At 31.2% G+C, this 48,969-nt stretch carries 31 protein-coding genes; 15 read left to right on the top strand and 16 right to left on the bottom strand.

Translation table 11 applies throughout. The annotated features are described in order from the left end of the window. The 8 genes from BVC87_RS19490 to BVC87_RS19455 form a co-directional block, all read right to left on the bottom strand. Positions 1-505: immunoglobulin domain-containing protein (locus BVC87_RS19490; RefSeq protein WP_143569849.1), on the bottom strand; the 505-nt coding region annotated here is incomplete at its 3' end. A gap of 313 nt (positions 506-818) precedes the next feature. Further along, the gene (locus BVC87_RS19485; RefSeq protein ID WP_075344083.1) at positions 819-1,913 is read right to left on the bottom strand and encodes a helix-turn-helix transcriptional regulator; all 1,095 of its coding nucleotides are present in this window, start codon (positions 1,911-1,913) and stop codon (positions 819-821) included. A gap of 184 nt (positions 1,914-2,097) precedes the next feature. Beyond that, entirely contained in the window at positions 2,098-3,120 is a 1,023-nt protein-coding gene (gene galE / locus BVC87_RS19480; RefSeq protein WP_075344082.1) for a UDP-glucose 4-epimerase GalE, read from the bottom strand. 6 nt (positions 3,121-3,126) lie between these two features. Continuing rightward, the gene (locus BVC87_RS19475; RefSeq protein WP_075344081.1) at positions 3,127-5,529 is read right to left on the bottom strand and encodes an alpha-amylase family protein; all 2,403 of its coding nucleotides are present in this window, start codon (positions 5,527-5,529) and stop codon (positions 3,127-3,129) included. 30 nt (positions 5,530-5,559) lie between these two features. Then, a complete protein-coding gene (locus BVC87_RS19470; RefSeq protein WP_075344080.1) occupies positions 5,560-7,134 on the bottom strand; it encodes an MFS transporter in 1,575 nt (524 codons plus the stop codon). A 3-nt stretch (positions 7,135-7,137) separates the two neighbouring features. Beyond that, on the bottom strand, positions 7,138-9,039 hold the full coding sequence (locus BVC87_RS19465) for a CRTAC1 family protein (RefSeq protein WP_075344079.1): 1,902 nt from the start codon (positions 9,037-9,039) through the stop codon (positions 7,138-7,140). 188 nt (positions 9,040-9,227) lie between these two features. After that, a complete protein-coding gene (locus tag BVC87_RS19460; RefSeq protein ID WP_083629637.1) occupies positions 9,228-11,219 on the bottom strand; it encodes a glycoside hydrolase family 127 protein in 1,992 nt (663 codons plus the stop codon). 75 nt (positions 11,220-11,294) lie between these two features. After that, on the bottom strand, positions 11,295-12,728 hold the full coding sequence (locus tag BVC87_RS19455) for a sulfatase-like hydrolase/transferase (protein ID WP_075344077.1): 1,434 nt from the start codon (positions 12,726-12,728) through the stop codon (positions 11,295-11,297). A gap of 305 nt (positions 12,729-13,033) precedes the next feature. Between BVC87_RS19455 and BVC87_RS19450 the strand changes: the two genes are divergently transcribed. The 6 genes from BVC87_RS19450 to BVC87_RS19425 are packed head-to-tail and all read left to right on the top strand — an operon-like array spanning position 13,034 to position 18,795. Further along, entirely contained in the window at positions 13,034-13,984 is a 951-nt protein-coding gene (locus BVC87_RS19450) for a 2-dehydro-3-deoxygalactonokinase (protein WP_075344076.1), read from the top strand. Continuing rightward, the gene (locus BVC87_RS19445; RefSeq protein WP_075344075.1) at positions 13,971-14,621 is read left to right on the top strand and encodes a bifunctional 4-hydroxy-2-oxoglutarate aldolase/2-dehydro-3-deoxy-phosphogluconate aldolase; all 651 of its coding nucleotides are present in this window, start codon (positions 13,971-13,973) and stop codon (positions 14,619-14,621) included. Before BVC87_RS19450 ends, BVC87_RS19445 begins: the two co-directional genes overlap by 14 nt. A 2-nt stretch (positions 14,622-14,623) precedes the next feature. After that, positions 14,624-15,745: a galactokinase gene (gene galK, locus BVC87_RS19440; protein WP_234974698.1), complete on the top strand. Its 1,122-nt coding sequence runs from the start codon at positions 14,624-14,626 to the stop codon at positions 15,743-15,745. A gap of 2 nt (positions 15,746-15,747) precedes the next feature. Next, positions 15,748-16,779 (top strand): UDP-glucose--hexose-1-phosphate uridylyltransferase, encoded by a 1,032-nt coding sequence (locus BVC87_RS19435; RefSeq protein WP_075344073.1) that lies wholly within the window; start codon positions 15,748-15,750, stop codon positions 16,777-16,779. A 6-nt stretch (positions 16,780-16,785) separates the two neighbouring features. Then, on the top strand, positions 16,786-17,790 hold the full coding sequence (locus tag BVC87_RS19430; protein ID WP_075344072.1) for a LacI family DNA-binding transcriptional regulator: 1,005 nt from the start codon (positions 16,786-16,788) through the stop codon (positions 17,788-17,790). Positions 17,791-17,817: 27 nt separating this feature from the next. Beyond that, positions 17,818-18,795: an aldose epimerase family protein gene (locus BVC87_RS19425; RefSeq protein ID WP_075344071.1), complete on the top strand. Its 978-nt coding sequence runs from the start codon at positions 17,818-17,820 to the stop codon at positions 18,793-18,795. A 3-nt stretch (positions 18,796-18,798) separates the two neighbouring features. Here BVC87_RS19425 and BVC87_RS19420 read toward each other — a convergent pair whose 3' ends face one another. Continuing rightward, positions 18,799-20,922 (bottom strand): tetratricopeptide repeat protein, encoded by a 2,124-nt coding sequence (locus BVC87_RS19420; protein WP_099098866.1) that lies wholly within the window; start codon positions 20,920-20,922, stop codon positions 18,799-18,801. A 329-nt stretch (positions 20,923-21,251) separates the two neighbouring features. Here BVC87_RS19420 and BVC87_RS19415 point away from each other — a divergent pair, with 329 nt between their 5' ends. The 7 genes from BVC87_RS19415 (at position 21,252) to BVC87_RS19385 (ending at position 33,628) form a co-directional block, all read left to right on the top strand. Next, on the top strand, positions 21,252-22,220 hold the full coding sequence (locus BVC87_RS19415) for a family 16 glycosylhydrolase (RefSeq protein ID WP_075344070.1): 969 nt from the start codon (positions 21,252-21,254) through the stop codon (positions 22,218-22,220). Between the two features lie 71 nt (positions 22,221-22,291). Then, complete coding sequence (locus BVC87_RS19410) at positions 22,292-23,806, top strand: sulfatase-like hydrolase/transferase (RefSeq protein ID WP_075344069.1); 1,515 nt, start codon at positions 22,292-22,294, stop codon at positions 23,804-23,806. 5 nt (positions 23,807-23,811) lie between these two features. Then, a complete protein-coding gene (locus BVC87_RS19405; protein WP_075344068.1) occupies positions 23,812-25,275 on the top strand; it encodes a hypothetical protein in 1,464 nt (487 codons plus the stop codon). A gap of 397 nt (positions 25,276-25,672) precedes the next feature. Then, positions 25,673-26,533, top strand: a complete 861-nt coding sequence (locus tag BVC87_RS19400; RefSeq protein ID WP_075344067.1) for an AraC family transcriptional regulator — start codon at positions 25,673-25,675, stop codon at positions 26,531-26,533. Between the two features lie 317 nt (positions 26,534-26,850). Beyond that, positions 26,851-30,108: a SusC/RagA family TonB-linked outer membrane protein gene (locus tag BVC87_RS19395; RefSeq protein ID WP_075344066.1), complete on the top strand. Its 3,258-nt coding sequence runs from the start codon at positions 26,851-26,853 to the stop codon at positions 30,106-30,108. Between the two features lie 18 nt (positions 30,109-30,126). Further along, a complete protein-coding gene (locus BVC87_RS19390) occupies positions 30,127-31,827 on the top strand; it encodes a RagB/SusD family nutrient uptake outer membrane protein (RefSeq protein WP_075344065.1) in 1,701 nt (566 codons plus the stop codon). A 133-nt stretch (positions 31,828-31,960) separates the two neighbouring features. After that, positions 31,961-33,628 (top strand): sulfatase, encoded by a 1,668-nt coding sequence (locus BVC87_RS19385; RefSeq protein WP_075344064.1) that lies wholly within the window; start codon positions 31,961-31,963, stop codon positions 33,626-33,628. A gap of 101 nt (positions 33,629-33,729) precedes the next feature. Here BVC87_RS19385 and BVC87_RS19380 read toward each other — a convergent pair whose 3' ends face one another. The 5 genes from BVC87_RS19380 to BVC87_RS19360 form a co-directional block, all read right to left on the bottom strand. Continuing rightward, positions 33,730-35,187 (bottom strand): NAD-dependent succinate-semialdehyde dehydrogenase, encoded by a 1,458-nt coding sequence (locus BVC87_RS19380; RefSeq protein WP_075344084.1) that lies wholly within the window; start codon positions 35,185-35,187, stop codon positions 33,730-33,732. Between the two features lie 10 nt (positions 35,188-35,197). Then, on the bottom strand, positions 35,198-36,349 hold the full coding sequence (locus BVC87_RS19375) for a mandelate racemase/muconate lactonizing enzyme family protein (RefSeq protein ID WP_075344063.1): 1,152 nt from the start codon (positions 36,347-36,349) through the stop codon (positions 35,198-35,200). Positions 36,350-36,480: 131 nt separating this feature from the next. After that, complete coding sequence (locus BVC87_RS19370; protein ID WP_075344062.1) at positions 36,481-37,896, bottom strand: T9SS type A sorting domain-containing protein; 1,416 nt, start codon at positions 37,894-37,896, stop codon at positions 36,481-36,483. Positions 37,897-37,948: 52 nt separating this feature from the next. Beyond that, positions 37,949-39,709: a T9SS type A sorting domain-containing protein gene (locus tag BVC87_RS19365; RefSeq protein ID WP_075344061.1), complete on the bottom strand. Its 1,761-nt coding sequence runs from the start codon at positions 39,707-39,709 to the stop codon at positions 37,949-37,951. Positions 39,710-39,828: 119 nt separating this feature from the next. After that, positions 39,829-41,382, bottom strand: coding sequence for a hypothetical protein (locus BVC87_RS19360; RefSeq protein ID WP_143569848.1), 1,554 nt, complete (start codon positions 41,380-41,382; stop codon positions 39,829-39,831). A 341-nt stretch (positions 41,383-41,723) separates the two neighbouring features. Between BVC87_RS19360 and BVC87_RS19355 the strand changes: the two genes are divergently transcribed. Next, complete coding sequence (locus BVC87_RS19355; RefSeq protein WP_075344059.1) at positions 41,724-42,608, top strand: helix-turn-helix transcriptional regulator; 885 nt, start codon at positions 41,724-41,726, stop codon at positions 42,606-42,608. Positions 42,609-43,062: 454 nt separating this feature from the next. Next, entirely contained in the window at positions 43,063-44,964 is a 1,902-nt protein-coding gene (locus BVC87_RS19350) for a T9SS type A sorting domain-containing protein (protein ID WP_075344058.1), read from the top strand. A gap of 81 nt (positions 44,965-45,045) precedes the next feature. Here the strand turns inward: BVC87_RS19350 and BVC87_RS19345 are convergent, their stop codons facing one another. Continuing rightward, positions 45,046-46,944: a tetratricopeptide repeat protein gene (locus BVC87_RS19345; RefSeq protein WP_143569847.1), complete on the bottom strand. Its 1,899-nt coding sequence runs from the start codon at positions 46,942-46,944 to the stop codon at positions 45,046-45,048. Positions 46,945-47,042: 98 nt separating this feature from the next. After that, positions 47,043-48,969: gliding motility-associated C-terminal domain-containing protein (locus tag BVC87_RS19340; protein ID WP_143569846.1), on the bottom strand; the 1,927-nt coding region annotated here is incomplete at its 5' end.

Below are 48,969 nucleotides of genomic sequence, written 5' to 3'. Positions count from 1 at the left end.
CCTTGATCTTGTAAGCAGAATAATCTAAATCAAGGTGTTTAATTGTTTTAATATTATCTGTAGGTATCTGTCCGTCTTGAGAAAAATCATCATATCCCTGATCTTCTAAGATGGCTTCAAATGCTGGATCTGGAATACTTGTATATCCCAAAACAGTTAATGCAACTTTATCTGATTGTGTAGACTCACTACAATCATCCTTTACAGATGCAAAAAATATAGACTCATTGTAGCTTGGAGGTACATTTTGTAATGTTAATGTAGTTGTTCTTGCTCCTGAAAATACATCATTATTAGAAATTAAGCTTGCTGTTCCTGGTCCAGTTACTCTAAACCAAAATACATTTGTGTAATTAGCTGCTTCAATAGTAAATGAAACTGTTCCGTTAGCTTCAACTTCTGAAGCTACAGGTTGTAGTGTTATTACCGGATCTTCATCACATTCTTGAGCTACACTATAGAATGACATTCCCAAAAGAAACAAAATGTATAAGTATTTTCTCATTAAATTTCTTTTTAAACCAAATAAGACATATTCAAATTCCATTGTTTTACTACTTTATATTACTTTCATTATTGTTGCATTCATAATCTAATTATGATGCAATAAAAAAGGGGATTTAAGAGAGTGTTGATTGAGTAATTTTTTTGCTAAAAAAATCTTATTGCAAATATTTACAAACCTGTAATAGAATAAAAAAAAAGACGAGTTGACAAAGTATTAACAGCTTGTTAAAACTCAATATTCATAAGGGTTCAAATGCATCCCTAAGAAACAGCAGCAAACTATGAATGATAAGTAAACACTAAACTATTTTTCACTTAAAAGTTCTAAAATATTCAGTAATAGTAACTCCGTTTTCTAACTTTAGTTTTTTTCGAAGACGGGTTTTCGTAACATTTACGGAATTGACAGTAGTATTTCTGATAATAGCAATTTCTTTAGAGGAAAGTCCTATTTTTATATAGGAACAAAATTCTTTATCAACCCTAGTTATACTAGGATGTGCTTTAACCAAGTTATCGAGAAAACCTGTATTTACCAAATCCATATTTTGCTCAATAAGTTTCATTCTTGAATTGATTTCATTTTGTTGATACAATTCTAGAATCACTTGATTTATATTCTTATTCAATTCATCTTTTCCTTTTTGCTGCGCTTGTTTAAGCCTAGTTATAATATTTTCGTTTAGTTGAGTTTGGACTTGATTGTTAGCTAAAATCATTTCCATATCCTTTTGCTTTAATAATAACTCTTGCTTGTGTTTTTCTTTTTCTAGCATTAGTAACTGTTCGGATTTTTTCTTAATTAACGCTGTTTGCTTTTTTAAAATACTATTTTGTTTTAAAATAGTTGCTTCATTCCTATTTCGCATAACATTGACAAATCTGAGACTGATACCAAAAATGAGTAATACCACCAACGTAAGAATAAAACCTACAAAGCCAAACTCTTTTTGAGTCAACTGGATATAATAAAGAATAGCAAATGTGATGAAAGAATAGCCGAAGTTTACAATTCGCCAAAATTTATTTTTGATTAGGAAAATAGTAAAAAAACCTATAGAAAGCGCTATAAACGGCATTTCTATTTGTTCTTTTTCTATAGATACTGCTATATAAGCTATTGTGTTCACACTAAAGGAAAAGAGTAAACAAGCAAACTGGCTTTTCCCTTTTGAATTTAGATAAATAACAGAAATTAATAATATAAAGGCTACTGATATAATTATAATGGGTATATAATATTGCTCTATAATTTTGTTTACCAAAATCACTGGAACTATTATAATAGCACCGTATAAACAAATTAAATTTAGTAACCGTAAAGCACGTTTATCAAATTCTGTAGAAACATATTCTAAACCTTTATTTATAATAGCATCATGATATGATTTTACTTTTTGAAACAACGGTAAGTTTTACTCTAATTAACTAAACGAAGATACTAAAACCTAAGGATTGAATAAACTATATTTTTTTCATGGAAAAAAGTTTAATTTTCAAAAACAACAAAGCTCTACTATTACTAGTAGAGCTTTTCTAATATATTATACTGTTACGATTTATGATAATCTTACTAGAAGGGTTAATATACTATTCTACATTTATTGTCTGTTTTTTCTGCCACTCATACGCAGATTTCAATGCTTCTTCTAAGCTTTTTTCTGTATTCCACTTTAACTCCTTATTTGCGAAAGTGGTATCTGCATAGGCGGCTGTTACATCACCTTCTCTCCTATCAGCAACTCTATAATTTAGCTTTAGATTATTCGTTTTTTCAAAGGCTTTTATAATTTCTATTACAGAGTTTCCCTTACCTGTACCTATATTAAAATATTCAAAGTTTTGTTTGTTCTCTTTATGAATTAACCTCTTCAACGCAGCTACATGTGCTTTAGCTAAATCAACAACATGGACATAGTCTCTAATTGGAGTTCCATCAGGTGTATCATAATCATCTCCAAATACCATAAGTTCTTTTCTAATTCCTACAGCTGTTTCTGTAATATAAGGAACTAAATTTAGAGGTACCCCTAAGGGCAATTCTCCTATTTCTAAACTACCATGAGCTCCAATAGGATTAAAATAGCGTAAAGCTATTGCATTTAAGTCATTTGCTTTACAAGTATCTCTTATAATTTCCTCGCCTATCTGTTTGGTGTTTCCATACGGAGATTCTGCAGGTTTAATAGGTGCTTTTTCTGTAATAGGCAATTCATCTGCTTGACCATACACTGTACAAGAGGAACTAAAAATAAAATGATCTATATTTCGATCTCTCATTTCCTGAAGAATGTATACCAAAGCTCCAATATTATTTTCATAATACTCTAAAGGTTTTTGTACACTTTCCCCAACAGCTTTAAACGCAGCAAAATGAATGATTCCATCAACGTTTACTTTATTAAAAAAGTCTTTTACTTCTTCTTTAATTCGTAGATCTATTTGATAGTATTCTGGTTTTTCGCCTGTGATCTTACCTATATTATCTAGCACCTCTACACTTGAATTCGATAAATCATCTATAATTACAACATCAAATCCTGCATTTTGGAGCTCAACTACTGTATGTGAACCAATAAAACCTAATCCTCCTGTAATTAAAATTTTCTTCATTTAAAGTTATTTTGATGATTTTGCTATATCTAAAAGTAATACTCCTTTAGATTTTAGTTTAAAATTCTCTTCCATCTCTAATCCATTCATCATATTTTTCAACACTATGCTATCCTCTCCTTTTAAACTAACTTTTAAATCTGCTGTGTTTTTTCCTAAATTTACTACTGTCAACACATAACTATCTTCATCATCTTTCTTCACTACTTTCCAAATACAACCTTTCCAATTTGTTCCATTTGTTTCTACTAAATTTACTTTTCTTTCTTCTTTAATTTCTGCAATAGCTAAAGTTTTAAATTCATTTAAACTAGCATTATCGGCATAAGTTAATTTTCCTTTACTCGCAGATAATTTTGCTGTGCGTGTTTGTCCATATTCATTTTTAGTCAAACTTTCTTTTGAATCAATAACCACAACTCCTCCTCTATCAAGATAACTTTGTAAAGCTTTAAATTCATTATCGGTAACATATGGTGTTTTATACACTATAACAACATCCCAATTTTTATGATCTTGTTTATTGATAATTTTCTCAGTGGCAAACCCAATATTAAAACCTTCGAAGTACAATGATTCATATAACTTCGACTGCTCTGTCATATGATTATTTTTATTAATTGCTGATGTTTCTGAATGAAAAATTCTTAGTGGTCTTCTTTGATCTCTTAAAGCTAAAATTTCTTCAGAAAAGCTATTCAAATCATACATTACCTGAGAAACTTCATTCACCACATGAGGTTGCATATTTGCTGAACCTGCATAAGAACCTGCTAAAGCAGGATCGAAGAAGTTTAGTTCACCTTCTAATCGATCTTCTGGAGAGCCATCTGCATCTCTAGCCCAAAACCAAGACATACTTGCATCCATACCATGTAAAGTAGCTAACCAAAAACTACTTCTTACATAGTCTATATCCGTATCTAACTCTCTAAAACCAGAAGTAGATAAAAAGTGTCCTTCGGAATTAATGTGTAGTTTATTTGGCGAAACAGATTCTTGAAAATCGTACGAATGTGCTAATTCATTCCAATAAAAGGCATACTTTTCTTCCCATTTCTCTGGCTTTTTAGCTCTGTAATTTCTTCCGCCGGTAATTTTAGCATCATCACCAATCATTGAAGTTAATTCAGTTAAGGCTTCATAATCGATACCGTGAGAGCGGTGATCTCCAATGAACATTTTTGCCATAATTTTAATATGGGTATCGGCTTCTGGATTTACTGAACGTAATTCATTTTGTAAAAAAGTAAACCATTCTATACCTCTATCCATATTATATCGACACCAGTCGTACCAAAGCGGCGTACCACGCTGTTCAACATCCATAGGAATTTCAATAGTAACATCATTAAAATTCTTAAACCCACTTTTCCAGTTTGCGTTTAATGCTTTAATATCACTATTATACTTTTTAGTTAACCAAGTTCTGAACTTATTTAATGTGTATGATGAAATAGAATTCATCTCCAAATACTTTTGAGTCCAATGCCCTTTTTCAGAAAACCAATGCGGCTCATTAGATAAAATATAGCCTAAGTCCGTAACTTTTTTACCTTTTGTAACTTCCCCTGTTTTTTTAATTACTTTACTCCAAACATCTCTTAACAAAGGGTTATCAACATCAAAACCTGTAAACAATGATCTTCCTTTTTCTATTTCAGGTTCTTTCTTTTTCATCCAATCAGGAACTCCCATATTCCAAAGTAATAAGAAACCAATATTAGTATCTGGAACTTCAGTAATATAACTCAATAAAATTTCATCAAAAGTCCCATCTTCATTTAACATGTAAGGGTTACTAGGTCGGTCTTTGTTTACATCGTATAAATGACTTCCTGTGTGGTAAATTGCACCTAAGTGATCATTATAAATGTCCTTGTCTGTTAATGGAGCACCTACTGTTTTAGAAAAATAATCATGTAAAAAAACTGGTCTCCCATTATTCATCAATTTATTTTTTTCTACCGTAATATTATCCCATTCTATCTTTTGAGCTGGCTTTCTTGACATCTTACCACTAAGAATATTTTCTAAACCTTCAATGCCTTTATCTAGGATTTCAATTACTTTTTTTCTTTCAAAATCTGGTAACTCATTTGCTAAAGTTTCTTTATCTGCCTCATATTTTTTGTAATATCCAAATAATTTTTCAACAGCATCGTTATTTTCCTCATCCCAAGTCGCAAACTTTAAAAACTCTTTGGAAAACCATAAAATAGTCTCCTCTCTAGCTACATCTATAGATTTTGCTTTAGCATCACTAGTTAATTTTTCTAAAGTTTTAATCTTATCTAGGGCTTCGCTTTCTAACGTATTTTTAGGAGTTGTTCCACAACTATAGCACATAGCTATGAATACTAAACATCCTAAAATTTTTAGTGGATTTATATACTTTATTAATCTCATTGTAATTTTGTGTTTGTTTTATAATTTAGACTAGGCTTCTTTTGACTTCTTCATTAATTTTTGAATTTCTTCTATAGTCAGATTCTTAGTTTCTGGTAAAAACTTGTACAAAATGACAAGCCCTATTGAAACGATGCTCGCATAGAAAATGAAAATTGTACTCGCTCCCATATTTTGTAATTGCCAAGGAAAAAAGAATTGAACTATTGCACTTACAGTACTGGATATTAATGCAAACAAGGGAATAGCGACACCTCTCAAAGAAATTGGAAAAATTTCTGATAGTAACACCCACATTATAGGCCCTATAGAAAAATTAAAGGCAGCTACAAAACTTAATATTCCTAATAATATTAATAGTGCATTTATGTTTGTTGATTCTTTTAAAAACACACTTGAATTATCTCTTGCTGAAGTTTCCCCCATCACTTCTTTTATAGCTTCTTTAAACGCTGTATCGCTTTTATATTCTTTTCCTATTAAAACGCTCATTTTTTCTACATCAGGAATATCCTTCATTTTACTAATTGCTTCATTTGTCACTTTGTATGTAGCTTGATTAAATCCAAATGCGCAAATACCTAAGCTTAGAATAATCCAAATTAAACCTCCAATTACTAATGGTCTTCTACCTATTTTATCAATTAAAGAAAGAGATAAAATTGTAGCAAATAATCCAATAATTCCTAACCAAATAGCACTAGCAAAAGCTCCATCTGTTCCTAAACCTAATTGCTCAAACATTGTAGAAGCATATGTCATAATTGCATTAATACCTGTTGATTGCTGAACGATGGCCAATGTGAGTGCTACTATAAAAACTATTTTCATAGGTGCACTAAAAATTTCTTTGAGTTGAGATTGAGTTGATTTATTATTATCAGCATTCCCTACACTCTCTTTCATTTCCTGAATATGACTTTCTATTTCATCTTCCGGATACACTTTAGCTAAAGAACTCCTAGCTTCTTCTTCTCTATTTTTATACATTAACCAAGCTGGACTTTTAGGTATAAAAAATAAAAACATATACCACAATAGAGCAGGCAAAATTTCGATTCCTAACATCCAACGCCAACCTGTTTGACTTAAATTAATAGTTTGTACCCATGTTGCATCTGTATCCATTTGCTGTAAAATCCAGTAATTGATAAAGTAGGCTGCAGAAAAACCTACTCCAATATTAATCTGAAGCATAGAAACTAGTTTACCACGTTGCTCTGGTGGTGCTATTTCACCTACATACATCGAAGCTAACGTAATTGAACTAAATGCTAAACCTCCTAAAAAACGTGCTAAAAACAATGTGGTAAATGATGTAGCTAATGCTGAGCCTATTGCAGAGATTATATATAATAATGCAATAGTTTTAAGGGTTGCTTTTCTACCATATGTATTACTAGACCAAGCTGCTAATGGTAGTGCTATTAGTACACCTAAACCAGGACCAAAACCTATAGCTCCAACTTCCCATTCATTTAAATTAAATTCAGAAGTAATAAACTTAAATCCTCCTGAGATTAATGCCGCATCTAATCCGAAGACAAAGCCTCCTAAAGCAACTATTGTTGCATATATAAACACGTTCCTTTGATAAGATTTCATAAATTATTTTAAATTAGTTTTAGTTTGTTTTCCTATAAACACATTGGTATTTAAGGTATTTATTTTTTTTCGCTCTTGTTCTCCATTAGACCATGTGACTGTAACTGTAATTGGTTTTCCACAAGTACCCAATCCAAAATGAATTTGATTGTTAAAAGAAAGCGAATACATAGCTCCAGTACTACCTACCCGCTTTGTTTGTTTCCCTGTGCACGATTGAATTTCTACCAAAGCTCCCAAAGCAGTAGCTTTACCTGATAAAGAGTTCCCAATTGTTACTGTTATATAACTGTTTGTTTTTGCTTTGGATAGTTCGTTTTTGAATACATGCCATTTCCCTCTTTCATCTCCTATTATTATATCTTGATTGCCATCTTTATTGTAATCTATAGTTTCTATCGCCAAACCTATACTACCTAGTTCTTCAGTAACGATATGATGATCCTGATAACGTTTAAATCCTTCTTTTCCTTCATTAAGATATAGTATTGCCTTATTGTTAAACACTAAGTCTCCTCGTTTTCGTACTATTAGATCATGAAAACCATTATTATCAAAATCTGCTACAGAAACACCTACTGTATTTTCCTTTAAAAAAAGACCTTTACTTTGGGTAACATCCTCAAATACATCTTTTTTATTTACTAATAAAATATCATGTGGGGCATCATTATGTGTTGTCGGTTTATATTCTTTTACATTATGAATCACCCCAGTTCCTGGTGACCATAAATACCCTGCTAGTCTCCATTTGGTATTTCCTACATACCCTACATAAACTCCCTTTTTATGTTCAGTATCTATTACATCTGGAAAACCTAAAGCATTGCTATTTACAAGTGATATATTTCTACCTGAATGTGTTTCTCCTAGAAATTGATAATCATAACCTGTTTCTCCTAAAAATAATGCCTCGTTATATGGCCATTGTGTTTGAAGATTCTCAATTTTTAATATATCTCCAACTTTTAAATCAGGAAGTTTAAACTTTCCTCTTTTTGTATAGAACCCGAAAGCTTTTGCTTCTTTGTTATAAAATGTCTCTTCTTTTTTAAAGTCTTCTCCTCGAGAAAAGTATAAATCGAAGTCTCCATCATTATCAAAATCTATTTCTACAACACTAGTTACTTTTTCTATAGGAAACGGAAGTACCTGTTTAGATACTTCTTTATAATTAAAGTTTTGTGTTCCTTGGTATACTTTAACTTGTCCGTTTCCATATAAAATAATATCTAAAATATTGTCATTATTAAAATCAGTTAGTAATGACTTTTGACCATCACCTTTAGATGGAGGCAATTTATTCGCTAAGATTAGTGATCCTAATGTATTGTTTTTATATATATAATTTTCACTTTCTCCTTTTTTTTGCCGATCAGGAAAAGCAAAATTTAGTAAATCTAAATACCCATCGTTATTGAGATCTGCAAACTTTACGGTTCTGCCTCTCATCAATTCTAATGGTGGAATAAAATCAGGAATTGGAATAAACTTCCTTTCAACTACTTTAAATAGTTTTGAATTTCTAGCATTACTACCAGAACCTCCTCCTCTAGACATAACAACCTCTATAAAGCCATCTTGATCATAATCACCTACTGATATTCCATGTAAATCTCCCATGATAATATCATATGGTTTTGCAAATTCACCTGCATTATTCCAACATACTTGAACTCCAAAACCATGATCGTTAATCAATACATCTAAATATCCATCTTGATCTAAATCGGCAACTACGGGGGCATCCCATTTCCTTAGATTTTTTTCTTGTCTAGGAAAATCTTTCTTGACTTCTGAAAAGTTATTTTGGAATACCGTTTGACTATATCCAATACATACTATAAAAATAGCTCCAACAGTTAGTAGCACTTTTATTTTACTTGTATATATTACACTTTTCATTTATTAGCTTCCAATAATTTCGTTTTTTACACTTAAAACGAATATGATAATATGATTTGTTTTTAGATTATTGAGACCCTAAAAAATACCAGCAGTTTCACGTTTATAAATTCTTTTATTGAAATGTTTTCTTTAAAAATTTAAAAGTAAAAATGCCAGTACTACTCTTCATAGGGATTATTGATTTTTCACCAAACAACAGGCATGAATACTGTCATTTCCGCTTGCCCTCTATTACTCCAAGAAAAATATGGGACAAATTTTGTTTTATAAGATTCCCATTTAGGAGCGCTTACTGTACTATACATTGCGTTTTTATTGGTACTACGTAACAATAGCTCTCCTGAAACTGTAGTAACACCACCTAGAAAATCAGGTTTATGTTCTATTTCTAATGGGATTTTACCATTTATATATACATCTAGAATACTGGTATCTTTAGGAAGATCTGGAGATTCAATACAATATACTACTGGACCTCTTTTAATAGCCACTTGGTTTCTAACTTCCTCTATACGAGGATGTCCTTCTACGAAATGAGTTTCCATAGGTACCTCTAAAGTGATAATATCTCCTTGGTTCCATTTACCATGAAGTATTGCATATTCTCCAGGTATAATATTCACATCTGGCTTTTCTCCATTGATTAAAACAGTAGCTTCACTTGCCCAACCTGGTATGCGTAACATGATATCAAAACTTTCTTCTTTACATTCGTTTATTGTCAAATGAATAACACCTTCCCAAGGATAGTTTGTTTCTTGTGTAACTTTAATAGCTGAACCATCTAATAGTTTTGTTTCTAAAACACTACTTCCAAAAAGGTTTACGGCTAAACCATTTTCAGATAAGTTATATGCCCATTCAGAGACTCTAGCTATAGTTCTTACTAAATTAGGAGGACAACAAAAACAGTGTAAATATGGTTTCCTTTCAGGAGTTTCTGTAACATCTGCATGTGCTTCGTAGTCTCTTGTATCATTCACCATACGCAATGGATTTGCATAAAAATATTCTGTTCCTGATAAACTAATTCCAGAAAGCGCACTATTATACATCACTAATTCAATAATATCAGCATACTTAGATTCTGCTTTTACTCCTAGCATTCGGTAACTAAACATTGCATTACAAAGATTGGCGCAAGTTTCATTATAAGCTGTCATGTTTGGCATCATATAATCATCTATGAAACCTTCTTCAATCATATCTCTATTCTTTGAAGCGCCATAATGCGTTTGACCTACTGCTCCTGTAACATACATTTTTTTGTTAGTTACACTTTCCCATAGTCTATCTAAGGCATCAATTAAAGCTTGCTCACCTGTTTCAGCATATAAATCAGTTGCTCCTGCATAATAATATAATGCTAAAACGGCATGCCCTACTGGTTCTGTTGCATCACGAAGAGCTGTACGTTCCTGAACCATATCTCCAATTGGATATCCTTCAGTTGTTGAATGATGCTCTACTTCATATTTTCCTCTATTGTTTATAAAACGTTCTGCTAATTCTAAATACTTTCTCTCTCCAACTGTACGATACAATTTAACCAATCCCATAATTTGAGTTTGATTGAATCCAAAACGTCCAAAATGTTTTGTTTCAGGCATAAAAATTGTGTATAGTAAGTCAGCATGTTTTACTGCAATATCTAAGAAATTCCTTTTTCCAGTAATAGTATAATGCGTACAAGCTGTTAACAATAAATGTCCAGTATTGTACATTTCATGATACTTCCTATTTTCATATCGGTCTGCATCTTCTCTTAATTGAATTTGAGTTTGTAAATACCCATCTTCTTCTTGAGCTTTTCCTATGATTTCAATATGGCTATCTAATTCTTCTAATAATTTTTCATCTTTATTATGTGCATATACATACACCATAGCCTCCAAGAATTTATAAAAATCACCATCGTGCCAATACATTCCCTGGTGTTCTCCTTCCTTCTCTCCAGCTGCTATTTTAAAATTATTTAAAGCATGACCAACATCTCCACACAACACATTTCCCATGTAAGGAACCATGATATCTTCACAGACTTTAAACTTGTCAGCCCAAAAACCAGTAGTCCATTTACAATCGCCTACTTTAATGTTTTTTAATTTTGTATACACTTCAATTTTCTTCTTATCCACTACTTCTTCGTGCGTAATATTTGTTGATTCTGTCATCATAAATAGAGTCAATATTTCTTATTAAAAGCGGAATTCATATTTCAAATTCCAACATTCATTTTTTACTTCAGTTATTTAATTTTTTATGGCTTTTTTTGAATTAAAGTCAGCTCTTTTATCCTCTTTATTCCAATATTTATCCATCCTATCAATATCATATTTTTCGTAACTTTTTTTCAACATCCATCGAGGTCTCTCTAATGTCAATTCCCATTCGAATAACTCTTTGTACATGGCGCGAAATAATTCAGGATGCTCTGCTGAAACATCATATAATTCTTTTTCATCTTCAACGATATTGAATAATTGAGCTGGTCGATCAGGAAAACGTATTAATTTCCAATCTCCTTTTCGTATTGCTCCTCTACCGTCTTTTCTCCAAAACAATGACTCATGAGGTCTACCCATATTTTTACCATTGATAAAAGGCAATAAACTTACTCCATCTATTTCTTTAACTTTCGAAACATCTCCTCCTCCTATTTCATAAAAAGTAGGTAATAAATCAAAAGTACTTACAGGATATGTATAACTTGTATTTGCTTTATATTTCTTAGGTAATTTTAAAAGAAATGGTACTCGAATTCCTCCTTCTAAGTGATTCGATTTTGTTCCGCTAAGCGGGTAATTTATTGAAGCATTTTTATCTGTAGGACCTCCGTTATCATTAGTGAATACGATTAATGTGTTATCGTCTAAACCTAACTCTTTTAACTTATCCATAATTTGTCCACAAGCCCTATCTAAAGCTAATGTCATCGCTGCTACTTCCTTTCGTTTCCCTTTCAAATTTGGAAATTTTCCCAAATCTTCTTTTTTAGCATCCATTGGAGTATGCACAGCATTAAACGAAACGAAAGCAAAGAATGGCTTAGACTTATTCTTCTCTATAAACTTTATAGTTTCATCAGCTAAAAAATCAGTAAGATATCCATTATGTTCTTGATAGTTTTCAAATCCTTCTTCTAACCAATTTAACCGATCTTTTGGTAATTTCTTGTACGCAAAATAATCTCTCGCTCCTCCTCTAAAACCATAAAATTCATCAAACCCTCTTTTAGTAGGATGAAAACGATCAGCTCCTCCTACATGCCATTTCCCGTAAAAACCAGTAACATACCCTAAACTCTGCATGTAATCACCCATTGTTTTTTCCTCTAAAGGCAATCCCATTTCTTCATTATCTTGAGCTGAAACAGCACTCATGTAGCCAGGAACATTATTTTCCTCATAACCAAAACGTTGCTGATATTTCCCAGTTAACAATCCTGCTCTAGAAGGCCCACAAGTAGGATCCGTAACATAAGCTTGTTTAAATTGTATACTTTCTTTCGCTAACTTATCTAGACTAGGAGTTAACATTTCTTTACTCCCTTGAAAACCGAAATCATTATACCCAGCATCATCAGCAAAAAGTAATATAATATTAGGTTTATCCTGAGCATAAACCACCGTACTCAATTGAAATATGATTAATAAGAAAAATACTTGTAACTGTTTTTTACTCATTATTTTGTTTTTATGAAACATACAATCACCAAATTTATAATATAAGCTATCATTTTTATTCGTTAATTTTATCGCAAGCTTATTATATTTTACCCTTCCTATGATAAGTCTTCTCTATAAGAATTGAATAATTTCCTCAAAAAAACCACAAACAACAGGTAAAATAAAGTTAATAAGAGGTAATTTAAACCTCTATTTCTTACTACATTTTTTATTGCTTTGTTAAGGTTATACTTAACCATTTTTATATGATTTTTAAGTCTTATGCTTATACACATAATCCCCTAACATAATCTTGAATATATATGACTTCAACATATTTTATAAGCTGTGACTGGGGAACTACTAACTTCAGATTACGTGTAATAGAAACCCAAACTTTATCTGTTATTGAAGAAAGAACTTCTAATTTGGGGATTAGAGATTTGTTCGATTTATATAAAACTACAACATCAATAACTCAATTTGATTTTTTTTCTAATCACTTAAAAAAAGAGGTTTTAAAACTTCCACAAAAATATCAAAATCATGTTATTGTAATTGCCGGAATGGCTTCATCCAATATCGGATTAAAAAATCTTCCTTACGCCAACTTCCCTTTTAATATGAACGGAAGTAATCTTAACTCAGAATATATAGAAACTGACAATAGATTAAAAATCATTCTAATTTCTGGAGTAAAAAACACATCTGGAATGATGCGAGGTGAGGAAATTCAAGCCATAGGTTTAGCTAATCACCTTAACAAATTTAAGAATGGGATCCTCTTATTACCGGGTACTCACAGTAAACATATCACTTTTTCAAACAGTCTATTTACCAACCTTAAAAACTTTATGACTGGCGAACTATTCGAAGTAATTTCTAGTAATAGTATTCTGGTCAACTCTGTTATTAATAACTCTTGGAGTATTGAAAAAGTTCAAGCTTTTAAAGAAGGAGTTACAATCGGCATTAAAAATGAATTATCTGCTAATTTATTTAGCGTTCGAGTTAACGATGTTTTAGGAAACAAAAACAAAGAAGACAATTATTATTTCCTAAGTGGTTTGTTAATAGGTGACGAACTTAGTTACTTACAGCATACCTCTACTACAGTATTTTTAGCTGCATCTAATCCTATTTTTGAGATGTATAGAACTGCTTTGGAAATGATAATCTCTAAAAAACAACTTGTACTACTAAATGACTTAGCTTTAAAAAGTGCACTGTTAGTAGGACAGAAAAAAATACTTTCATTACATGACACAAATTAATACACCTTTCTCTTGGTCTTTGTTTAATAATGCGCCTATAGTAGGAATCATTAGAGGGCTAACAAAAGAAAACACACTGGATATTGCTAAAACCTTTTTAGAAGCTGAATTATATACTTTGGAAGTTACTATGAATACTGATGGCGCTACTCAACTCATTAGTGAGCTTCGAAATCAATTTCCAACACTAAATGTAGGGGCAGGAACTGTTTGCACTATAAATGATTGTGAAACAGCCATAGCATCTGGTGCACAATTTATTGTTACTCCAATAATAGATGAAGAAGTTATACAATATTGCGTAGCTAAAAATATTCCCATTTTCCCTGGAGCTTATACTCCTTCAGAAATACATAAAGCATGGTCTTTAGGTGCTTCAGCAGTAAAAGTATTTCCTGCAACTCAATTAGGACCGAAATATATTAAGGATGTTTTAGCTCCTCTTAATGAAATAAAACTATTACCTACTGGTGGTGTATCTAAAGAAAATATAGCTTCTTTTTTTAAAGTTGGTGCTATTGGTGTTGGTATGGGGAGTTCTCTACTTCACAAGCAATATGTAGAATCAAAAAACTTTACTGCTTTAAAAGAACATTTTATACAAATCAAACAACAAATTCAAGATTTTACAACATGAATATGAATCCTAGGAAAAAATATGATGTAGTTATTGAATCTCCTGGAAGAATTAACCTTATCGGAGAACATGTTGATTATAGTGGTGGCCATGTGCTTCCTGCTGCTATTGATAAAAAAATCACACTACGTTTTTCTAAAAACAATACAAATACCTGTACAGTATATTCTGAAAATTTTAAAAATCATTTTGAAATTAAACTGAATGAACTAAAGAGAAGTGATGTTGAATGGCATAATTATATTATAGGTGTTATTTTTCATATCAACGTATTAAAACCTAATATTATAAAAGGGTTTGATTGTACCATTCATAGCAATCTACCTTTAGGTTCTGGTGTGAGTTCTTCTGCAGCATTAGAATGTGGCGTTGCTAAAGGCTTAAATGAACTTTTTGATATTGGACTTACAGATCTGGAAATTATTACAGTGTCTAAAGATGCTGAACACACATTTGTGGGAACTAAATGTGGAATCATGGATCAATTTGCTGTAGTTAAAGGTACAGAAAATCATTTACTCTTATTAAATTGCGAGACTCTTGATCATCAATTAATACCTGCTGATTTTGGTGATTATCGTATTATTTTATTAAATACAAATGTTTCTCATAACTTAGCTACTAGTGAATATAATGTAAGACGGGATGAGTGTAACACTGCTTTAGAAGCCATCAATAAAAAATACCCTCAATATACTTTACTGGCTCAGGTAACTCCGGAAATTATTCAGGAGTTTGAAAATATTTTACCTCAAAAAATTTTTAATAGAGCGTTATATATTACGAAAGAAAACAGACGAACACTTTATGCTGTTGAATGTCTTAAAAACAAAGACATCAAAAGCTTTGGCGAATGGTTATACAAATCACACAGAGGCTTAACCAACTTATTTGAAGTAAGTTGTAAAGAGTTAGACTTTTTAGTTGACTTTACTCATAACCTAGATTATGTGGTTGGTGCTAGAATGATGGGAGGTGGTTTTGGAGGCTGTACTATTAATATTATTCATAAAGACTATTGTAAAGAATTTATTAACAATATCACTCCTGCATATCAAGAAAAGTTCAACATTAACCTAACACTAATTACCGTAGCAATAAGCAACGGAGTTTCAAAAATATAATCATGGCTTTTAACTCAAAATCGCATAGACGCTATAATATTTTAACAGGGGAATGGATTTTAGTTTCTCCTCATAGAACGAAACGACCTTGGCAAGGAAAAAAGGACAAACCTGTAGTACCTGAAAAAGTACCTTATGATCCTGATTGTTATTTATGCCCAGGAAACACAAGGGCTAGCGGAGTTACTAATCCAAATTACGAAAGCACTTATAGTTTTACTAATGATTTTGCGGCTTTACTAGAAGATCAAACACATGAAACGTATACCGATGGTTTATTAAAAGCTGAAACTGAAGAAGGGATATGCAAAGTCATTTGCTTTTCACCTGATCATTCATTGACTTTACCTTTAATGTCGATAGAAAACATTACTGAAGTTATCAATTTATGGCAACAAGAGTATGATGAACTAGGACAAAAAACGAACATTAACCATGTTCAAATATTTGAAAATAAGGGCGCAATTATGGGATGTAGTAATCCACATCCTCATGGACAGATTTGGGCTCAAAAATCCATTCCTGAAGTTGTTTTACAAAAACAAAAACATCAAAAAAAATATTGGAATGAACATCAAAAAAGCTTATTACAAACTTATGTACAGCAAGAGTTAGATTTAGATGAACGTATCATTTTAAAGAATAATCATTTTGTTGCTTTGGTACCTTTTTGGGCTGTTTGGCCTTATGAAACTATGATTATTCCACTAAAGCATTACCAACACATTGGTCAATTAAACAGTGAAGAAAAAAGGGCTTTTGCTGAAATCATTAAACTATTAACTATTAAATACGATAATCTTTTTCAAACTTCTTTCCCGTATTCCTCAGGAATACACCAAAGTCCAACAGATGTAGAACATCCTGAATGGCATTTTCATATGTCTTTTTATCCTCCGCTTTTACGATCTGCTGAAGTAAAAAAGTTTATGGTTGGATATGAAATGTTTGCTAATGCTCAACGAGATATTACAGCAGAACAAGCCGCCGATACATTAAAAAAATTAGATCTAAAACATTATAGTATCACCTAATTTATAATGAAAAGCACTGTTACTTTAAAAGACATAGCAAAAATTTTAAACGTTTCCATATCAACAGTTTCTAAAGCGTTAAACAACAGCTACGAGATTAGTGAAGAAACTACAAAAAAAGTAAAAGAACTAGCAGAAAGCTTAAACTATATTCCTAACGATGTTGCTAGAAGCTTAAAGTCTAATGTAACTAAAAGAATAGGTGTAATAGTACCGAATGTATTGGATGACTTTTTTGCTAAAATTATTCATGCTATCGAGCGTGAGGCCAATAAATTAAATTATAAACTCATTATTTGCTTATCTAATGATGTATTAACGAAAGAAGCTGATTCTGTATCTTTTTTACTAAATGGAAGTGTTGATGGTATATTGATATCTCTTGCAGAAGAAACTCAAAATAAAAACAACTTTGATCATTTTAAAAACTTAACCAATCGTAATTTCCCTTTGGTAATGTTCGATCGAGTATCAGAAGAAATTACATGTGATAAAATTACTGTTAATGATTTTGAAGCTACATATGATGCTGTTAAATATCTTGTAAAAACGAATTGTAAACATATTGCTTTTCTATCTACCATTGCTAATACAAGTGTAGGAGAATTAAGAACCAAAGGATATTGTAAAGCACTTAAAGATGAGTTATCCGCATCTCCTAATTTGATTAACATCTCTGACTATGAAAAATTTGAAAGTATATTAGGTACTGCCTTACAACATAACAAAATTGATGGATTAATTACTGCTGACCAACTTTCAGCTATTTGTGCTATAAATATCATTCAAAAAAAGGGTTTACATGTACCTAATGACATTGCTGTAATTGGATTTACAGATGGGGCTATTCCAAAATACACTTTACCTTCCTTAACTACTATTAATCAAAAACCTGAAGAAATGGGAAAGCTCGCTTTTAAAACTTTACTAAAACGTATTCAAAATAATGATAGAGGAATAAAAGACATAGTTATAGAAACTGAACTGGTTAAGAGAGCATCTACCTATTAATAAACATATGACTTTTCAATATTAATTATGAATATTTATACTTTAAAAAACAAAAATAATCTTGAACTAGAAATTAGCACTTTGGGAGCTACTATAATAAGCTTGAAAGTTCTTGATAAGAACAACAAATTTGTTAATGTTGTTGTTGGTCTTAACTCTAGTGTCGATTATACTTCAGAAGAGTATTTAAAAAATAACCTATACTTAGGAGCCACAGTAGGTAGATACGCAGGTAGAATTTCTAAGAAAACTCTAGATTTTGGAGGTGAGAAGTATCCAATTCACCATGATAATGGAATTCACTTACATGGTGGTAAAAATGGTTTTGATAAAAAAAATTGGACCCTAGAACACCTAAAAGGAGGAAATAATCCATCTATTACATTATCATATCTAAGCAAACATTTAGAAGAAGGCTACCCTGGAAATCTAAATGTTAGCGTTACTTACATGCTTACTGATACTAATGAACTTTGCATTACTTATACTGCAACTACCGATCAAACTACACATGTAAACTTAACTAATCATGCGTACTTTAACTTGAACGGACAAAACTCTATTTTGGATCATGAATTATTTATTGATAGTAATTATTATTTAGAAGTGAGTAAAGATCTCATACCAACTGGAAAGAAAAAAACAGTGGAAGGAAGTCATTGTGAATTCAATAAAAAAATTAAAATTGAAAACGATTCATTCGAAGGTTTAGATGATACTTTTATTTTAAATGAAAATGAACTTAAAGCAGAAATAAGCGCTGAAACATCAGGTATTGCTATGAAAGTATTCACTAATCAACCTGCTGTAGTTGTCTATACCCCAAAAAGATTTCAAGGCTTAACTTTTAAAGAAGGAGTAAACTATACGGATTATCCTGCTATTTGTTTTGAAACTCAACATTACCCTGATACACCTAGTAATTCACACTTCCCTTCTACTCTACTAACACCCGAAAAAACGTATACAAATCAATCCATATTTAAATTTTCAACATTAGAGTAGGCTTTATTGTACAGTCTGTAATTGCTCTAAAAACCTTACATATTGTGGAGTTTCAGGATGTTCTTTTATTAACTTATTGATTACGTTTTTTGATTGCTCATACTTTCCTGTAGTGTAAAACTGATATGCAAGAGCATATAATAAACTTTCATTATCATTTTCAATTTTTAAACCCTGATAAAGAATTTTTTCAGCATTTACAACATCCCCTTTTTTATTATATAGCAAGCTTAGATTATAATACACACGTATATTTTCAGGCATTTTACCCTGTGCTTTTTTCAACTGTATAATTGCCTCGTCTATTCTATTCTGCTCAGCTAACAGTAAGGCTAACGAATAATACACAGGTCCGTAATCAGGCTCTAACTCTATGACTTTTCTGAATAAACTTTCTGACTTAATAAAATCTTTATTTTGATAATATAAATTGGCTAGAGTTAAACGTACACTATTATTAAGTTCATCTATTTTAAGAGCATTAGCATACCCTTCTATTCCTTTTTGAAGATCTCCTTTTTTAAGGAAATAATTTGCTTTTTTAATTCTTCCTCCTACAAAATCTGAATTTGTATTTATATGCTTCCAAAACTCTTTTTCAACATTATCATAATTAGTTCTGAAAGTTTCTGGAATTTCATTTTTAGGAAGTCCGGTTAATCCATAAAAAGCTTTAATTCTAACACTTCTTTTCGGATCTTTTAAAAGTGGTAAGAAATAAGAAATATAACTACTATCGTTAATTTCACTCAAAACATCAATACTTGTTGCTCTAACCAATGAAGAATCATCATCTAATAAATCGATATACTCTTTCACAAAAATAGTTGCATTATATTTAGCTAAAGCTTTAACTGCTGAAGCTCTAATAATTTCTGGATGTTTTGTATTATTTATTAACGATAATAATCCTTTATGACCCTCTTCTTTTCCTTGAATTCCTGGGATTAACTTTTCAGAAAAATGAATAGAATCTACTTCTCCATATAACTTTTTAAATGAATTCCATGCCCACTCATTATCTTTATCTTTATGACAATTAGCACAGGCATTCGGTGTGCCATATTGTAAACTTAAATCTGGACGTGGTACTCTTAAACTATGATCTCTCCTAAAATCATTCCCCATATAATATTTTCCAGGCATATGGCAGTTGACACATTTTGACCCTTTCGAATTTAAAGGGTGCTTATGATGCTGTATAGTGTTATATTTTTGAGGTTCATGACATTGAGCACATAATTTATTCCCTTCAAACTTTAACTCTAATGAATGTGCATTATGACAGTTGGTACACGTAATATTATTCTGATACATTTTGCTTTGTACAAAAGAACCGTAAACATACACCTCATCCAAAATTTGTCCGTCTGCATGGTACCGTTCTTCTTCAATCAACTGAGGAAAATAATGATCTAACATTGTGTCTTTATAATCATAAGCTTCAGAAAATTGCTCTCTTCTCATATGACAACGTGCACATTGATTCACTAATTCTTTCGGTGATGTGTTGGATGTCATTACCATAGTACCTGTATCTATATATTTATTCCCTAATCTAGTAGCATCATCAACATGCTGTTTTCCCGGACCATGACATGCTTCACAACTTACATTTATGATCGAAAACTTCGTATTAAAACTATCTGTTTCTTCTGAGTAATTTTTTCTAACATTCGTGGAGTGACAATCGGCACACATAGTATTCCAGTTTAATCCTCCTCTAGACCAGTGTAACCATTCTGAATTTACAATTTTAAAATCAGGATACAAATCAAACCATTTTCCTTCTTTGCAGTCCCATGCTGTTCGTAAACATTGATAACGACCATTGGGAAATTTCACTATGTATTGCTGCAATGGAAAAACTCCAAATGCATACACGATTTTATAATCATGGTAATTTCCGTCTGGCCCTTCAGTATTTACATAAAAGTCCTTTCCTTTTGTAAAAAATCTTGACTTTACCCCTTGGCTACTAAAAACTTTGTTATTGAAATCTCCCAATACGGTACTGGTATCAGCAACTTGCATAGCTTTATCATGATGAGAACCTCTCCACTCCTTAAACTCTTCTTTATGACATTCTTTACATTTCTGATCTCCTAAAAAAATACTATCAGTCATTTTTTGATAAGAAAAAGAATTCTGCTGGTTAGCAACTGTTTGATATGGTTTTTCTTCTTTACATGAAGTTAAAAAACAATAACATGTTAATACTAAGAATACGTACTTAATTGGTTTCACTAAATAGGTCTTTAAAAGTGATAAATTTATAGCAAAATGAACAAGATAAACTCATTGATTTTATCTGACTTATACACTAAGAAACCGCTAAAAGGATAAATAAATGTAAGTAGAAGATAAAATACAACTATTACTCATTACCTCTATTTTGTTATTTAGCTTATTACTAAACAATTAAAACCAAAAAAATTCAATTAAGTACAAAAGTAATGTTTAAAAAAAGATACTTATTTACATTCAAAATTAGTTATCTATTAGTTTTCAGCTTATTAACTATAAGTTGTACCAATAATGACAATAAGCCTTCTCAAAATAGTGATACTGATGATCAAACATCAAAAGTATTTCCTTTAACAGACCCTAATAATTCTGGAAATTGGGTATTAAATACCTCAATAAGTGATGAATTTGAAGGAAATAAACTAAATGAAGATAAATGGCATATACAAGGAACAAATGGAGTTTATGTGTCTAACTTTGTAGGTAGGTCTCCTTCACAATTTTCTACAGATAATGTTCGTGTAGAAGATGGTATGCTAAAGCTAGAAACCCGATGGGAACCTGATTATAACTTTAATCCTAAAGTTGATAAAAATGGAGATCCATATGAAAATATTACTACTGCAGCCGTTATATCTAAGAGTGAGTTTGTGTATGGATATTTAGAAGTAAAAACTAAAGCTGCCGATGCTGAAATAACCAGTTCGTTTTGGGCTACTGGAAACAATACAGAACTAGACTTTTTTGAAATGTTTGGAGACCACAAACAACCTCATAAATTAGATAAAGAAAGAGAATTATGGTGGTCCATTCATGATTGGACAGCTGATGGGCAAGGAAGAACAACTTATACGGAACATCATGATTTAGGATTTAAGGTAGTGGATGGATTTCATATTTATGGATATGAATGGAGTGAAAATGGGATAAAGGTATATGTAGATGGACAATTATTAAGCGAAGCTCCTAGAGATGTTATTAATGCTTATGATGATATTACAAATAATAACGGAGGAAATGGAAGTAAACAGAACTACGTTACAACCTTTCCTGTAAGAGTATGGTTCGATCAAGAAACATTTCCTTGGCATGGTGTACCAAATAGTAAAGAGGAAGTTGGTGGAGATGGTAGCATTGATTTTGAAATTGAATACATCAGAGTTTGGCAAAAACAATAGATTTTAATTAAATAGCAATACAATTTTAACCCTATTTTTTTATTAGGGTTAGATTTATGATACTAATACATATGAAGATTATATATTTCCCTAGATTACTAACAGTTATAACATTTTTAATGCTAACTAACTGTACTTTTTCTAAAAAGACTGATTCAGATAGCAATAAACACGCATCAAAAAATACAGTATTAAATACTGAAACACAAAAATCTGTTCCAAACATTCTACTTATTCTATGCGATGATCTTGGTTATTCTGATGTTGGTTTTAATGGTGCTAAAGACATAAAGACTCCTGCTTTAGATAATCTTGCTGAAAACGGAACTATTTTAACTTCTGCTTATGTTGCACATCCTTTTTGTGGACCAAGTAGAACAAGCATTATGACTGGAAGATACGCACACAAAATTGGAGGTCAGTTCAACTTACCTAGGGCACATCAAAATGCAGGTTTAGGAGTAACTACTAAAGAGCAATATATTAGTAAAACATTACAAAAAGCAGGTTATTATACTGGTGCTGTTGGTAAATGGCATTTAGGAACCGTTCAAAAATACCATCCGAATAACAGAGGTTTTGATGATTTTTATGGTTTTCTAGGTGGTGGACATAATTATTTCCCTAAACAATTTAAAGCAGAATATGAAAAACAAAAAGCTAATGGTAATACTGAAATTAGAGATTATATAACTCCACTTGAATTCAATGGAAAAGAAGTGGACGAAAATGAATATATTACTGATGCTCTCTCCAGAGAAGCTGTAAACTTTATTGATAGAGCTAATCAAAAAGAAAAACCTTTTTTCTTATACCTTTCATATAATGCACCTCATACTCCACTAGAAGCAAAAGAAGAAGATGTAAAACACTACCAACACATTAAAGATAAAAAAAGAAGAATTTATGCCGGAATGGTTCATGCCGTGGATAGAGGAATAGCAAATGTTGTTGAAACACTTAGAAAAAACAAACAATTAGATAATACCTTAATTGTATTTTTTAGTGATAATGGTGGTAAACTCAGTAAAGGCGCAACTAATTTTCCTCTAACAGCTGGTAAAGGAAGTACTCATGAAGGAGGCTACAGAGTGCCTATGTTCTTCCACTGGCCAAACGTAGTACCTTCTGGGGTTAAATTTCAACACCCTGTATCTGCTTTAGATTTATATCCAACACTCACTTCTTTAGGAAAAGCTGAATTACCAACAGGTAAAATTCTTGATGGTAAAGATATATGGGCTGATTTTTTAGCGGGTAAAAATCCATATCAAGACAAAAACATTTATGCTTTAAGGCACAGAATAGAGTTTGATAATTATACTGATGTAGGTGTACGAAAAAACAATTGGAAAGCGCTTAAAGTGAAAAATAACAACTGGACTTTATATGATTTAGATAATGATCCTGGTGAAGAAAATAATCTTAGTAAATCACACCCTGAACTATTAGAAAATTTAGTTGAAGAAACTAAGAAATGGAGTGAAACCAACCAACAACCTTTATGGTTTCATAATGAAAGAACTTATTTACAATGGGAGAAAAATAATATGCCTCATTTCGAACAAACTTTTAAGATTAAATAAAAAACATGGTACAAAACATTAAGTTCATACTAATTATCTGCATACTACTAACAACTAATATTATTAGTTCACAAAATAAAAAAAAAGACGTATCTGTTTCTGTTGTTAAAAATTATAAAAATTGGAAATGGGATGAAGTATTTGTGGCTAAGAACAAATTTATAAGTATTGCTGTTGTTCCTGATGCTGCTGGAAGAGTTTTAGAGTATAATTTAGGAGATGTCCCTTCGCTTTGGATTAATCCTAAACTTTTTGGAAAATCGTTCTCTTCTGATGAGAATGTTAAAATAAAAGATTGGAGAAATTTTGGAGGATACAGACTTGTCCCAATTCCTGTTAAAAACTGTGCTGTAAATAAAAATGGGAAAAAAGTAAAAAGATGGCCACCTCCAGTTAGTATTGGTGATGCTCCTTATCAGGCTAAAATCACAAACAAAGACAACATAAAATCTATTGATGTTGTTTCTGGTGTACAGAATTTACCTGTCCCTATTTTTGATAGAAAAACCCAAAGTTTTTCTATACCACAAAAAATTGACGAACAATTACAGTACAGTCGTACATTACATATACAGGAAAATAGTAGCTTGGTATTTATAAATCATACATTAAAAAATAAAGGTGTAAATACCATAAAAAGAGGATTAAAAATATCGAGTCAGCATGTTTCTCGTAGTAAACCAGAATTAGAGGATGGTGAAAATTTTGTTGCACATATTCCTTTCAGTGAAGAATATAAGTTACCTCAAAACAAACAGTATGAAATAAGTGTAACACCAGAATCTAGATGGAGATACATCAATAGAAATAGAATGAAATTAGATAAAAACAACCCTGAACATGTTAAAAAATATTTCAATCATGGAACCAATTGGACAGGAGTAGTTGCTCCGGGGATTTATGAAACGCATTATGATTATTACTTAATGGGCGGAATACAAATGATTGCTTCTAAATCTTGGCTTAGTTATGTTAATAAAATAGAGAATACTGTTTTTGTAAAAATATTTGAACCCTACAATCCTGAGTTAGTATATGAAGACGGAGCAAACAGTGTTATTTTTCATAGTGGATTAGAAGACGGATATCTAGAAACAGAAATAAAAACTCCTATTTATACTTTACAACCTAAAGAAAGTTTCAATTACAAGGAAATACATGGAGCTGCTAAAATAATATCAACCCCAATATTAGATGTTAATACAACTGGAGTTATCACTAAAAAAATAGCCTTTAATAAAAACAATGGAACTATTACTGGAGAATATGGTGTGTTTAAAGAAGGGATAGCAGTTATACGTATTTATAAAAAAAATGGAACGGAGGAAATTAATCTTGAAAAAGTCTCTCCCTTAAAAGCATTTTCAATGCAATTTTCTTCTATAAAAATACCCAATGCAACGTCAATTGAACTTTTAATTAAAACAGCTAACAACACTTATCATGTTTTAGATACTTTGACTTTTTAAATTAAATTATTCCTACTCTAAACACCAACTTTAGAGACACACTTTTAAAATTGGTTTTTACATTAACTCTATTGGCAATGTAAGAACCAATTCTTTTTTAAAAAGACTAAATCTATCAAATCAAAAGAATTAAAATTAACAATATTGTTTCTCAAAAAACACAATTAATAAACCTTAGCTTTTTTTTACTTTAATCTCTTCATACCTTAAGAAACAGCACAAACTTAAATTATTTACGATATCGACATTTTAAGTAGTGTTAAATTGTTTTTTTAATATTTATGAATCTATTTAATTGTATTTTGTAAATTTGATGCATATACAATTATTTTATAACCATTAGTTTACTGTAGACTTTTTTAAGACACTGCATGTAAAAAGTTAATATTGAATTAAAATGAAGTTAGTGCTAAAACACACCGAGGAAACAATCAATAAAAGACTTAATATTACCAAGAAACAAACTCCATGTTTAGATTCTTCTTGGCATTATCATGCACAATATGAACTTATTTATATATCTATTAGTCATGGTATTCGTTTTGTTGGTGATAGCGTTTCTCAATTTTATGCAGGAGACTTAGTTTTAGTAGGACCATATTTACCACATTTATGGCTTAACAAACCTTCTCATTATGGAGAGGATTTAAATGATGAAAAAGTAAATACTATTGTTTTAAAGTTTACTGATGATTTTATAGGAGAAGGAACTTTTAACAATCCTGAATTCTTTAAGATCAAAAAAATGCTAGATCAATCTAAGTATGGTATTAGTTTTGGAAATATTGTAAGTCAAAAATTACATAAAGAATTAATCAATATCGATAGATTATCTACTGCTGAACAATCTATACAATTATTAAACATTTTAAATCAGTTATCTTTAACTAAAGACCAAGAAATTCTTTCTTCTACGGACATGCGTCAGTACACTTCTGAAAACACTGATAAAATTGATACCGTTTTAAAATACATATCTGATAATTATGCCAATAATATCAGTTTAGAAGACATTTCTAGTATTGCTTGTATGACTACAAATTCTTTTTGTCGTTTCTTTAAAAAGGCAACTAACAAATCATTTACTCAATTTTTAAACGAAGTTCGCATTCGTAACGCTTCTCGCTACCTCGTTCAGAATAACCTATCTGTTTCTGAGGTTTCTTATTTAGTAGGGTATAATTCTATCACTAATTTTAACAAGCAGTTTAAGCAAATTATGGGTAGTACTCCTAAAAGTTATAGGGAAGCTATTTAAAATTAATCTTCAACCTGAAGGTTCTTTTTCATATTATCTTTTTTTTACATTCTTATTAGTGAATGTGCAAATTTTACCTTGCTTTTTTACAATTTACACACTCAAGGGTAAAAATGGAGTAGTAAGAGATAATATTGAACGACCCCAGTACTTCCATTTTCTATAATTTTAAAATCGGAAAAACCACTTAACGTTACATTAACTTTTTGTTTAAAATATAATTACAAAATTCATAAATATTCATATTTAGAATATCTAACAAGAAATATTTCTAAACAATAAAGTTGAAAATTCAATAATAATTAAATTTTCATTTTATGAAAAAAACAAAATCACTTAAAGTTCATCAAAACTTTATTAGGTTGAATTGTTTTGATTTAAATACATTATTTAAAAGGCTATGCTTATTATTAATTGCTACTTCTTTAAGTAGTTATAAAGCTTTTGCAGTTATTTCTTTCGAAGCAGAAACATCAAATTCAACAACAACAGTACAACAACAACAAATATCTGGAACTGTTACAGATAGCGAAGGTCCCTTACCTGGAGTAAATGTCTTCGTAAAAGGTACAACTACAGGAGTTGATACAGATTTTGATGGAAATTACACTATACCTATTTCTGACGAAAATGCTGTATTAGTTTTCTCTTATGTAGGATATAAAGTACAAGAAGTAGTTGTAGGAAATCAAAAAGTAATTGATGTCGTTTTAGTACCTGAAGATGCTCAATTAGATGAAGTAGTTATTTTAGGATATACTACTAGGAAAAAAGGAGAATTAACAGGTGCTGTTGGAAAAATAAGTGATGAAGTTATTCAAAGATCGTCTAGCAAAGATATTGCTAAATCATTATCGGGTCGAGTTACTGGTCTTAACATTATAGATAGAGGAGGAATACCTGGTGCTGGAAATGGAAATGGTAACGATACAAATGATGATGCCACTACAGTATTAGTAAGAGGTAGAGCAACTACAGGTAATAACTCACCATTAATACTTATTGATGGAGTACAAGCAGTTACCTTCTCGAATTTATCTCCTGAAGACATCGAATCATTAACCGTTTTAAAAGATGGAGCTGCCGCTATTTATGGTTCAAGAGCAGCCAATGGGGTTATTTTAATTACTACTAAGAGAGGTAAAATAGGTGCTCCTAGAATAAATGTAAGTAGTTCTTACACTGTTTCTTCTTTTACTCAGCGTCCAGAAATCATGAACGCAAGACAATATGCTATTTATGAAAATGAAATAGATGCTAGACAACGTATATTAGACCCTACTATTTCTGGTCCAATTCCATTTTCTCCAGAAACAATCGCACGATTTGGAACAGATCCTATTTTATTTCCAGATACTAATTGGGTAGACGTTACATTCGCTGACTTTGCTCCTGAATCTCGTAATACAATCTCTATCTCAGGAGGTGGAGAAGCTGTAAAATATTTTGTTAGTGCTGATGCAATCAGACAAGATGGAATGTTTAGATCAAGATCTTTAAAGTTTAATCAAAACCAAGTTCGTTCAAATTTAGATATCAAAGTTACTGACGATATTAAATTAGGAATAGATTTAGCTGGAATTTTTGGAGATAGAAGTCAACCTGGAGTAGATTTAGGTAATATTTATAAACACATCTACACCAATTTACCTACAGAAGTTGGAATTTATCCAAATGGATTACCTGCAAGAGGAGGAGAAAATGGACAAAACCCTTTTATCATGTCTAGTAATCAATCTGGTTTTATTAACACAGAAGACACTAACTTAAGAGGTAGATTTTCTTTTGATTATTCATTTGACAAATATGTTCCTGGACTTAAATTTAAAAGTTTCTTAGGAATACGTAAAAACGTAACTAAAATTAAGTCTTGGTATACACCTTGGACATACTATACGTTTAATCAAGGAACAAATGAATACATTCCAAACACAGGATTCTCACAAAGAGGGGAAGAAAGAATTTTACGTGAAACAACTAACACATTCGACCAAACTTTATTAAATGCAACATTACATTACTCTAAAACATTTGGTAATCATTCTATAACTACTTTTGCTGGTTTAGAAAAATTAGATTCAGAAGTAACCAACTTCTTTGGAGAAAGAACAGGTGGTTTCCCTTCTTCTGAAGTACCTGAACTTTTTGCTGGTGATCGTGAAAACACAAATTCAAACGGTTCTTCAGGTGAAGGTGCTAGATTTGATATTTTCGGTGCATTCTCATATGATTTTAGTAAGAAATATTTTGTAGACTTTACTATTCGTCGTGACGGATCAAGTAACTTCGGACCAGGAAATAGGTTTGGTATTTTTCCTAGTGTAGCTGTAGCATGGGCTATTCATGAAGAAAACTTCTTAAGTAATGTAGAGTGGATTAACGCTTTAAAATTAAGAGCTTCTTGGGGACAACTAGGAAATGACCGTATTGCTCCTTTCCAATTTTTATCTCGTTTTAACTTTGGAAATACAAACCCAAATACTCCTCAACCAAATTTTTACGCTTTTGGAGTTAATGGTGCAGTACTTAACGGTTTTTCATCTGCAATTGAACCTAATCCAAACGTAACTTGGGAAAACTCAATACAACAAAATATTGGTTTAACTTTTTCTTTCCTAGATAGTAGATTATCAGGAGACGTTAACTATTACTTTGAAAAAAGAACAGATTTATTAACACAAAGAGCTGCTAGTATACCTGACTATGTTGGATTATTAGCTAATGAAATACCTGATGAAAACTTTGGTGAAGTTGATAACTTTGGTTGGGAGGTAGAACTGTCTTGGGCAGATAAAGTTGGTAATGTGGAATATAATTTTGGTGGAAACATATCAACCAATGATAATGAAATTGTTTTTGTAGATGAACCAAGTAATGTACCTGAAGCATTAAAAACAGAAGGTAGAACTCTAGGAAGTTATATAGTACAACCAACAGCAGGAATCTTTCAAGATCAAGCTCAGGTAGATGCTACAGCGGTAAAATTACCAAACACAGTTGAAGGTGAACCTATTTATATAGATACTAACGGAGATGGTGTAATAGATGATGGAGATAGAATTCGAACAAACTCTTCAAATGTACCTAGAATTCAATATGGTTTCTATGGAGGTTTTAAATACAATAATTTTGATTTTAACTTTTTATTCCAAGGACAAGCAGATGCAGAAACACTAGTATTCTTTGATCAATCAGGATCAAAACCTGTACATGTCTTTGAAAACAGATGGACGCCAGATAACAGAAATGCTAGATACCCAAGAGCTTTTGCACAAAACGATAGATTTAGTGGAAATCAAAGTGGTGATATAGACAACTTTATTGGTGCAGACTTTTGGTTACACGATGCTTCTTTCTTAAGATTAAAAGAAGTTGAATTAGCATATACAATCAATAAAAAAGTCGCAAAAATAGGAGACATTCGCTTATTCCTAAGAGGATTTAACTTATTTACTATGTTCTCTGAAATTGCTGACTTAGGTTTAGATCCTGAAGCTACAGGATATAACAACTTTAGAGGGTCTACATACTCTGGTTTAAAGAGTTATACTCTAGGTGTCAACTTTAATTTTTAACATTTAAAAATCGAAAAAATGAAAACAATAAAAATTATTTTCGCTTTTATGACACTATTTCTAACGCTAGGTTGTGAAGAAGCTTTAGAGATAGAATCAAGAAATACATTTACGGAAGATTTCGTGTATAGTGATCCAGATCAGCTAGAACGTTTAGTATATACATCGTACAACAGTACTGAAAGTTGGGGACTAAATAAATTCATCTGGTGGTCTAGACGATTTAATATTGAAGGAGCATCTTTTGAAGCGAAGTTTAACTTCAGAGATTTAGATCAATATCGATTAAGAGCAGGTTGGAACCCTAATAACGTAGGCGTTTTCAGAGATCAATGGAGAAAATACTATAGTTATATCCGTGATATTTTAGTTTTTCTTGAGAATGTAGATGAAAGTGAGGCCATGAAAGTTGATCCTCAAAGGGTGAATATTTTAAAAGCTGAAATGAAATTCTTACTTGCTAACACTTATAGTAAGCTAATAAAATACTATGGTGGTGTCCCTTTAATCGATAGAGCTTTAGGCATAAAAGAAGATTTCACAATTCCAAGAGCAAGTTACGAAGCATGTGTCGATTTTATTGTTAAAAATTTAGATGAAGCCGCAGAAGTATTACCATTAACAAGACCTGATAATGAGTTTGGTAGAGCGACAAAATTAGCAGCATTAGCCGTAAAATCTAGGACATTATTATATGCAGCAAGTATTTTACATGACCCTTCAACATCTCCTAGTGGTCCGTTATATGACTATACTAAAGCTACAAAATGGCAAGATGCAGCAGATGCTGCTAAAGCTGTAATAGATGAAGTTGGAGCTAGAGATTTAATAGCTGTATCAGATGCTAAATCATATGGAGATTTATTCTTATCTCCTAACCAAGATATCTTATTTGCTAGACCTTTTGGTGGTACTTTATTTGACTTTGGTACGGATGTAAACTCATTATGGAACCAAACACAAGCTCCAAGTGGTTATGGTGGATGGGCTTTAAGTTCTCCTTCTCATAATTTTGCATTGTTATATAACATGAATGACGGTTCTTCTACCTCAGGAGCTCTATATGACCCTGCAAATCCAAATGATAACAGAGAAATGAGATACTATGCCACATTAAACTTTAATGGAGCACAGTATAGAGATAGAGATGTTCAATATTTTGAGTCTAGAGACATTGATGTTTTTCCACATGGATTAGATTCTCCATTTGGTTTAGGAAATGTTTTACATTCCTCTAAAACAGGATATAACATTAGAAAATTTCAAGATGAATCTGTAGGTTTAACAGAACCATCAGCTGGTCGTCCTTATATATTATATCGTTTGGCTGAAATTTATTTAAACTATGCTGAAGCAAACTTCCAACTTGGAGATGAAGATACTGCTAGAGAATATCTTAATAAAGTTTCAACAAGAGCTTTACAACCTATGATTACAGCAACTGGAACTGATCTTTTAGAAGCTATAAAAAGGGAGAGAAGAATTGAATTATCTTTCGAAGGTCATAATTTCTTTGATGAAAGAAGATGGATGAATACAGCTAATTTAGGTTTTGAAGTTAGAGGTTTAAAATGGTATAAAGAAACAGATGGTAGTTTTACTAATGAAGAATATACTGTAGTTACTAGGCCATGGTTTGATAGACAATATTATTTACCAATACCACAAACTGAGATTAATAAAACTTCACCTCCATTAGCACAAAATGATGGATACTAAAACAATAAACACTTTTGTAGATTATTTGAATTATATTATTTACTAATTAGGTAATACCGAGGCTAGTCTCGGTATTACTTATTTAAAAGAAATAGCTAACCAAGCTTATATAAAAACTTATCATTTTAAATCAATGAAATACAGTATCAAAATATACCAAATACTTATCCTCCTAATTTTTGGTTTGTTTAGTTGCAAATCAAAGGATAAACCTACTATTACTAAAAAGAAAGTCAAACCTAATATTGTTTTTATCGCGGTAGATGATCTACGTCCAGAACTGGGATGCTATGACTCTGATATTGCAATTACCCCTAACATAGATAAGTTAGCATCTTCAGGATTGACATTTAATAAAGCTTATTGTCAAGAAGCCATCTGTAGTCCATCTAGAGCTAGTTTAATGACAGGAGCCAGACCAGAAAGTATTAAGGTTATTGAAAACTTCACTTACTTTAGAGATGCCAATCCAGATATAGTTACATTACCTCAACACTTTAAAAATAATGGATATGAAACAGTCCATACTGGAAAAATATTCCATAAGCCTTCTTTTGCTGATTTAGATATTTCATGGAGTAGAACACCTGCTCATGATAAAATGACTATTAAAAGAGAAAATACACCTGGAGGTTTTGCTTTAGCTGAAAATCAACAGATGTTTAAACAAAATAGAGCTGATGTTATTGCTAAGTATGGCAAAAATGCACCTCGTAATGGTTTAGGTAAAGGCCCTGCTTATGAAAAAGCAGATGTCCCTGATACATTTTATGAAGATGGATATAATGCTGAGTTAGCCATTGCTACTTTAAAAGATTTACAAGAGAAAAATCCTGATAAACCTTTCTTTTTAGGTATGGGAATGAAAAAACCACATTTGGATTGGTTAGCTCCTAAAAAGTATTGGGATCTCTATGATCCTTCTAAAATCAAATTAACTACTCAAGATAAAGCTCCAACCAACGGAGCTGCAATGGGTTTACACCCTTCATTTGAGCTAAGAGCAAGGTTTGGAATCCCTAAAAAAGGGCCAATAGAAGATGATTTAGCAAAAACATTAAAACATGCATACTTGGCCTCTATTAGTTATATAGATGCTCAAATAGGTAAATTGATTGATGCAATTGATGAACAAGGTTTAAGAGATAATACTATTATTATTTTATGGAGTGACCACGGTTGGCACCTTGGAGAAATGGGAATTTGGGGTAAAGCTACAAATTATGAAATCTCTACTCGAGTTCCTTTAATTATTTCTACACCTGAAATGAGTACTCAAATAAGAGGTAAGAAAACAGACGCTCTAGTTGAATTAGTCGATATGTATCCTACTTTAGCTGAACTGGCTGGATTACCTTTACCTAAGCATTTAGAAGGACAAAGTTTTAAACCTTTGTTAGATCAACCCACTAAACAATGGAAAACTGCAGCTTTCTCTCAATTTCCATCTCCTGCACTTCGAGAATGGGCTGCAAATCCTCTTTCTAAAGGGATGAGAGAAACCTACTTTGGTCCTCTGATAGAAGAAGTTGAGGAACGTATAAAACAACAACAAAAAACTAAGTGGAATAGAGAGTTGTTTGAAAAGTATTTAATGGGATACGCAATGCGAACAAAGAAACATCGATTGATTGTTTGGAAAGATTATAGAGATCCAAAAGCAGCACCTATCTTCCTAGAATTATATGATCATAGCAATGACCCAAACGAAACCATGAACATAGCTGATCAACAACCCAAATTAACAAAAAATTTGGTAGAACAATTTAATAAAGGTTGGAAGGGAAATTTAGCTCAGTAATCAACAAGTTTTTTATCATATGGAATAATAAACCCCGTTTAAATATATTAAACGGGGTTTATCGCTACCAAATTTACTTACACAAAATTGCGCTTTGTTTTTTAATTTATCGCTGTAGATACTCGTTTTTTAACTAGATAATCTTCTAAAGCTAAGTGTGAACAATCATGACCGATTCCACTTTCTTTAAATCCTCCATGAGGTAAATAAATAGCATATTTAACTCCATTAATTTGAACTTCACCAAAATCAAGTTCCTCTGTAAATTTTGCTATTCTTTTATGGTTGTTAGTAAAAATATAAGATGCTAATCCATATTCTGTATCGTTTGCTAATGCTAAAACTTCTTCATCTGTTTCAAAGCTCATTATCCCAGCTACAGGTCCAAAAATTTCTTCTCTAAACATTTTCATATCTGTTGATATCCCTGACACTACAGTTGGTTCTAACCAATTACCTCCTTCTGGTAAATCTTTTGGTATTTCTCCTCCAAATTCTAATGTAGCCCCTTTATCAACAGCATCATTGATTAATGTAAACATTCTATCTCTTCCTTTACGGCTAGCCATTGGCCCCATAAATACATCTGGTTTGTCTTTTGTTCCTAGACCAATTTTCAATTCTGAAGCTCTCTGAACATATGCCTTTACAAACTTATCATAAATAGTTTTATGAATAAAAATTCTATTTGCTGCAACACAAACTTGTCCACTATTTCCAAATCGAAGTGCTATTGCTAAATCTAGTGCTTTGTCAAAATCAGCATCTTCGAAAACTATAAACGGAGCATTTCCGCCTAACTCTAAACCAAATCTTTTGATTGATGTGGTACTTTCCGCTATAATTTTCTTTGCTGTAGCAGTAGAACCTATCATTGTAATTACAGCTGGAATTGTACTTGAAGTCATGGTTGTAGCTACGATCTCACTTGGACCTTCTATAATATTGACAACTCCTGGAGGGAAATTAATTTCATGCAAAATTTCACCGATAAGATAAGCTGATAATGGCGAAATCTCTGATGGTTTAATAATTAAAGAACAACCAGAAGCTAATACTGGTCCAATCTTATATCCAATATTTAAAATAGGAAAATTCCAAGCTAAATATGCAACAACAACACCAGCCGGTCTAGAAATCATTTTATGCGTATGCGTATTTTCATAATCAGGGATTAGTTCCTCTCTCGTGTTCTTCATTGCAGCAGGATACCATTCTAAAGCTTCAACCAGCCTATCAATATCCTCTTGTCCTCCACCATAGGTTTTTCCCATTTCATATACCATGGCTGTACGCAACTCTTCTTGTTTTTCTAATATTGCTGTTCTTAATTTATTCATCCATCCTGTTCTCTCTTCAAGAGATAAACTAGACCAATATTTAAAACCTTTTTGAGCTGCTTTTAATACTTTTTCAGCATCTTCTTTACCTGCTTTTGCTATTTCAGCAATAACTTCACCAGTGGCAGGACTAATAACATTACTACGTTCTCCACTAATGGCATCAACTAACTCGCCATTAATGTACATTTTTTTATATCCGTAATTTTTAATCTTCATTTTATTACTATTAAAGGACATTTATTTCTTCATCAGATAGTGCATATTCTAACAACACATCTTCATCTACCTCTATACCTAAACCAGGTCTTTTAGGAACTTCAATCATACCATCCACCATTTTGATTTTTGGATATGTTAAACGTTCTCTTAAACCATTCTCTGTTTGATCATATTCAATTAAGAAATCTGGGGATTTCATACGACCAGGGATATGCTCAAGATTCGCAATAAAATGCAATGCTACATGAATCCCAATAGCTGTTCCCCAAGTATGTGGTATCACATCTACTCCATAAGTACTTGCCAAAGCTGCAATCCTTTTAGCTTCTGTTAATCCTCCTGCAGCACAAATATCAGGCTGTACAATATCTACTGAATTGTTACGGAATAATTGATGAAAACCATAACGCAAGTATTCACATTCACCACCTGATATTGGTATTGATGTTTTACTTCTTAATTCTTTATATTGTTTATAAAATTCTGGAGAAATTGGCTCTTCAAACCAGCTAATATTAAAAGGCTCTATCTTTTGAGCTAATAGTATAGCTTCTCTTAAACTATATGCGTGATTAGAGTCCACCATTAATTGTATGTCATCACCAATAATGTCTCTTATCATTTTAATATTTTTATAATCTTCTTCAATCCCCAACCCTACTTTCATTTTAATCGCTTTAAAGCCTTGTTTTACATAAGTTTCAGCTTCTTTCTTAAAATGTTTAGATGGATTATCAGGGTCCATAAAATATAAACCTGTCGCATAGGGTTTTATTTTATCCCTGAAAGCTCCACCTAATAAGGTAGATACAGGTAGATTTAATATTTTTCCTTTCAAATCCCATAATGCAATATCTATAGCACTTATAGATGCTACCAACACTCCTCGTCTGGCATAATCTAACGTTTTACGATAGAGATGGTTCCATATCACTTCATTTTCTAATGGATTTTTTCCTACGATATGATCTTTTAAAAAATCTACTCCTGCTTTTAGAATATGAGCCGGTCCGTAACCTTCACCCCAACCGTACTGCCCATTAGATGCTGTTATTTTAACTACACATATACATCGCTCTGAATACTCCCATTGTGAGAAATAAAAACTGTTTGACAATTTATCTTTAAGTATAAAAGTTTCTATTTTTTCAATTGTCATATTTAAATAAATTAAGTGAAAGTAAACAAAGCTAATAATTCACTTCGCTCTTTTTAAGATCATATTTATCTTATACAGGTCAAATATTACCCTTGAATATAACTTAATTATCTAAGATTTTAAATAGAAAACTACTCTTTAACTATTTTAAATGTTTGGCTATTATAGCGTAAAAAATAAATTCCTCTACTTCGTAATTCATTTCCTAAATCAATTTTATTTCCTTCTTCAATCTTTTTCTCAACGATAAGTCGTCCGTTTATTGAAAAAACTTGGACTACACTATTTTCTTCCATGTTTTTTACTGTAAACTCTGCTGTGAAAGGGTTAGGGTATATTTTTACAGTGGTATCTTTTACTAAATCTTCAGTACTTAAAGTAGTTACATCAAGAACAACAGGATAAAAAGTTCCTCCACTTGGTGGGTTTGGTGATAATTCTCTAGGATTACTATATTGATCAAAAACAAAAACTTTTGTTACGCTACTGAATCTTTCTGAATTATTTTTACCACTGACTTCATTATTAAAAATAATATTGTTTTTTCCAGGAGATTTGTGTCCGAATTGACTTCCTCCACTTGCGAAAGCTCCCCAAGATCTCCATTGTTCACTTTTTATTTTATTATTTTCAATTAAGTTAAATCCGTCGTCTCCATTGTGAAAGTTAATATCAACTTCAAAATCACAATCATAAACAACATTATATTTAGCGCCAACCTGAATAGCGAAATGACGAATTCTTCTTACTCTCTCGTTAACAATAAGATTATAATCTCCATTAATTGCATAGTAAGCAGCTCCTCCACCTCCTTTGTTGTAAGCAGCATCTACAAAATTATTTCTAAACGTATTATGGTTTCCATTAATATTAATTGGGTTACTACCTGAATTTTTAAGTGTACAACTATCTATCCAACAATTTTCACTCTTTTTTTCTATCATCACAAAACTTACATACATATTTTTAATTCCATCAGGATCATTACCAAAACAACGATCTCCACACCATTTATTTCTATCCACATTTCTATCGTCATAAATCGTAATTGCTTTTTCTGGAATATACTCCATAGTTAAGTTTTCTATTCCCACATATTCTACATCATCTAATACTAAGGCTCCTTTATGTTCAAAACGTTGTCTTTGGTAACGAATAGTGACATTTAGTTTTACATTTTCTCTACTTTCTCCTCGTAGAACCACATTTGATTTTAATTGAATTGTTTTATCAATAGTGTATGTTCCATTTTTTAATAGAATTACACTTGGTTCTCCATTTGTATTTAAGTTGTCAATAGCATTTTGTAATCCGTCAGAATTTGTGGGGTTTAGTTCTTTCTTTATAGGTATTGAATTACGAAGCGGAACTCCTCCCTCTACCCCTGACTTTTGCCATTCTTGCATAAATGGATACTTAGGATCATTTTTAGTATTATCAAATGTTACACCTGGATCACCTATATTTAATTGTGCTGTTAACGTAATAACATTACTTACTACAAATAAAAAAATAGTAATGTATTTAATTGATTTTTTGATTTTCATAATTTGGAGATTATACGTTTTGATAGTAAGGTATACTACTCAATTAATGGGATTATTTTTTAATTAGTTTATATGCTTTTTGCTTGTATATAAGAAAATATATACCTGTTTTGAGTTTCTTATTCAGATGTAAATTTCCTGAAGCTTCTATTTTATTTTTTTGAATAAGTTTTCCTTCCATGCTATACACACTTACCACTTCATCTTGTTCTGCATTTTCTAATGTAATTTGATCTATAAATGGATTTGGATATACTGTGAAAGTATTCTTAGCTTGATTAATAATATCATCTGTACTTAATGTTGATGAAGAACCAACTCTTATCATTATTGAAATCATTTTAGTTGCACCATCTAAGCCTTTGATTATAGCTTTTAACTCATGATTTCCCTGTTCTAAACTACCTAAAAACTGGCTATTTTTATTCCAACTATAGGGAGTTGAATTTTGTGTACTTATTAATGTACCATCATAAAATAAACTCACCTCTTCTACTTTTGCTGATGCGTCTACTGTAGCCACCAAATGATCTCCTATATTAAACTGTTGATTGTTTTTTAAGATCACAAAATATGGTTCAAAATCTTCAGTAGCTACAACTGATGGTTGCGAAACCATAACAGGATACAATGTATTTCCTACTGGTGTTGGGTATTTTGACTCATCTACCTTAAAGTTTGTAGAATGATCTACAGGTTTGACTTTCAGTGGTCCGTAGTACACCTTATTAATTCTCGAAAACGGTGATGCCCCATTGTGCTGCAATTCTAAAGTTGAATTGTTTAAAAGAAAGTTGTCTCTTGCAGAATTTTGATGTTGTGAAGACCAAGGTCCCATAATTGAAAAATAGTCTGGACTTCTAGAAGCTGATGAGTTTGATCCAGACATATCTTTTGGTAAAACAACCTTATTTTTTTCTATTAGGTTATTTCCATCATCTCCAGTGTGAAAACTAATTTCTTGTTTGATTTCATTATCATAAACTACATTATACTCCACTCCTGATCCTTGTAATGAAAAATGACGCAAATGAGTCATTTGACAACCTGTGATTAGATTGTATCCTTTTTGAATGAAAAAATACCCTTGTGCTCCTCCTGATTTGCTAAATGCTCCATCTACAATTAATCCTCTAAAAGTGTTATGCTTAGCATTACATCGCATCGGGTCACGTCCAGCATTTATTAAGTTGACATCATCTAACCAACAATCTGAACTTTCTTTGAAAAAAACAAGAATATTATCACTACCATTCAATTCATCATTGGCTGAATTACTAGTATTCCATGTAAATTTTGGAAAACCACTTGAATCTCCCCACTTCTTACTTCCCCTTATAGTCATGTTATATAACCCTGAATATTTTGTATTTCTTTCAAAATTGAACGCTTTATCATCAAAATCTTCATGCATTTCAAAGATGGTCTCTCCTCTACTTTCACCTATTAAACTCACATTACTTTTCATAACAATCTTTTTGTTAACAATGTAAGTTCCTTTCTTAATTAGAATGGTGTTCTTTTTATTTCCCATTCTACTAACATCTCGAATGGCTTCATTAATTGCATCTATACTTGTACCTCCTTCAATTGTACGTTGAATAACTAAATTTTCTTTTAAAGGAATTCCTCCTCGAACTCCAGCCGTAACCCATTTTTCTATTTGTGGATATTCAGCTTTATTTTGATTGATTAAATTGGTATTAAATGTTACTCCAGGATCACCGACTCTCAATTGTGCCTTTAACAAATTAGTATTACATATTATAAATAGAAAAACTATTAGATATTCGGTTGATTTTTTAGTTTTCATAATTAGGAGATGATTTGATTTCAAATTAATAACGTGATTTATAAATTCATATTTCAAAATTCAAATAGACTGTCTTCAATTTTTCAAAGACAGTCTATTCGAATCATTCGCTTTATATTTTAATTCATAAAACTAGCTGTGAATTTTGTTATATCTCCTGGCTTGTTATCACAAATACCTTGAGTATTATAGTATATATTTTGAATTGAACTTGCTGGGAAATTTTTAAAATCTTCATCAACTAAAGTCACGTTGTAATGACCGCCAACTGTAGTTCCATTGGTGTTATCGAAACTTAAAGAAACCGACGGTCCATGGTATTCAAAACCATCAAACATTCCTAAACTAGTTACTGGGTTTTTAAGTCTGTTTTCCCATAAATTACATGGTAAAAACTTTAAGTGTGCTTGTTTTATTTTAGCCCCACCATCATTTTGGTAAATTGCAGTAATATCGGTTACGGTAGAACTTTCGTAACTTCCTGCCTGTAGTCCGTTTCCTAACTGGTCTAATACATATGCATTTCTAGGTGCTATACTTGCCTCTGGAGATAATCTTGTTGCCCATTGTGTACCATTGTTTCTTTTGTATGGGTTACCAGATAACACATTATCAATTCCTGGAAATTGTGCTTTAACAAATGCTTCGAAATCTTTTCTACCTTGGTTATTGATTGGAAATCTTCTTGATTTATCAAATAATTCCAAGAAACCTTTTTCTACTCTAACTGCAAAAGCTGAACCTATAGATCTTACTTTCTCTACAGTAACTTTTCCATTTTCAACAAAATGTGGAGAGAACATCACAGCACATAATCCGTTTTTATTTCGAATATCAAAAGCAAAAATATTAGAAATTCCTCCTTTTTTACTTCCGTCTTTTAATTCATCTTTCATTCCTTTATCATCAGATTCCATTCTTAAAGTAATTCCACCCTCACAAGAAAGTTTTCTAAATAAAACATGCTTTGCATTATATGTTTGCACCAAACCATAACCTGTGTGTGCTCCAGTTTGACTAATATTTTCTATAACACCATCTTCTGGACCAGGTCTTCTTTCTGGTGATCCTGGAACATGAACCAATACAATAGAATTTACAGAACTTCTTCTATCTTTTATATTAATATCAGCAAACCTAAAATTGTCTATACGTCCAACTCTAAGTACATTGACGTTTTGATTTGTTAATGAAGGTGAAGAAATATCTACAGTAAACCGCTTTTTATTTTTTCCACTGATGCTCACGTTCTTTAAACGATTACCATTTTTACTTCCTCCAATAGAAAACACACTTCCTCTAGTGCCGTCAAAAATTACCTTAGTTCCACCTGCTATTTCTAAATGAATATTAGATTTTAACGTTATTTTATTCCAATAATAGGTCGCTTTTGGAATTTCAATTATCACTCCAGAACCATTTTCATCTGATTGTTGGGTAATCAATCTATTTAGATCTTCAGTTGTAGTTCCTGTAAAACGAACTCTTGTAATTTGTGTTGGAGCAATGTAAAAGTTTGATTGATCAAATTTTGGAGGTATGCGATTAGCAATTTCAATTGCTGAGTTACTGCTTTCTGTCTCAATTTCTAATTTTTCCACATTGTCTGAGCAAGACATTAAACTTGTAGCCGTTAGGGTTGCGGCTATCAAAAAATTTCTGTTTAAAAACATTATTTAGGGTTTATGATTATAGTCCGCCAAACTACTCTCATCGAAAACGTTTTAGACAAACAATCTTATCCTATTATTACTCTATTTTACCCTAAAACTTCATTTTTTATGACTTTTTTAACCTATAAAATTTAAAAAATTTAACATTTGTTTTTTAACACATAAAAAACACAAAACACTATATATCAAACATTTAAATTGAATTATTTTTTAAAACTTATTTATATTTTTTTGTTTTTATTTTTTTTTAAGTGTCGGCGTTTTTGAAAAAACGTGAAGTAATGTTGAGCTATTTTTTCCGTTATTTAGTATGAAAATTATTTTAAAAACCCCCTTTTTTTATGAACTATATTAAAAATGACATATTCATTATTATTCTTCTTATTTCATTTTTAAATGTTAAAGCATACTCTTTTAAAAAATTAAATTTCAATCCTAGAAATATAAACAGATATACAACAAGCTTAAATGCTTTTAATACTGAAATATTTAAAGATTACAGTACATTAAAATATACTACTATTAACAATACGTTGGGCTTAGTTACATTTTTGAATTCTAACAAGAACAACGAATATATTTTTGAAGAACAGTATAATCTAGATAGTAAACTTTTAAAGGTTAAACAAAAGTTTAGATATCTATTGATCATGTTCATTATAGTTTTCCTCTTACTCACAACATGCTTGATTTTTATGTTTTCTAAATTCAAAAAGAGTACTATAAAAAATCAAAGTTCGGAAATTAAAGAACAAATTAACTTACAGAAACATATTAAACAAAAGGAGCAAGAAATACTTGCAACACTAATTGCTGTATCTACTCAACAAGAAGAGTTAATTCAAACACTAAAAGTTGTTGAAGACTTAAAAGATGAAAAACCTGATCCAAAGCTTCAAAAAGTTTATAATAGATTAAAAAAAATTACGAAATCGTCTTCAAATTTAAATTTGATATTTCAAAAGCTAGAATCACAATATAGCTACTTCAGTACAAGTATAAAAGACGTACACCCTAACCTTACTAAGAATGATATTAGAAACTGTATTTTACTTCGCTTAGGTTTTAGCTTAAAAGACTCAGCCGAACTCTTGAATGTTTCTGTACATGCTATAAAAATAGCTCGACAGCGTATTAAGAAAAAAATAAATTATAAAGATCAAATTAACTTAAAAGAATATCTCGATACTTTTCAAAACCATCAATCTTTTCCAAAAAAAGTTTAACTATTCATTACTCTTAATTACCTTATTTTATATGAGGTACTTTATAAAAAATCATTCCATAAAATTTGCTCTTAATATACCTAAAGTATCTATTATTAAAAGTTGTATACACAATGTATACCTCATTTGTATTCTCTTTGTAACACTGTTTTTTTCAAAAAAATTAATTAGCAATTTAATTTTGTCTAGACTTTTAAAATATTAATTATTTAATCATGGATGTAAAGAAAATTAGTAGCAAGATAATCGATTGTACATTAAAAAAGTAAAATAACCTCAACTCTAATTTATACAAGAATTAAATAAATAGAATGAGAATATCTAATTTACCTACAAAACAAAAAGATATCACTCTATATTAAATCAAAAAACCCAAAAACACTTAATTATAGTTAACAACGGTTACTTCTTGTTTTCTCTAATTTTCAAACTCCCTAAAAACCAAATTCTAAAAATGAAGAAAAATAATTTCTTGACTTTACTTTTGATATTAAGCGCATTGTTTAGCGCTACGTCTCAAAATTTTGACGAAAAAAGCCTAGAGGAAAGAAGCCGTCCTTTTGGTGAAGCAGATGATCCAACTATTAATTGGAAAATACGTTGGGATCGATCTGATCTTTTTAAAAATGATAATTTTCCAGATCCTGATTTTAAATATAATACTAGGATTTGGGCTAAAGAACCTGAAAATGTTCAGAGCTGGGTTTGGAGAAATAAACAAAATATAGAACAAAAAAATGGTTCTTTATTTATTACAGCTCGTTATAGTGAAACTGGTTTTCCTGAAAATAGGGTTCCAGATGGTTGTATCAATGGAAGTCCTTCAACAAAAATGGTTCCTGTGAGATTTTCCTCTGGAATGCTGCGAAGTACTTCTCCTGGTTTTGTATATGGTTATTATGAAGCAGCTATAAAGGGGAGTGATGGTTTTCCTGGTGTATCTCCTGCTTTTTGGTTATATAATCAAATCAGATCTAATACTACTGTTGGTCAAGTTCGTTACCAAGAAATTGACGTTGTAGAACTTACACAAGAAGGAACTAGCCAAGCTAAACGTAAAGTAATGGATCATAATTTACATGCTATAACAACAGCTTCTTCCAGACAACGTTTTGATAATTCTTTAAATCCTCCTGTAGGTGCTTTCGTTCCTGCCGTAGATAATGGCGCTTTAACTGTAGGTCCTATTAATAGTACAGCTGGTAGAAGATGGTGGCGTCCGAAACAAAATACAGCGGCTGCCAGAAACGAGACAGACGAGTTTGAACCAAGAGACATAAACATCTTTGGATGTAGAGTTACCCCTGACGAAATTATTTGGTATGTTAATGGTAAAGAAATAGGAAGAAAGCCTAATGTTTTATGGCAAAGGGAAGCCGATTTAACCAATCCGATGCGTATTACCTTATCTTTAGGAATACGTGCTCCATACAATCAATTTTGTAGTAATAGGTTTGTTATGCCGAACCCAACTGTACTTACCCAAGCAGAAAATTTCTTTCCTCAATCAATGCAAGTATTATATGTAAAAGTATTCGAACCTTTAAATGAATCTACACAATCGATACCTGTAACTGGTGTTACTTTAAGAAAATCTGAAGTACCAGTAAGAGTTGGAGGAAATACTATTTTAACTCCAGTAATCGCTCCTAATAAAGCAAGTAACAAAAAGTTTAGTTTTTATAGTGTATCTGGTATGGATGTCGCTAGAGTTGATTCTAAAACAGGAATTGTAACAGCTTTAAAAGAAGGTACTGCTATATTTAGAGTAATTACGAATGAAGGAAATTTCTTTGATGATATAGAAGTTACGGTTTCTAAAAATCCTGGACAAAATAAAAACGCTATCATACCTGTTCCTCCTAGATCTGCAGGACTTGCTCCAGATAATCCAGATGATTCGGATGATGATTCTTCTAACGATGGAATGAATTGTAATACTATCCCTACTTGGAGAAAAGCGAATTCTTATACCAAAGGTGATAAGGTAAAACTCAACAATACTATATATGAACTACAGAATAATAGTGTTGGTAAATGTAAACCCGGAGGTAATGCAACTTGCTCTACAAAACAATGGAAGAAAATTGGTACATGTGATACTTCGCAAAGAAGTTTAACTAAAGCTAATGAAAAAATTAAGGTTTTCCCAAACCCTTCTGTACAAGTTGTTAATATAACATCTGAGCAAAATGCTTTAATATATATTACCAATACGGCCGGAAAAATAGTTTTATCTAAAGTAGCTAAAGGAGAAATTACATCTTTTGATACTCATAATTTCTCTAAAGGATTATACTTAATAAGAGTTCAGAAAGATAATGTAACCACTACAAAAAAACTGATTATTAAGTAATAACATTATCGTATAAATTAATTAGGTTATTAAATATTGAGGTCTGATCATCTTTTTGATCAGACTTTTTTTTAAAAAAAACTATAACTTATTAATAACATCTTGCAATGATATTTCTGGAGTTAATTCCATCTTCTTTCTAAGACGATATGTAGCCTTTTTTACTCCTTCATAAGTAATATTCAAAACCCCACCTATCTCCTTGTATGATAAATTCATTTTTATTAATGCCATTAACCTTAATTCTCCCGGGGTTATTTTGGAATACTTTTCTTTTATAACTACATAAAAATTGGGGTGTACTTTTTCAAAATAATTTTTAAAATTCCTCCATTGTTCTTTATCATGAATAAGTTCATTTCTAATGATCTGTAATAACATTTTACAATCATATTCAATACTACTTTTATCAGATTTTAATGTACTTTCAATATGTTTTTTTAACTTTTCTAGAACCATGTTCTTTTTGGTAATCTGCAACGTATGTGTAACTAATTCTCTTCTTTTAAAAGCTATTTCCGAATTCAGTTTTTCTTGTTCTAAAATTGAATTCTTTATTTTTAACTTGGACTTCAATATTTTTTGTTTATTACTGTAAAAACCAAGCACCAAAAAAATAGAAAACAGAACAATAGTTATCACTAAAATATTAACTCTTAATTCTCGAATTTTTCTTTCTTTTTTAAAGAATTTAATTTCATTTTTTTGTTTATTAATCTGTTCTTCTTTTTTCTCAATTTCATAAATTATTTGTAGTTCTTTAACTTTTTTAAGTTCTGCTATTTTATAAATAGAATCATTTAAAACATTTACTTTTTGAGCATATTTTAGGGCATTATTAATTTTTCCTTCTTCCTTTAGAACATCAATGAATATATTATATGACACTTTTTGCTTATCTAAATCTTTAAGTTTTTCTGATAAAGTAATCGCTTTTTTCACATGCTGATTTGCTAAAGATAGTTTACCAACTGTTAAATAAGATTTTGCAATAAAATTATTTGCCATAATTCTATCCAGATGATCTCCATTTAACATCTGATTCTTTAATGCTTTTTTTAAAAATTGAATGGATTTATCATACTCTTTTAAGTGATAATAGACCTCACCCATTCTCATTTGAGTAACTGCAATATTCTTTTTATTGTTCATTAAAACCCTAGTATCTAATGCCTTTCTATAATAAAACAATGTTTTTTCATATTCTTTCAATCCCAAATAACATCGCCCTAAACCCAAGTAAACAGTTGTTATCTGTTTTTTATTATTTGCTTTACTTAATCCTATTAATGATTTATTTATATACTCTAATGCTTTCTTATACTCTCCTTGTTTTAGGTACATCTTACCTATATAATGATATATTCGGCCTATTCCCATATCATTTTGCTTTTTCTCATATATTTTATTTGCCTCCAAATAAAAAGACATTGCCTTTTGATACCCCATTAAACCATAAGAAGCTCCTATGTTCTCTAATGATTTTGCTATTGAAATGGAATCATTCTTTAGTTCAAAAATTGATTTTGCTTCCTGAAAGTTAAATATAGCTTTAAGGTAATTAGATTGATACTTATGAATTACTCCTATTTGAAATAATGCCGATGCTTGTCCCCATAAATGATTTTCTTTTTTATTAATGGTTAACGCTTTATTAAAACAAACTAATGCAGAATCGTACTCTTTTTGATAATAATGAGCTATTCCTAGACAATTTTGAGCACCAGCCATACCACGTTGATTGTTACTTTTTTTAGCAATAGCTAATGCTTTCTTCATATAATTCTTACTTAATTCATAATTAGAACCAGCATATTGAATTCCTATTTCATTGTATGCCACAATTAATGTGGAATCTGATGTTTTATAATTTTGTACAAGTTTTTGTAAACTGTCAAGCTTTTTATTGTTTTGAGTTGATACCACTAGAGTATTGCATAACAAAAAGCATATAGCAATTGTTAAATGAGGGATTTTCACTTTAAAGATTCATTTAGATAGCTACAAAAATAGAATTACACTTTCTATTTTTATTAAAATCTGTTACAATAATCAATTCTACTTATCTAAAACTACTTTTAATCACTTAAATAAAGGTACCCTGATTTGGTTAACTGTTCTAAACTTCCATTATCGGAATATTCATAATTAATAACATAAAAATAGGTTCCTGTAGGTAATTTTTCATTCTGAGCAATTGTTAACCTACCTTCTGAAACCCCTCTAAAAACATTTTCTTTATTATCATAATTTTCTGTTTCAAAAACCAATACTCCCCATCTATTAAAAATTTTCACACTGTTATTAATATAACACTCTATTCCTTCGAGTAGAAAAAAGTCATTAACCCCATCATCATTAAATGAAACACCATTATATACATTTATGGCACAGAACACGTTAATTAGTTGTGTGAAAGAGCTTTCATTACCACACTGATCAGTTGCTATCCAAATACGCTCTATTACATATTGACTATTACATTCTCCTCTAATTTCATTTTCATTAAATGCTATAATTATATTGCCTCCACAACTATCAGTTACAATAGGTTCTACAACTTCTGGAATAGCTTCACAAGAAACAGATAAACTCTGAGAAATTGTATCATCAAATATTGGTGGTGTTGTATCTTCTATTGTTATTTCTTGTGTACAAGTTGTACTATTCCCTTGTTCATCAATACCTGTAAAAGTTCTAATAAAAACTCCTGTATTAGCATTACATCCATTAACCAAATTACTGTCTGTAAAAGTAAAAACAACATCTCCACAACTATCATTAACGGTTGGTATTCCAGTGTCAGCTATATCTATAGAATCTCCACATTCTATTGTAATTGGAGGTGGACAAGTAATCATCAAATTTACTATTGGACTTGGATTTATTATTAAAGAAGTAGTATTACTACATGTTGAATCCGTAATATTTCTAACAGTTACGGTATAAGTATCTGGTAGTAAAATTGAAAACACATTAGAACTTTGAAAAGTTATTCCATCAATACTATACTCAAAATTAGAACCTAATGGTTGACTTACTGTTATTTCTCCTCTACTAACAATACAACTTGTTTCAATTGTTACTGCAGCTGTTATAATTGGTATCGTAGGCACTGCATTTATCGTGACTGAAACCGAACTTATAGCTGTACAACCAATATCTGTAGTACTTCTAACTGTTAAATTATACGTATTCGGGGAAAGATTCGAAAATACTTCACTCGATTGAAATGTTACTCCATCAATACTATACTCAACATTGGGTTGCGCTATAAAAGTAATCGTTCCACTCGGTACCGAGCACGTAGGTTGTAAAACACTAGCCAATACTGGTACACTTGGTGAAGTTGGTACTGAATTTATAGTGACTGAAACCGAACTTGTAGCTGTACAACTAATATCAGTAGTACTCCTCACCGTTAAATCATACGTATTTGGGGAAAGATTAGTAAATACTTCACTCGATTGAAATGTTACTCCGTCAATACTATACTCCACATTGGGTTGCGCTATAAAAGTAATCGTTCCACTCGGTACCGAGCACGTAGGTTGTAAAACACTAGCCAAAACTGGCACATTTGGTGAAGTTGGTACTGAATTTATAGTGACTGAAACCGAACCTGTAGCGGTACAACTAATATCTGTAGTACTTCTAACCGTTAAATCATACGTATTCGGGGAAAGATTGGTAAATACTTCACTCGATTGAAATGTTACCCCATCAACACTGTACTCTACATTGGGTTGCACTACAAAAGTAATCGTTCCACTCGGTATTGAACATGTAGGTTGTAAAACACTTGCTAGTATTGGTAAACTTGGTGAGGTTGGAACTGCATTTATCGTTACTGGAACCGAACCTGTAGCGGTACAACTAATATCTGTAGTACTTCTAACTGTTAAATCATAGGTATTTGGTGGAAGATTAGTAAATACTTCACTAGACTGAAATGTAACTCCGTCAATACTATATTCCACATTGGGTTGCACTACAAAAGTAATC

This window comes from Tenacibaculum agarivorans (assembly GCF_001936575.1).
Taxonomy (GTDB): domain Bacteria; phylum Bacteroidota; class Bacteroidia; order Flavobacteriales; family Flavobacteriaceae; genus Polaribacter; species Polaribacter agarivorans.
This window is presented reverse-complemented; position numbering and strand designations above follow the sequence as displayed.

Excerpts from the sequence above, each read along its gene's own strand:
- BVC87_RS19445 (WP_075344075.1), top strand. The coding sequence starts at position 13,971 with ATGACACAAATTAATACACCTTTCTCTTGGTCTTTGTTTAATAATGCG.
- BVC87_RS19380 (WP_075344084.1), bottom strand. The coding sequence starts at position 35,187 with ATGAAGATTAAAAATTACGGATATAAAAAAATGTACATTAATGGCGAG.
- BVC87_RS19435 (WP_075344073.1), top strand. The coding sequence starts at position 15,748 with ATGGCTTTTAACTCAAAATCGCATAGACGCTATAATATTTTAACAGGG.
- galE (WP_075344082.1), bottom strand. The coding sequence starts at position 3,120 with ATGAAGAAAATTTTAATTACAGGAGGATTAGGTTTTATTGGTTCACAT.
- BVC87_RS19390 (WP_075344065.1), top strand. The coding sequence starts at position 30,127 with ATGAAAACAATAAAAATTATTTTCGCTTTTATGACACTATTTCTAACG.
- BVC87_RS19450 (WP_075344076.1), top strand. The coding sequence starts at position 13,034 with ATGACTTCAACATATTTTATAAGCTGTGACTGGGGAACTACTAACTTC.
- BVC87_RS19400 (WP_075344067.1), top strand. The coding sequence starts at position 25,673 with ATGAAGTTAGTGCTAAAACACACCGAGGAAACAATCAATAAAAGACTT.
- BVC87_RS19465 (WP_075344079.1), bottom strand. The coding sequence starts at position 9,039 with ATGAAAAGTGTAATATATACAAGTAAAATAAAAGTGCTACTAACTGTT.
- BVC87_RS19415 (WP_075344070.1), top strand. The coding sequence starts at position 21,252 with ATGTTTAAAAAAAGATACTTATTTACATTCAAAATTAGTTATCTATTA.
- BVC87_RS19425 (WP_075344071.1), top strand. The coding sequence starts at position 17,818 with ATGAATATTTATACTTTAAAAAACAAAAATAATCTTGAACTAGAAATT.
- BVC87_RS19355 (WP_075344059.1), top strand. The coding sequence starts at position 41,724 with ATGAACTATATTAAAAATGACATATTCATTATTATTCTTCTTATTTCA.
- BVC87_RS19420 (WP_099098866.1), bottom strand. The coding sequence starts at position 20,922 with ATGACTGATAGTATTTTTTTAGGAGATCAGAAATGTAAAGAATGTCAT.
- BVC87_RS19350 (WP_075344058.1), top strand. The coding sequence starts at position 43,063 with ATGAAGAAAAATAATTTCTTGACTTTACTTTTGATATTAAGCGCATTG.
- BVC87_RS19385 (WP_075344064.1), top strand. The coding sequence starts at position 31,961 with ATGAAATACAGTATCAAAATATACCAAATACTTATCCTCCTAATTTTT.
- BVC87_RS19470 (WP_075344080.1), bottom strand. The coding sequence starts at position 7,134 with ATGAAATCTTATCAAAGGAACGTGTTTATATATGCAACAATAGTTGCT.
- BVC87_RS19360 (WP_143569848.1), bottom strand. The coding sequence starts at position 41,382 with ATGTTTTTAAACAGAAATTTTTTGATAGCCGCAACCCTAACGGCTACA.
- BVC87_RS19460 (WP_083629637.1), bottom strand. The coding sequence starts at position 11,219 with ATGATGACAGAATCAACAAATATTACGCACGAAGAAGTAGTGGATAAG.
- BVC87_RS19365 (WP_075344061.1), bottom strand. The coding sequence starts at position 39,709 with ATGAAAACTAAAAAATCAACCGAATATCTAATAGTTTTTCTATTTATA.
- BVC87_RS19375 (WP_075344063.1), bottom strand. The coding sequence starts at position 36,349 with ATGACAATTGAAAAAATAGAAACTTTTATACTTAAAGATAAATTGTCA.
- BVC87_RS19430 (WP_075344072.1), top strand. The coding sequence starts at position 16,786 with ATGAAAAGCACTGTTACTTTAAAAGACATAGCAAAAATTTTAAACGTT.
- BVC87_RS19395 (WP_075344066.1), top strand. The coding sequence starts at position 26,851 with ATGAAAAAAACAAAATCACTTAAAGTTCATCAAAACTTTATTAGGTTG.
- BVC87_RS19405 (WP_075344068.1), top strand. The coding sequence starts at position 23,812 with ATGGTACAAAACATTAAGTTCATACTAATTATCTGCATACTACTAACA.
- BVC87_RS19370 (WP_075344062.1), bottom strand. The coding sequence starts at position 37,896 with ATGAAAATCAAAAAATCAATTAAATACATTACTATTTTTTTATTTGTA.
- BVC87_RS19455 (WP_075344077.1), bottom strand. The coding sequence starts at position 12,728 with ATGAGTAAAAAACAGTTACAAGTATTTTTCTTATTAATCATATTTCAA.
- galK (WP_234974698.1), top strand. The coding sequence starts at position 14,624 with ATGAATCCTAGGAAAAAATATGATGTAGTTATTGAATCTCCTGGAAGA.
- BVC87_RS19410 (WP_075344069.1), top strand. The coding sequence starts at position 22,292 with ATGAAGATTATATATTTCCCTAGATTACTAACAGTTATAACATTTTTA.
- BVC87_RS19475 (WP_075344081.1), bottom strand. The coding sequence starts at position 5,529 with ATGAGATTAATAAAGTATATAAATCCACTAAAAATTTTAGGATGTTTA.